The sequence below is a fragment of the Legionella micdadei genome (assembly GCF_000953635.1).
Classification (GTDB): Bacteria; Pseudomonadota; Gammaproteobacteria; order Legionellales; family Legionellaceae; genus Tatlockia; species Tatlockia micdadei.
Genome location: NZ_LN614830.1, coordinates 173,015 through 230,685, shown reverse-complemented (window position 1 = coordinate 230,685; position 57,671 = coordinate 173,015). Strand labels below are relative to the sequence as shown.

The window sequence follows — 57,671 nt, the reverse complement described above, 5'->3', positions numbered from 1 at the left end:
ATTCTCCGCCTCATTTTGCCCCCAGGTTTGATCTGGCGGGAATATACAGCAAAGTGTAAACAAATCCTAGTCCTCGATTCGTTTTTTTCATGACAGTTAAACAAAAATTAGACAAGAAAGGGCAAAAAATAGTTCCGAATGCTCTTACAGATGTGGTCAGTGCTCCTGTACCCACTATAAATGGGGTATCCGGTTTTCTTGTCGATTTTTTATCCCGATATATCAGTTTGAAAAAATACCCTTTTCTAAATGCATGATTTCATCGCTTAGCCGCTGAGCATGATATTGAACTTGCACACTATCTCGCCCTTCAACCATGACTCTGAGCAAAGGTTCAGTGCCAGAAGGGCGTAATAAAACCCGGCCTTCCCCTCGTAATTCATTAGATAATTCTGAAACCATCTGCAGCACTTTCGGATTTGTTGCAAGCGACTCTGCGTTTTCAGTTTTTATATTGATGAGTGTTTGCGGGAACAATTGAATTCCTTCACACAATTCTTCTAAAGTTTTTTCTTGTTTTATCATACAGCCCAGCACCTGCAAAGCAGCGATAATGCCATCACCTGTAGTTGTTTTATCAAGACAGACAATATGGCCAGAAGATTCACCGCCAATTTTCCAATCCTGCTCTTTTAAAGTCTCCAAGACATAACGGTCACCTACTTTTGTGCGTAAAAATGGTACATCTAGCTTTGTTAGTGCTTTTTCCAACCCATAATTACTCATTAAGGTTCCTACAACACCACCGTGCAATAAGCCACGTTGATATCTGTCCTTGGCAATAATGTAGAGAATCTGATCACCATCAACGATGTTTCCTGCGGCATCAACTAGGATTGCCCTGTCTCCATCCCCATCCAAAGCAATACCAATGTCAGCATTGGTCTGCAGAACAAGTTGACGCATAGCTTCAGGTGCAGTTGATCCACATTTATTATTAATATTGAACCCGTCTGGTTTATTACCCATTGCAATCACTTCCGCACCTAATTCGCTAAACACGTTGGGTGCAATGTGATAAGTCGCTCCGTTTGCACAGTCAACTACAATTTTTAAGCCTGACAAGCGAGTTAAAGAGGGTATCGTTGATTTACAAAATTCAATATACCGGCCAGGTGCGTCTTTTATTCTTGTTGTCTTACCTAAGTTTACAGAAGGGACTGTCTGTAAAGGTTTCTCAATTTCAGCCTCAATAGCAAGCTCCATAGAATCTGGAATTTTGGTGCCGTCAGCCGAGAAGAATTTTATTCCATTGTCTTCGAATAAATTATGAGAAGCGCTAATCACTATCCCCGCGTTGGCTCGGAGGGTTTGAGTTAAGTAGGCAATCGCAGGAGTAGGCATAGGACCTAGCAAGCACACATCGATTCCCGCTGAAGAAAGCCCTGCTTCCAATGCGGACTCCAGCATGTAACCTGATACACGAGTATCCTTGCCAATAATAATTTTTTTGCGGTGTCCGTTAGCGAGTACTCGGCCAACAGCCCAACCCAATTTTAATACGAATTCAGGATTAATATTCGATAAACCGACTTTCCCACGAATTCCGTCTGTCCCAAAATATTTTCGCTGACTCATTATCTTGCCCTCGCCTTATTATTCTTTACCCCGCCGCCTTAATGGCTTGCACCATTGTAAGCGCCTGATGAGTCTCAGCAACGTCATGGGTTCTAATCATTGCAACGCCATGTAGCGCACTGAATACAGCAATCGCCAAACCACCTGCTAACCGTCTGTCGACAGGGGTATTAAGAATTATTCCCAGAGTACTTTTGCGTGAGACACCTAGCATCACCGGCAAATTATGCTGCTTGAATTTGCTAATCTGATTTACAATGCGCATATTATGCTGAGGCGTTTTTCCAAAACCAAAACCTGGATCCAGGATAATGTTTTTACGCTTTACACCTGCAGCAACGCACCTTTCAATGCGCTGCTGAAAAAAGAAATTAATCTCATCTACAACATCATGTCTATATAGAGGATTATGTTGCATGTCTTGCGGCTCTCCTTGCATGTGCATTAAGCACAGGGGCACATCCAATTTAACCGCCATAGCTAATGCCTCTTCACTTCGAAACCCCGCTATATCGTTAATTATAGACGCACCTGTATTGATAGCCTCATGCATTACTTGTGCCTTAGTTGTGTCGATTGAGATACAAACATCACTTTCTTTACGTAATTGCTTAATTACTGGGATGACTCGCTCTAATTCCTCATCGCAACTTACAGGGAGAGCACCAGGTTTAGAAGATTCCCCTCCAACATCAATGATGTCGGCTCCTTCTGAGATCATCTGATGCGCGTATTCAATTGCTTGTTCTATTTGGTAATAGCGTCCACCGTCCGAAAAAGAATCCGGAGTGACGTTGAGTACCCCCATAATCAGTGGTTTTCTTGGTTCGCTAGATAAAATAGATTGACTATAGGATTCACACCATCGCTTAAATTGCTTTGCGTTCACATGCTTCTCAACAACAAAAAACCATCAAACTAGCTTTATTTATATTTGATGGTGGAAATTAATACGGGCAGGGCCTAAGCAGTTCACTAGCTCGAGTTAAAATGGCTCGTTTTTCGAGCATCGCAACAGCATATAAAGATGTATAGAACGCCGCGAGCGAGAAAAAGGAGCCATTATTAGCCAAGTTAATATAATTGTCAAAACGCCTAATGCTCGCCAGCTGGGTGATCGATTGCTTTTCCATTGACAGATTTAGACGTTGTATCTTCGCCTTTCTTGTCTTGCTCAAGTTTTTTTGTAGCTTCCCAATCGTCCGGTGGCGAAGGGGGTTGGCCGGCCATGATTTCTGCGATTTGCTTAGTATCAATGGTCTCATATTTAATCAAAGCTTCCGCCATTAGATGAAGTTTTTCCAAATTTGACATAAGGATTTCTTTGGCCCGTTGATAGTTCCTATCAATGATTTGCCTTACTTCTTCATCAATTTGCTGAGCTGTCTTATCAGAAATCTCTTTGTGCTGACTGACACTTCTACCTAAGAAAACTTCCCCTTCCTCTTCACCAAAAGTAAGCGGACCAAGATTGGATAGACCCCAAGTGGTAACCATTTTACGTGCAATTTCAGTAGCTCGCATAATATCATTTGATGCACCTGTCGTCACACTTTCGCCACCAAAAATCAATTCTTCAGCAATGCGGCCACCAAATAGGCTGGATAATTGGCTTTCCAATCGCCTCTTAGAATGGCTATAACGGTCTTGTTCTGGTAAAAACATCGTCACCCCAAGCGCACGTCCCCTCGGAATAATAGTCACTTTATAAACAGGGTCATGTTCCGGCACCGACAAGCCGACGATAGCATGACCAGCTTCGTGGTAAGCTGTCAACTTTTTCTCATTTTCATCCATGACCATTGAGCGGCGCTCTGCACCCATCATGATTTTATCTTTCGCTTTATCAAGCTCAATCATGGTCACTTTACGCTTGTTAGCTCGGGCAGCAAATAAAGCGGCCTCGTTAACAAGGTTTGCCAAATCGGCACCTGAAAATCCTGGAGTACCTCTGGCTATAGGCAAAATTTCCACGCTTTTATCAAGGGGGACTTTTTGCAAGTGAACTTTTAGAATTTGTTCACGCCCACGAATGTCAGGCAACGGAACAACAACCTGGCGATCGAATCGACCGGGACGTAATAATGCCGGATCGAGGACATCAGGACGGTTAGTCGCGGACATGACGATAACCCCTTCATTTCCTTCAAAACCATCCATTTCAACAAGTAACTGGTTCAGCGTTTGTTCACGCTCATCATGGCCTCCGCCAAGTCCCGCACCACGATGGCGTCCTACTGCATCGATTTCATCGATAAAAATAATACAAGGCGCGTGTTTTTTGGCTTGTTCAAACATGTCGCGGACACGCGAGGCACCAACACCCACGAACATTTCAACGAAATCGGAACCGGAAATAGTGAAGAATGGTACTTTAGCTTCACCTGCAACGGCTTTAGCCAGCAATGTTTTACCCGTTCCAGGGGGACCAACCAGCAGCACGCCTCGCGGAATACGCCCACCAAGATTTTGGAACTTAGTCGGTTCACGTAAGAAATCAACTAGTTCCTTAACTTCTTCTTTTGCTTCATCAACGCCAGCAACATCCGAAAAAGTCACTTTAACTTGATCTTCACCCAATAACCGCGCGCGCGACCGGCCAAAAGACATCGCTCCACGGCCGCCGCCACCTTGCATTTGGCGCATGAAGAATACCCATACGCCGATGAGAAGCAGCATTGGGAACCAATTGACGAACAAATGCAATAAGAAGCTTTCTTGTTGCTTTTCTTGGCCGCTAACATCCACTTTAGACTTTAATAATTCACCAAGCAAAGCATCATCTTGCATAGGCATGTACGTCACAAACCGACGATTATTTTTAGTTACCCCTTTAATAACTTTAGAGTCCTCAATGGTCACAGAATTAACCATGCCTTGATCAACTTCTCTTAAGAATTCGCTATAGGAAAGCTTTTCAGCTGAGGTATGGCGAGGGCCAAAATTACTGAATACAGAGACCAGTACTATGGCAATTATTAGCCACAGAAATAAATTTTTTACCATGTCGTTCAAAGCATTGACCTCATTTGTGACGTAATTTTTACGACGTTAGAACGATAAAGTTACGTGTAACAGCTCACTCCGGATAAGAAAAAGTTCAAATTTAGACCTTTTTTTTGTAAAATCTGAACGCATTCGTAACAAACTTCCTTCGTAAGAGATATTACAAAGTTACTATAAATTATAGTCCTTAGCCAGCAAATAGGTTTCGCGAGAGCGAGAACGTGATGCTGAAGGCTTACGAACAACAACTCGCTTAAACTTAAGACGCGCTTGTTTAATGAGTTCGTCAAATCCAGCCCCATGAAAAACCTTTATTAGCATTGCTCCTCCTGGCTTTAGCATTTTACTTGCAAAATCAAAAGCAAGCTCGGCTAAGTACATCGCTCGCGGAATATCTACTGCCGCTGTACCACTCATATTTGGGGCCATATCTGATAAAAGCAAGTCCACACCGTGTTGCGGTACTAAATTTATCAATTCCTGAAGGACTGAGTCTTCACGAAAATCGCCCTGAATAAAATTTACGCCCGGCAAAGCATCCATTGGAAGTATATCTAATGCAATAATAATACCATGTCCATTTAATTTTTCTGTAACATACTGCGTCCATCCACCTGGTGCCGCACCTAAATCAACTACTGTCATCCCTGGTTTTAATAAATGCTCTTTTTCATCGATTTCTTTTAGCTTATAAACAGCACGACTGCGATATCCCTCAGCCTGGGCTTTTTTAACATAAATATCATCAAAATGTTCGTGTAGCCAGCGTTTGCTACTTTTTGAGCGAGGCATAACTATTATTATACAAAGAAGAAATAGCGGATAATACCTAAATTTACTACCTTTTCCCAGCAAAACGTGCAATAATTCGCCATTTGCGATAAATTTACATGGATACTGCATTCAAACAAGCTTTAAAAGCCAAGGCTCACCATTTAAAACCAGTTGTCCTTTTAGGTGCTAAAGGTCTCACTCCCGCGGTTATTGAAGAAACTAATGTTGCCTTATTGGCTCACGAACTAATTAAAGTCAAAATCAATGGGGTCGAGAAAGAAGACAGGCAAGTGATTGCCGCCGAGCTTTGTACCCAGCTACATGCTGAGTTAGTTCAGCTCATCGGTAATACGGCAATTCTCTATCGCAAAAATGAAGAGAAGAAGTAATCGATAACGCTTTAATTCATCTTTCATACTGTCTCATTAAGTTGAGTTCATTCGACTATAAAACGGTCATTCCCCCGTGCAGCGGGGGCGATTACCTCTAAGGTTTGTCTGATTTCCGGAAAAAATCTACGAAAATACAACTTCCCCTGATTTCTCTTGAGAACAAGGCGCGGAACATGGTGCCTTTAAGGAGAGCCATCCTTTGTTCTTGCAAATGAGAATGATTATCATTTATATTGATAATCACTTCTTTAGGCGGAGATAAAAATATGGCCTTAGCTTGTGACGATTTCCACGGATTAAATCATCAATTACGGTTTTTACTCTTTGAAATGGGTATTGGCCTGACTCAACATTCAATCGATTATTTTATCCATCTTATACATCGCCAATGCTTGCAGCGGCTTCAACAAACTGCTGTCATTGAGGGCCTAACAAATACATTCATCCCTAGCCATCATGTGCATGATTTTCTTGCACAGTTGAAATTGCAGCTCAAACAGGAAAATCCGGCTTCTATATTTTTTGACTGGCAAGTTTTGCAAAAAGAGATTAATGAAGCCATTGCTAACGAAGCGATGGCCCAAGCTTATCGGCAGCGTTGGCAAATAGAGTTAAAGCGTCAAGTTGGTGAAAATAAAAGCTTTTGGGCATGGCTTTGTGAAGAAAATGACTCACATGAATCAAACCATTTGCTTGAGCAATGGGGTTGTATCAATCTCTCTCCCTACCCTGGATTTAAAGCGAAATTAGCATTTAGTCGACGTGAAGTTTTGCAATACTCAGCTGAATTCGGTACCCAAATGAATTTGCATTGGTGTGCTATGCATAAAAACATAGCTGATGCTTTTTACCTTAGTGAAAGCTATGAGGAATTAATTTCACAGCAATTCCCTAAAGAATATAGACTGTGGCAGGAGAAACTCTACTTTAAACAGCAAAATCCCGAAAATTATTACCCTATACCTGTTCACCCTTGGCAGTGGCGCAATCAAATACAAAAGCCATTTTCACCTTTATTGGATCATGACCGTTTAATTTTATTTCCACATCATCAATCCGTAAAACCCACTTCATTAGCATCTATCATGATGCCTGAGGATAAAGGAGCCTGCTACATGGCACTTAGTTTGGCTTCCGAGCAAGTATCAATAGCAACAACCTTGAGCGATATACAAAAATCACAATGGTTAAATAACTTACTGCAAAAACATCATGATTGCCGAAACCTATACATTGGCCGCGATTTAGCAGGGTTAACTGTGATGGATAAATCAATTCCTGCTCGATTACAAAAGCAGCTTGCGGTGACCTTGCATGAAAATCCCACTCAGAGGTTATCACAAAGGCAGCGTATTATTCCTTTAACAGCGCTGTTTGCCAATTCTCCCATATCCGATAGACCTTTATTGCTTGAAATAATTCAGGCCAGCGGTCTGAATCCGGAATCCTATTTCCATCAGTATTGTCAGATGCTCTTAGAGAGCCAGCTCTTTCTCTTATTCCACTGTGGAATTGCCTTGGCAACCAGCCCACAGGGGTTATTGATACTATTTGATGATAACAAACCCACGGCATTGTTGCTGCGTAAACTAGAGGATATTTACATTTGCACTCAACCCGCATATCCAGAACACGCCGCCCCATGTACTCCCGCTAACCTTAGTCAAATTCGTTATCAGTTTATACAAACAAATTTGCAAAATAATTTGAGCTTTTGGATTAGTTGTTTAAATCGGTATTACGGTATATCGCCGAAAAAATTATGGCGAATCGTTGCAAATACCATCGAGATTAACTTGGCTCAAGTTGCCCCTGTGATAAATCCCCAAGTTTTTGCCTGGCAATATAGCCAACTCATGTTGGCCCCTTGGCAATATGTTTGCGCACTCACAATGAAGTTACATAGAAGCCAAAGAAGAATACATCGATTAATTCCTAACCTGCTAAAACGGTAATATGCTAGGGCAATTCTCTGGCTATTATAATAACAATAGAGGTTTTGCCTCAATTTAAAGGAGTGACAGTAGCAACAGTATTGTATACACTTTAGGGATTGTATTACCAAAGCTTAAACTGTTGCTGGCACAATATTGTACACCATTACCCAAAAGCGATAACGCGTATTAAAAGTCATTTACATATGATACTTAGACATATACCTAATGCGCTTACCCTATTTCGTTTGGTATTGATAGCACCTTTTTTGGTGTTTCTTTACCAACATGATTTCGTAAACGCCTTTTACATGTTCTTGCTAGCAGGATTTACCGATGGACTTGATGGCTGGTTAGCCCGACATTTCCATTGGCAAACCCCTTTAGGTTCTTTTATTGATCCCTTAGCAGACAAACTTTTAGTTGCCTCAAGTTTTATTTCTCTGGCGTTGCTAGGGGAACTACCTTGGTGGCTAGTCATTCTTGTTTTTATGCGGGATTTGACGATCTCGATGGGTGTAGTCGCCTGGTTTTGGTTTGTGCAACGCAAGCTTGATTTTGAGCCTACTTTACTCAGTAAAGTGAATACGACCTTTCAAATAACCCTGGTTACTCTTTGCCTTTTTGAATTGGCTTTTTACGCATTTCCTACTTATGTCATTAATGCGCTAATGCTAATCACTGCGATTACCACCTCTGCGACTTATATCGATTATGTTTGCACCTGGGGTAAGAAAGCGTGCTCGATCGATCATCTGGCAAAATGAATCGTCAATTGGCTTTAGCAATTCAGCTGAATGATGAAGCAACCTTAGCGGATTTTTGCTGGGGATCGAATCCTCTTTTAGAACAGCAAATAAAAAATTGCTTGGCTGGGGTAGGTGAGCGCCTATTCTATCTTTGGGGAAATACTGGTTGTGGCAAAACCCACCTGTTGCAAGCTTGCTGCCAAGCCGTCTCAAATGCCTCGTCCATCTATTTACCCCTAAACATTCTCAAAGAATGGGGACCAGAATGCCTCGATAACCTTTCGGAGCAAACCTTAATTACTATTGATGACATTGATGCGATTGCTACCGATAAAGCTTGGGAAGAAGCGTTATTCCATCTCTACAACCGTGTACGCGATAATGGGGAAACAATACTTCTCATCAGTAGTAGAAAATCACTCCCCAATTTGAATATTCACTTAGCGGATCTCAAGTCACGGCTCGCTTGGGGCTTGACTGTCCAGCTTATCGATTTAGATGATGATTTAAAAATTAAAACTATACAGCAACACGCCAATAAACGGGGATTTGAAATACCCACCGCAGTCGGGCAATTTTTGATTAATCGCTGTTCTCGAAACATGCATGATCTGCACCATATTCTTGACGCCTTAGACAAAGCCTCTTTGGCAGCGCAACGTAAAATCACCATCCCTTTCGTGAAGGCAACTTTAGGCATCTAACCCGAATTTCATTCAACAGAGTAGGATCCTTTTTACCCAAGAAAAAACAAAAAAGGATCCGCATTGGAATGTGAGTTTGACATTTATAAATTTTCCTTTTAATTTAGTGACTTATGCCTTTTTCTATGGAGGGAAAAATGAGCAGTTCCTTAACTTTACGCACAGAATTAGTAGAGATTGAAACTCATTTATCCTTATCCGATAAGCTAATCACCGAACTTGAGCAATTTACGCGCAAGCATTATTCTCTTACAAGCCATCAACAATTCTACGAACAGGTTTTAGGCTTAAGAAAAAGCGGTGGATTGGGTATTTTTTACAACAATAATAAAATTGTGGGTTTTACCCGTATTTGTCGAAACCTGATTCAAGCACAAGGAAAGCAAATAACCGCTTATACAGGAGGCACATATCATGATCCAAGGATTGACTTAAACTTTACCGCAGCCAAATTTTGTCTGGCGAAAGCGATACGTTATAAATTAGAGCGCCCAAACGATGAAATGGTTTATTTTGCCCTCGCCGGCTCCCCGGCGAGATACGAATTCTTGGTAAAATTGAATAATGAAATTCTTCCACAAGAAAACCGTCCAATACCTGAGTTTGTTTTAGAGCTTGCAGAGAGTTTAAAAAAACGGAATGGCTGGGAATCTAATCCCTGGCATCCTATGCTGGTCAAGCATCAAATACAATGGCTTAATCCCCCGCCCTTTCAAGCAGAAAAAACCGATGCTCTCACGAGGTACTACACTTCATTAAATCCAGAGTATTTGAATGGTACTTCGCTATTAATCTACTTACCAATTAATTTGACCGATATCAGCTTTGTCATTAAGCGGGTTCTTACAGAAATGCAAACCCCTTTCCAGCATTTGGAGACGGATTATGCCATCTAACTATGATCTCATGTAGCAATGCAACTTAGCAGCGCTTAACCACATGAACACTCCGATAGCTAATGTAACAAGACCAATATAAGCAAAAACCTGAGTGTAAATGGTTAAAGACTCTATACCAGGCGTGACATTGGTTGGCAGGGCAGTTAGGGCAGCAACATAAGCACCTATAAACCCAGCAACCGAAGAAGTTAAAAACCACATTCCCATTACAAATCCAGTAATTTGCTTGGGCACTAACTGGGCCACCATTGCTACCCCTAAAGCAGATACCAACAGCTCACCAGTGCTCTGCAAAAAATAGCTCGCGACTAACCACCAGGAAGAAACGATGCCATGGCCATCATGGCCATACCGCGCAAAATAGAGCAGACTAAAACTTAATCCACAGCACAACATACCTGAAGCGAATTTGTGAGGAATTGAAAAACCAGACCCATGACGATTTAGCGCATTATAAAACGCAGCTAATACAGGACTCATGATAATAATCCAAATAGGATTCAGGGCTTGAAAACTTTGTGGATCAAGCGAGATACCTAAAAGAACAGGCCTGACATTGTTGACAGCAAATAAATTTAATGAAGTCGGCATTTGTTGATAGAGTGTAAAAAATACAGTCGCTTCAAGCATTAAAACAAAAGCAACCAGCATGCGGCGCCTTGACGACTGCTGTTCCTTATGCATAAAAAAGAAATAAATGGCTACTACCAAAATAGTAATCGACCAAACCAGGTCTTTAGCTAGAATCACATGTTGAAGCAAATAGGCAGCGCCCAAGCTAATGGCAATTACGCCACCTAAGATAAAAACCCATTGCCAGAATGACACAACTTTGTTATCAGCAGGAGTATTGACATGAGCAACATGCTGGCGTTGAAAATAATAATTAGCCAACCCGAGGAGTAAACCTAGAAAACTACTAAAATAAGCATAAGAATAGCCAAAGCGACTCGATAATGCTGGCCCTGCAAATAAAGCTACCGTTGAACCCAAATTAATTGCCATGTAGTACAAAGTGAAAGCGCTATCTAAACGAGAGTCATTTTGCTCATAACATTTGGCAAGCAAACTTGATGGATTCGCTTTAAATAAACCGTTTCCCACACAAATAAGGCCTAAAGCCAAGAAGACATTTTGCTTATTCGCCAGAGCCAACGAAAGATAACCTAGAGCAAGCGTGATTAGTCCTAAAACAATTGTGCGCTTGGTACCCAAAACTTTATCACCAAGATATCCACCCAAGGCCACCAAACCATAGACTAGTGCTGAAAAAGCTCCAAACGTGAAGTACGCTTCGCTATCGTTAAATCCTAAATGGCGAATGAAAAACAAGGTGAGGATACCTTGCATGGTATAAAAACCGTAGCGCTCCCATATTTCGAGCATAAAAACCATACGAAAAGCACGTGGTTGCCCACCAAAAAATGCCAGCATTTATCACCTGTAATTTCAAAGATAATAAACGCTATACCAGTTCAGAACTAAATGCAAACATAGCTAGGCTTTTTGGGGTAGATGGGTCACAAAATCAACATTAAGATCGTCTAATCTGAAACTTAAAGGCTTTAAAAATCGATCTACAGTACACATTCTGAATTATTTTCTCGCAACTCAGCGGTTGCCAACTCGGAGTGACCACAGTTCTGCTGCAAAAAAGTTTCTCGCTCCCCCTTCAGAATCGTACCTTTATCATCAAATAATCTCAGCCCTGTTGTGCCAGGTGCCCCCTGCTTTAGGCTCTCTGCATTTTTTATCAGGCAGGGTTTACTTTCAACCGGTGAGGGTATTCTTTCCACTAGAAGCATTTTTTCAATCGATAAGCTATTAGGATCGGCCGCTTGTTCATTGGTGGGTTCGGCAGCGCTTTTGTTTATCTTCTCAATAATAATCGGGATAACCATATGAATTAAGCGTCCCAAAATATATAAACCTCCCCCAGCAGCACTGGCGCCAAAAATAGCCAAACCGACAAGAGGAAAGGTAAGGGACAAAGCCAATCCAACCAATGCCGCTGCTGCAAAACTAATTCCTACGGTCTTATGAAGCACGCCGGCCCAGCCAAGCTCCTCCAATATTTGTAAAGTTTCTAATTGCTTATCATACAATTCTTGGAGTTCTTCTTTCTTCTCATCGATGTCTTCTTGCAGCGTTTCAACATGCTCTATGTAAGCCGGATAATTTTGTTTTTTTTCTGGATCATTAAGCAGTGTGCCTAATTTTTTTGCCGCCCGCATCATTTGCTGAAGCTCAACTTCGGCCCAATCCGCTTTTTGCTTCGTTTGCCTCAATAATTCCTTGGTCTGATAACGATCGTAAAAATGCTTACCCAGTGTAAAGATACTTACGAAACAAGCAAGGCTTGCTGCTGCTAATGCGATGAATGGCGCCACTGCTGTAGGTGCCAACAAACCGGCGAATGATAGTGCCAGGACAACAGCAGAGTAAAGCCATTTAGCATTTTGCGATAAAGTAATCGGAAGCGGTTGGCCTAAAAGCCATGCCGCAAAATACATCGCAGGAATTCGAACAAAATCAATAAAGGCAATAACAGCACCAGCAATACGAAAACTAGAATTGACTGTACCCGCTAATTCATTCCCTTGAATGTATGCTAGCTTACTTACGGCAACACCTGTTGCATCAACACTACGCAAGAAATTAGCAAGAAAAGGGATTTTCTTTATTAAAGCAATAGTGAGCGCATCTGGCGGCATAGGCCTGGGGGTAAAGCTAACCGGCTCCTGCATCTCCAGCACTTGCTTTCTTGCGCTTATAAGAGCAGCCTCTGCCGATTGAGCATCAATTTTTTCTTTAATGGTTTCGTTTGGCTGCAGCCCCTCACCCATATTAAGCAACCTAAATTAGCTAAAAACCGCCGGATTATAGCAGAATTTATGAGTTAATTATGAAAATATGAAGCATATTTTACCCAAAATGAGATAGTTTTCAACAATTAATCCCTGCATGAATGATCAACGGATAATTCCAGGACATAAGTTTTTAATGATTTTTTAATTCCGACGCTTGCCAGTCCTTGTATAGTCAACTATATTCCCCTAATCTTCCCCAATAAGAAAAACCTGAAAGACATGGCTAGGAGAGCCCTTTTTTTGGCCGGTGGTGGAGCGCGTGGTGCTTATCAAGCTGGCGTGCTAAAAGCCATTGGCCATATTTTGCAAGCGAAAACAATGCCTTTTGAAATGATTAGCGGGGTCAGTGTCGGCTGCATTAATGCAGCCGTCTTGGCTGAAAATGCACACGACTTTCAAATGGGGTTAGAAAAACTTGAGGCAATGTGGGCCGAAATTCGTTGTCAGCAAATTTTTAATGCCAGTAATTATGAACTAAGCAAGTCAGTATTGCGTAATTTAAGCCATTTAATTGTAAAGCAGCGTCAATCTGGACATCTGCTTGATACCACGCCATTGCGCGAATTCATCACTACCAACATTGATTTTGACATGATTGATGCAAACATTGCTAATAATCATTTAGAAGCAATGGAGGTCATTAGCCATTGCTACGAAACCCAGCAAACCATTTCCTTTTATCGCCATGATTTCCCTGAATTTGAAGATTGGCATTATCCTCGACATGTCAGCCAACAAGCAGCGCTCAAAATGGAACATATTCTCGCATCCAGCGCGCTTCCGCTTTTCTTCCCTACAGTTAATATTGATGGCTTTCATTACGGCGATGGCAGTATAGGCTTAGTTTCCCCTTTACGGGGTGCAATACGATTCCAAGTTGAAAAAATTCTTATTTTGGGCACCCGTCCCTTACCGGTGTTTCATGACCCTGACCAGTTGCGCAACGGGGAAGTTGGCTTCGCTCATATTTTGGGCGGCATGCTGAATGGGTTATTCCTTGATAACCTTGATCGTGATATTGAAATGGTGAACCGCATGAATGATATTGCCCGTCTCTTGTCGATGTGGAAAAAACGCCGTTCGCCTTGGCGCCCCATCGAGACATTTCACCTCAGACCCAGTATTGATATTGCCGATATTGCTCAAGCACAATATCAGAGTATGCCTGCGTTGCTACGTTTTCTACTTAATATTTTGGGGGCAAAAAATAAGTCAGGGGATTTACTCAGTTTTTTATTGTTTGAACCAGGATTTACTCGCGAGCTTCTTGACTTAGGTTATCAAGATACCATAGCCGTAGCGGATGATGTCACTAAATTTTTTACCAATTAAACTTAGCGCCTATCCTATGTTGGGGTCAAATGGCTTAATGACCCAACATAGTCAACATACTTCTGCTTATGATGCTGAGAAACTGGCACCTAATGCACTCAAATTACTGAGATCGGCAGAACCATTAGCAACTTTAAAAAATGGAGCTATCTTAGCACTTTCTACAGTAAATGAAGCCTCTTTCATATCCAAACAACCATGCTGAGTTAGGATTACTAATGAATTTCTTAGCAAGCCTTTAGACTTTTGGCTTAGATGTTGCGTGCTTTGTTTAATCAGCAATGGAAGATCTTCGGAAAAAGTCTCTCCTCGTTCAAGAGCATCCGCAATACAGCGAATAAAGTTATAAGCCATTTTTTCCTTTTTCAAAGTAATCTCTCTATCCGAATTTGGGTAAGCGAGGGCTATTTGGACAAGTTCTATACTATCTCTTACCTCTCCTAGGTTTTTATAACAAAGGATTAAATTTGAAATAACAATAATTTTTTCTAGGTGAACTGGCTTAGATTGGTAGAGCTGTAGAGCTTTTTTATAAGCATCAATTGCTTCCGAAAAGCGATTTTTTTGAAAGAGATCGGTTGCGACCGTTTTGTAATGGCGAGCAAGCCTAGCGGCTATCTCGGGAAGAGTCGCCCTGAAATTTTCATAATACTCAGGAAGATTATCATTGGCATTTGTGTAATCCCTATAAATCTCATCCAAAAGCGCTAAATCATCTGCACTGAGCTGTTTTGAGTGACTATCCTCACACAGGCTTAGTTTATCAGTGACATGGGTATAAGAAATTCTTGCGTCAATTACTTTTAATGTTTCCTGGAGTGCTAACTTTTTGTCAGCATCCCCAGTTGCAGCAATAATTTCTAAATATTGCTTCTTTGCAGGAATAAGCGCTTTCCGAGCCTCTTCTTTTTGCCGGGCGTAATGCCTTACTAATTTTTCTCGGTGGGTCGCCAACTCTGGTTTTAAATGTTCTTCAGCGGTGTCCCCATCAAAGTAGATGATGCCGTCGATAATGTCCAGATCTTTAAGAAAAGTTTCAATACGTTCAAATCCGTCTTCAACACCATGCGCCAAACGATGATTAAAATCGATTTGAGCATCGCCTTGGGCGGCTACTGCTGGCAATCGCCGCGAACCATTAAATACGACAGCAGATAACTCTTGAGGATTGACTGTGAACGCGTTAAAACGGGGCTTTTTCAGGCCTTTTTTAGAGGGTGGACATAATTCATATTTAATTGCCGGATCATTTGAATGGAATTCAAGTACTGTTTGTAACCATTGACCATGGAGATCTTGAGATAAATTATCTGGGTGCTCTACATACATGCAAACTTTATTTTTGCCAAAATTTACTTCGTAAAAATAGGGCGGGGCAAATTCTTTCCAACCGAATTCACGAAATTTTTGCATATAAGTGACATACATATCCGAATCGTACCTTAAGTAATCACTATCCCTTAATGAAAGGTAGTCCGAAGGATCCATCTTAACGTAAGCTAGGAAATGATTTTTTACAAAGATGTCATTTTCATTAATGATTGGCTTTAAAGTAAAATAATTTGGTTGTACCACATTAAAAGCCTTAATTACTTCGCGTCGCGAACCGGTACAGTCGAAGACCATATAGCTTTCAACATCCGTTTGATTCTCATCGAGATCCTTAACCACCACTCCTTTTTTCTTGGCATTAAATTCAACAAACCGCTGTTTTTCAATTTGAATTTTTAAATTGCAAGCTTCCTTATAGAGCTTTTTTTCTAAATCCTTTATATGGCCAGTTTTAGTGTAATCCCAAATTTTTATTCCTAGCCCTGTTTCTGCTGTTGCAAAAACACTTTGATTTAAATGCCCAGGCCGCGTGTATTCCCCAGCTCTTGGATCATAAACAACAATATTTTTCACACCTTTCTGTTTAAGGCGGATGGCTAAATACAAGCCGATAGGACCAGCGCCACAAATAACTACTTTGCTCATTATTGAAAATATAGCTTCAGATTGGAAATGGAGAGGCAAATATACTCGAGAAAGCTTAATAAAATATTAAGTAACTATCCGATTTAAATTTAGTGTAATTTACCCTTTTCTCAGCTCCTTAAACACAATCCGCGCATCCGGCATAATCCCATTCCAAATCAAGAACGCCTCGGCAGCTTGTTCTACCAACATACCTAAACCATCTACCCCGAAGACCCCTTGTCCTTTAGCCCATTGGACAAAAGGGGTAGGATGTTGGCGATTGTAGGCTAAATCGTAGCAAAGTGTGGTTGGCTTTAGCAGTGAATGCGGGAGTTCCATTTTTTCTTCAGTTAAACTCGATGGAGTCGCATTAATAATTAAGTCAAAATCCCCTTTTAGCTCCGACAGGCGGCTACAGGTAATTTGCGCGAAATCAGCTTTCAAACTCTGGGCTTTTTCCTCAGTACGATTAACAACAAAAAGGCTACTAATTCCAGCGTCAAGCAAAGGTCCAATAATACCTCGCGCAGCCCCTCCGGCGCCTAACAAAAGGACATGCTTTTCTGTGAGGTTAAGGTAATAGGCTAAATCCCTGATTAACCCAATACCATCAGTATTGTCTGCATGCAATTGGTTATCACTCATCCACAACGTATTTGCTGCTTTAGCCTGCATTGCTCTTGGAGAGCGGGTATGTGCCATGGCATAAGCTTTTTGCTTAAAGGGTAAAGTGATGTTTAAACCTTTTCCTCCTTGAGCAAAAAAATCCAAAACTTGGGCTTCAAAATGCTCTTCTGGCACAAGTAATTTCTCGTAACTCAACTTGATGCCTGTTTGCTCAGCGAAGCGTTGATGGATAAACGGAGACAGACTATGGGAAATCGGATTTCCCATCACTGCAAAACGATTAATCATGCTTACTCCACTAAACTTTTTTCCACTAATTCGCTTAAATCACGGGACAAATCATGCTCAGTCAGTCGCTTGAGTTGCTCTTTCATCAACTTTTGTCGGGGCGAATCATAGCGGCGCCAGCGAGTAAATGGGATTGCTAAGCGTGCGGCAATCTGTGGGTTTATTTTGTCCACCTGCGCCAAAATCTCTCCTAGAAAAACATAGCCGCTTCCATCTGCAGCATGAAAATGTTTAGGATTCGCTTGGCAAAAAGCACCAACCACTGCACGAACTTTGTTAGGATTTTTCATGTTAAACGCAGGATGCTTGAGTAAAGTTTTAACACGGGCCAACGTATCCGGCAATTCACTGATGGCTTGGATAGAGAACCATTTATCCAAAACAAGTTCGTCCTGAGACCACTGACGATAAAAACTATCAATGGCCTGCTCCCTCGCGGTTCCCTGGGTACAATCGTTCAGCGCAGCGAAGCTGGCAAGCTGATCAGTCATAGTCTTCGCTTTAATGAATTGCTGCTGGCAAAGGGGTAAACTTTGAGACTCATTCGCTTTCATCATTAACCATAAGCAAACATTTCGCAATCGTCTTCTGCCATAAGCCTCAGCATGCATGCCATGATCTTCTGCTTGCCATAACGCTTGATACATCGCCTGTAAGTGCTCAAAAAGTTGCTTTCCTAATTCGTTACGGAAGAAATCCCGGGCTTTTTCGACAACCCCCACATCAACCACTTTCAAATCGCCAGCCACATCTTCAAACCCTGGAGGAGTTAATAACTCGGCCCTTAGCGCATAATCCAGCGATTCATCTTCCAATACATGGCGATAAGCATGAATCAACGCTTGAGGAATGTGCCATTTATCGTGTGCCATATTAAAATAATTGTGGATGCAAGTAAGTGCCAACCGTTGGGCTGCATCCCATTTGGCAAAGCCATCTGACTCAAACCGCAATAGCGCGAGCAATTCCTCCTCACTGACTTGGTGATGCAATTTCACCGGGGCAGAAAAATCCCGCAATAAGGAAATAATCGGTTTTCCTGGCAAACCTGTGAAATGGAAAACCTGCTGTTCCTCACGTAGTTCCAATACGTCATGTTTTAGCGGCAAAGATTGGCCACTCTCATCAAATAAAGCAATTCGCACAGGAATATGGAAAGGTTTCTTCTCCTTGCATTCCGGGGTGGGTGCACATGATTGGGACATGATAAGTGTGAGGTTACCTTGACTATACTCTGTAATCACCCGAATCTCCGGTGTACCAGCCTGGCTATACCAAAGTTTAAATTGATTTAGGTCAACCTGATTCGCATCGGCCATGGCAGCAACGAAATCATCGATGGTTACCGCTTGCCCATCATGGCGCTGGAAATATAAATCCATGCCGCGGCGAAAACCTTCCTTGCCTAACAACGTATGCTGCATACGGATGACTTCTGCCCCTTTGTTATACACCGTCGCCGTATAAAAATTGTTAATTTCCTGGTAAGACTCAGGCCTTACCGGATGCGCCATACTGCCAGCATCTTCAGGAAATTGGGTACTACGTAAGACCTTAACGTCGAGGATCCGATTGACATCACGAGAATTCATGTCACGTGAAAACTCCTGATCACGAAAGACAGTCAATCCTTCTTTTAAACTCAATTGGAACCAATCGCGGCAAGTAACACGATTCCCTGTCCAATTATGAAAATACTCATGGCCAACAACCCCTTCAACATCGGCAAAATCTTGATCTGTTGCCGTGTCAGGACGCGCCAATATGTATTTGGAGTTAAAAAGATTTAACCCTTTATTTTCCATCGCCCCCATGTTGAAATCACTGACAGCAACAATCATGTAAATGTTTAAGTCATATTCACGGCCATAAACGTCTTCATCCCAACGCATAGCTCGTTTCAAAGAAGCCATTGCATGGGCACATTTATCTTCGTTGCCTGGTTCAACATAAATGTGTAAATCCACTGTCTTGCCGGAAGCGGTGACAAACTTGTCTTGTACACAAGCCAAGTCTCCCGCCACCAAAGCAAATAAATAGGAAGGTTTTTTGAATGGATCTTGCCATTTTACCCAATGACGCCCATGCTCCAGGTCGCCTGAATCAATTAAATTACCATTGGAAAGCAACACAGGGTACTTCGTCTTATCAGCGCTAATGGTTGTGGTATAGATTGCCAACACGTCGGGCCTGTCTAAGTAAAAGGTAATTCGCCGGAATCCTTCTGCTTCGCATTGGGTGCAAAAAAGTTGATGGGAACGATAAAGCCCAGATAATTGCGTATTATTTTGCGGATAAATGCGAGTGACGATTTCTAAAAAGAATTCTACATCCGGGCAGTTTTCAATAATTAAATCGCCGTTTTGTAGACGATAGTCTTTTTTATCGATAAGCTGTCTATCATCCATATGAACACTAACAAGTTCTAACTCATCGCCATATAAATGCAACTCACCTGCCTGTTGGCGCTTTAACTTCATGCGATTAATCACAAGCGCATGATCATCATGGAGATCAAAATCAAGATCGACAGTATCCACAGTAAAATTAGGTGCCTGATAGTCTTTGCGGTAAATAGTTTTGTCTGGCATGAACTTTGCTCCGGCTAAGTAAGGGTCACAACATTAATAAATTCGGTAATTAAAAAAATTCCATAGGAATTGATACTATTATATAGATATAGTAAAACGAAAAATAAAGCGAAAAACAAAAAGAATCAAAGAATAGCGTAGCCAGCAGTGATCAGTGAAAGGGGAAATGGCTTATGAATACAACCGAGTTTTTAGCAAACTATACAAAGCGCTATGTGGATAATAAGGCGGAGGAGTTAAGTCTAGATGAATATCTAGAACTGTGCCGCACAGATCCCTCTGCCTACGCCAACCCAGCCGAGCGCTTGCTCATGGCCATTGGCGAACCGGAGATGATTGACACGCGTCATGACCCGGTTCTATCCCGTATTTTTTCCAATAAAGTCATACCTTATTATCCTGTTTTTAAAGAATTTTTTGGAATGGAAGAACCCATTGAGCAAATTGTTGGTTTTTTAAAGCATGCTGCTCAAGGCTTAGAAGAAACAAAGCAAGTTCTTTATCTGCTTGGTCCTGTAGGGGGCGGTAAATCATCTTTAGCAGAGAAATTAAAAGATTTAATGGAAAAAATTCCTTTTTATGCCATTAAAGGTTCACCCGTTTTTGATTCCCCGCTGTCATTATTCCATCCAGAGGAAGACGGCGAATTATTGTTTGAGCGCTTCGGCATCCCGCCACGTTACCTGCGTTACATCATGTCACCCTGGGCGGTCAAACGGCTACAAGAATACAATGGCGACATCAGCCAATTCCGGGTCGTCAAAGTTAAGCCGTCACGCTTAAAACAAATTGCGGTTGCGAAAACGGAGCCAGGTGATGAGAATAACCAAGATATTTCTTCTTTAGTCGGTAAAGTGGATATCCGTAAGCTAGAAGAATTTTCGCAAGACGACCCTGATGCTTACAGTTACTCAGGAGGCCTATGCCGCGCTAACCGCGGGTTACTCGAATTCGTCGAAATGTTTAAAGCGCCTATTAAAGTTTTACATCCTTTACTCACCGCAACGCAAGAAGGCAACTATAACGCAACAGAAGGCCTATCAGGGTTACCTTTCGAAGGCATTATTGTCGCACACTCGAACGAATCGGAGTGGCAAACGTTTCGTAACAACAAAAACAATGAAGCTTTTATCGACCGGATTAACATTGTTAAAGTTCCCTATTGCCTCCGCGTTTCCGAAGAATTGCGCATCTATCAAAAATTGCTTGATAACAGCTCGCTGAAAGATGCACCTTGTGCTCCCGGCACCTTGGAAATGCTTGCGCAGTTTTCCGTGCTGACGCGGCTAAAAGAACCGCAAAATTCAAGCATCTATTCAAAGATGCGTGTTTATAATGGCGAATCGTTGAAAGATACCGATCCGAAAGCGAAGTCTTACCAAGAATATCGCGATTTTGCCGGTGTCGATGAAGGGATGAGCGGAATATCAACACGATTCGCTTTTAAAATTTTATCGAAAGTTTTCAATTTCGATCACTCTGAAGTGGCAGCCAACCCGGTTCATCTGCTTTATGTGTTAGAACGACAGGTTGAGCAAGAGCAATTTGCGCAAGAATTACATGAAAAATATTTAACGTTTATTAAAGAGTACTTAACACCCAAATACGTCGAACTTATTGGCAAAGAAATTCAAACTGCCTACCTTGAGTCTTACTCTGAATATGGTCAAAACATTTTTGATCGGTACATCACTTATGCCGATTTCTGGATTCAAGATCAAGATTATCGCGATCCTGATACAGGAGAAATTTTTGATCGATCTTCACTGAATCTAGAACTCGAGAAAATTGAAAAACCAGCAGGGATTTCTAATCCAAAAGATTTCCGAAATGAAGTGGTGAACTTTGTACTTAGAGCACGCGCGAATAATCATGGTAAAAATCCCGTATGGAACAGTTACGAAAAATTAAAATCCGTTATTGAGAAAAAAATGTTTACCAACACTGAGGATCTATTACCCGTGATTTCGTTTAATGCGAAAGCCTCTGAAGATGACAAGAAGAAGCATGAGGAATTTATCGCGCGGATGATCGATAAGGGTTATACCCGTAAACAAGTCAGATTATTGTGTGAATGGTATCTGCGCGTCAGAAAATCACAATAATTACTGGCCTAAACGGGTGCTGAATAGGACGGATTTATGTCGCAACTGATAGATAGACGACAGAATGCGGGCAAGAAAAGCACAGTGAATCGCCAACGCTTTCTGCGCCGTTATAAAAATCAAATTAAGCGCGCCGTATCTGAAGCAGTAGGTAAACGGAGTATTACTGAAATTGATCAAGGGGAGCAAATCAGTATTCCTGCCAAAGATATCTCCGAACCCCGCTTTCGGCGTGGTTTAGGAGGGCGGATAGAGCAAATTTTACCCGGAAATGACCAGTTCATCACAGGTGATCGTATTAAACGGCCCAGTGGTAGCGGAGGCGGTGGTAGCGGTAGTCAAGCCAGCGACTCGGGCGAGGGCGAAGACGATTTTGTGTTTCAATTATCCCGTGAGGAATTCCTGGAGTTATATTTCGAGGACTTAGAACTTCCAGACTTGGTTAAAAAAGAGTTGGCGCGATTGACCACCTATAAAACGGTGAGAGCAGGAGTAAGCACCAGTGGTATCCCAGCCAATATTAATGTGATCCGCTCAATGCGCCAAGCAGCGGGCAGACGCATGGCATTAGCTTCTCCCTATAAGCGCCAATTACGAGAGGCTGAGGAGGAGCTCGCGCGGCTTGAAGCATCACCCAATCCTGATAAGGTTGATTTATTGCGGTTACAACGGGACATCGAGTTTTTGAAAAAGAGAATCAGCCGCGTCCCGTTTATTGATACGATTGATATTCGCTACAACAATCGAATTAGAATCCCCGCTCCATCCACGCAAGCCGTAATGTTTTGTGTGATGGATGTATCAGGTTCGATGGATGAAGCTAAAAAAGACATTGCCAAACGCTTCTTTATCTTGCTTTATCTTTTTCTTACTAAAAATTACGAAAAAATTGAGCTGGTTTTTATCCGCCATCATACTTCAGCCAAGGAAGTCAACGAGGAAGAGTTTTTCTATTCCCGTGAAACCGGCGGAACAGTGGTTTCAAGTGCTTTAGAGTTGCTGCACAACATCATCGAAGCCCGTTACCCCGCTTCTTCTTGGAATATTTATGTGGCCCAAGCTTCGGATGGGGATAATTGGAACGCTGACTCACCCTATTGCCAGGAATTGCTGCAAGAAAAAATCATGCCTTTGCTACAGTATTTCGCCTACATTGAGATTATGCCTCGTCATCATCAAAGCCTTTGGGAGGTTTATCAACAAATCAAAAGCATCTATCCTAATTTTGCTATGGAAAATATTGACACCGTGTCTGATATTTATCCTGTGTTTCGCGAATTATTCAAAAGGAAGACGGCATGAGAAAAAAACCGTTATCTACTGGTGCCGAATGGACCTTCGAACTTATTCAAACCTACGATAGAGAAATTGCAAGCCTGGCAAAGGATTTCAAGTTAGATACTTACCCTAACCAAATTGAAATCATCTCCGCTGAGCAAATGATGGATGCTTATGCTTCAGTCGGGATGCCCATTGGTTATCACCATTGGTCATTTGGAAAACATTTTGTGGGTGTGGAAAAAAGCTATAAACGCGGGCAGATGGGTTTGGCCTATGAATTAGTAATTAATTCTAATCCCTGCATCTCCTATCTAATGGAAGAAAACACCATGGCTATGCAAGCGTTGGTTATTGCGCACGCTTGCTATGGACATAATTCTTTCTTTAAAAACAACTACCTTTTTAAAATGTGGACCTCAGCCGATGCCATCATTGATTATTTAGTTTTTGCACGAAATTACATCAGTGAATGTGAGCAGCGTTTTGGCATTGACGAGGTAGAGACAACACTTGATGCCTGTCATGCGCTAATGAATTATGGTGTTGATCGATATAAACATCCTGCCAGTTTATCGATGCAAGAGGAAAAAATTCGCCAACAAAATCGCGAAATCTATCTACAATCTCAAGTTAACGAATTGTGGCGCACTATACCTAAAAGCAAAGAAGTTGACGAAAATGGGCGTAAAAAACGTTTTCCTGAAGAACCGCAAGAGAATGTCCTTTATTTTATTGAAAAAAATGCACCCTTATTAGAACCTTGGCAACGGGAAATCGTGCGAATTGTGCGAAAAATTGCCCAATATTTTTACCCTCAAGGCCAAACAAAAGTGATGAATGAAGGCTGGGCATGCTTCTGGCACTATACGCTTTTAAACGCACTTTACGATAAAGGCTTAGTAACTGATGAATTCATGTTGGAAGTTTTGCAAAGCCATACCAATGTTATCATGCAACCTTCTTACAATAGTCCTTATTTTTCCGGGATTAACCCCTACACGTTGGGCTATCACATGATGCAAGACATTAAGCGGATATGTGAAAGCCCAACAGAAGAGGATAAACGCTGGTTTCCTTTTTTAGCTAACAGCGATTGGTTAACTAGTCTTGATTTTGCCATGCGTAATTTTAAAGATGAGAGTTTTATTGCCCAATACTTATCACCACGATTGATTCGTGAATTAAAATTATTCTGTATTGTCGATGACGATCGAAATCCCGACTTAATGGTGAATGCAATTCATGACGAGCATGGTTACCAAATGATTCGTGAAGCCTTATCCAAACAATATAACCTTGGTTCTTTAGAACCGGATATTCAAGTCTATTCCGTAGATGTCGAAGGGGATCGCTCTTTAACCTTGCAATACGCACAACATAATCGTATTCCTTTAGGGGAAAGCACTGATGAGGTGCTTAAACACCTCTATAGCCTATGGAAATTTCCCGTTACTTTGCAGGCAGTAGACCTACAAGGACAAATTACCGCCGAATACCATTGTCCTCCATTGCCCCCAGGTAAGCCTAAAGAAGTTCCAAAATAATTTCTACGGTCCGGAAAATAGGGCAAATTTTAGTTTACCGCTAAAGATTAACGAAAATTACTGTTTTAGTGTCTTGCAGCCTTGCCAAAAGTCAAGACTATTTCAGAGGGCTGATTGAATCGTAAATCGTTTTTTCTGCCGCATCAATCTGGTTCTCTGTATCCGTTTTAATTTTAACAGAGGAAATTCCAATTACACTTAATATCCAATTAATGAATTTACAAAAACCACCAGTATGATCTTCAAGTCCGGTTCTAGCATTTAAAGCAGCACACTGAATTTCTTCACAAGCCCTTCCGTAATCAATTTGGTTTTCTTCGTCGGCGCTATTAAGGTTTGCTTTGATGCTCTCTAGATTTCTCTTAAGTTCAGCAATTTTTTCTTTCTTATTCGATTTATTCTTCACAAAAAGTTCGTCTGATGCATTTGTAATTTCAGCTTCCAAAGAATCAATTTTTTCTTCTAATAGGGCAACTGCATTATCAATTCTTTGAGTTAGTATTTTTCTTATCTCATTTGTCAACTGGATTAGTTTAGAAGTCCATTCTTTGATTTGAGGGTTTTCTTCTGGATTTACGCCCCTCGTATCGTAATGGCTTATATTATTGACTAATTCTTCCATTTTTTTGTCGTATGCCCTGACAATATCCTTCCAATTAGCATCCTCCTTAATACCAATTATCTGATTAAATGAAGCCGTCATACAAATCACTTCAGTTGGTTAGAATTGATTTATTATAAAGCTAATTCATTATAGAAATATTAAGAAAAGTGCGTGTTTTCATTTGATGCCTCAGTGCAGGACAAAAAAATAATAATTTTTGACCTTAAAGAAGACAAATAACAAAACAGATAAAACGATGTTTAGTCCTTAGTCATTTTTGTATTCTGACCCTCTTTGTCATTTTGCTAATTCAATAGCAAATGCGAGTGCGAGCTTAGTGAAGTTTGTCATGTGCTCGGTATTCAGCAAACTCAATGTATCCGCGGAAGTGTGGATATGTGGGTTGTGTTCTGCAAAGCTGGTTTCGCACGGAAAGGCAGCTGGAATACCGGCAGCCATCCAAGAGGCATGGTCACTGCATCCATAGCCACATTTGGAATAAGCCACAGGTACATTAACGTAAATCTTAATTAGTTCAGCAACAAAATCACTCAATTGTGGATCAGTATAATCACGAAAAATCCACATTGTTGGATTATTCTCGTCACTGCGATAACCAGTCATATCAAATTGAATGGCTGCTTTTACGGGAATCTTTTTCTTTGTTACTAACTCCTGAACAACAAACTGAGAACCAACCAAACCGCGCTCTTCAGCGGCATACCAGATCAGATAGACCGGGCGCTTAAACTCAATTTGTGATGCGAGCAAAATACGAGCAGTCTCCAGTACTACCGCCGAACCACTTGCATCATCACCTGCACCCGGCATGCGACCATCTAATGTATCCATATGCGCCCCAATGACAATGGCTGGCTCATGGCTCTCTTTACCAATCACTGTAACGAGTGAGGGCTGGCGATAGTTGCTGCCTGTAGCAACAAAGTAAGCTTCGGTATCTTGTCGGCCATATTCCATGGCCAAACTCTCAAACTGCGCCTTTAACCATTCTGCAGTTTCTACCCCCGTGGGTTGGGTAGCCGAACGATTGTAATAGCTCGTTAGATGAGTCAGTGTTTGCCAAATATTCTCTTCGCTGATCTTTGAAAATACGCTTTTAACAGCTGCCTTATGTTTAATTTCATAATGTTGTGGAGGTTCAAGAAATGTTGGTTTGGCCGACTTTGATAAAAGCTTACTCGCAATCTTCTGCTTTTGAGCGAGATCTGATGTCTTAAAATGATGGCTTACATTCACAAAACGCCCACAACTTACTTGATCAGCTAACAACACAAGGCTATTCAGCTCGGTTGAAGGGAAATCGATAATCTTAAATTGAGTATTTTCCGCTAATAATGGGTGAGTTTGCGGTAATTTTACGGCTAGACATTGGGGTAATTGGAGTTGCTCTGTTGCTGGTTTCTGTGCTATTGTTGAACAAGGGTTGATAGTCATAATGAAAGCGACAACGTAAGTCCAAGAATAAAATCGCATTTTTTCTCCAGAAGGTTAGGGCAATCAACTAGTGCCGAATTATATACCAGAGTTATTTGGGCAAGTAGACAAAGGATGCTCAATTACATAAGTGATTAATAATTTCGTTTATCCAAATCCATTATTTATAGGAGAGAAAACCTCGTGCATAGCCTCAAACTATTTGACAAAAGATTGGAAGAACATTTAGAAGAGCCTCAAAAATACAAGATGTATGAATATAACCCGAAGTACACGCAGTCCGCCGTGAATCCATTATTCATTAAAATTTATGAAAAAGAATTGAAACTGTACGGTGAATCAAAAAGTTATAATATCAGCATGGATGAAAATGGAAATTGTACCCTTGTCCCAAACTACCGGTCTCTCCGTGGAAGTTTGAGCACCATTACACCGGTAGACGGCAAAATTTATATTTTTGCCATTGTGCTTGACGAGAGAACTAATAAATTGCAGCTAAGAATCGGCGAAGGAAGCCACTACCTTATTGCAAATCAAGCGACACAAGTGGTGGCCGCAGGCACACTATGCTTTATGGATAGAAAAATTATCAGTATATGTAATGATTCAGGCGCCTATCATGTTGATTTTGCGACTTTGCCAGAAGAAAAGCAGGCCAAGTATGTCGCGTCGCTAAAGCGCGCCCTCGAAAAAGTGAATCTCCCCGCTGATAAACTAGTTCTTTTTGAAAAAGAACCTCCCAAAGCTTGTTTGCCATCCGGTTGACCAGCCCTTGATTCTCATATGCTAGAGGATTGAGCATTTACCACAAGCCACGGATTTACTTTTTTCTAAATGGGCCGTGTTATCCTGCTTCGTTTGATTGTATTGGTTTAGGTAATTATCAAATCCTTCTTGTCCACTTAAGTTCTGGTACGTTAATTTCTCTGCTTTATAGAGGATAAGCGCTAAACCGTTCTTCATCTCGTCCAGAGTGGATTCCCCTTCAAAAAAGGAATCACATTGGGTCATAAAAAGTTCTGTTTCTTGACGACTGAGGTTTATCTGCTCCCCCCCTGTAATGAATTCCTTGATTAAGGTTCTTAGACTGCTTGTGAATAACTTACTGTCAGTTATCCCTTGCAGTTGATAACCGTCTTTTAAAAAAAGATAGAGATCTGTAGTAATGGTTTTAATGAAAAACGCTTTAAATTCCTCTTGCTTATCATTTTCAATAGCATCCCGCAATAAATGACACAAGCAAACCGACCTGTCTTTACACATTTACTCATCTCCATGATTGATACATTCATTACCTTAAACGGTGCTATGAACTGTATATTACTTCTTTTGCAAAAAAAAGTTGCATTTAAATTTCCCTTGATAATAAAAATGATCTTTTTTTGTTCTCAGTATTATTGATAATCATTTTCATTTGTTATAAAGTTTCAATTCCTTTGAGCCGCTTCCAAGGTGAATCATGAAACTAAGAAAAATGAAATTTAAAAAAATTCCCTATTACCTCTTACTCTCACTCTTAACTTTTGGTGCCAGCCTAATTATTGGTTTTTTAAGTTTTACTGGGATGTTTACCATAGTCCCTCTCCTTTCTTTAGCAATTGGCTCTTTTGTCCTGTCTGTAGCTTATGAAGGCGAAATTTACCTACAAAACATTAAAGGAGCGCTCAATAAGCTTTTATTTAAACAAGATTATCTGAAACATTACCTCGCTAATGACTATTTATTACAACAATTTACTTGTGATCCTCCGATAATTAATACGAACGCAGAAGATTGCCCGCAGTTTTTTAAAGATTATGAAGCGCAGCTTCGATTACTGAGTAAATTTACCCATAAGCGTTTAGATAAAGAGTCTCGAAAACGAAAAAAGCAAATCGAAAAAGCACTCCGTGACATGGAAAAATGGTTTGCTTTGCAATTATTTTCTTCCGATGAAGAAAATTTAACCCTATATGAAAACGAATTGCGCAACTGGCTTAAAGACCACGGCCAAGAGGAAGCAAAAGCACTCTTAAAAAATCGCCAGACTACTTTTACTGCAGTCAAAGTGTTTAGTACTTTGGCGGGTATTTTCATGAGTTTAGGGACCACTTACCTTTTAGTTGAAGCTTTTGCTGCCCTACCTTTCCTTGCGGCAATACCTTTTGCCACTTTGCCGGCAATTATTGTCCCTATGGCTATTCTTGCTGGTGCTGCTTACACTTTTCTTATCTATAATGCAGTCACCGACATGATCAATAACGATTCCCTGCGGAAATGGTATCGTAATATACGGGATGATCTTAAAAAAGGAGTAACTCCTCGTAACGTTTTCATGGCAGTTTCCGCAATTGTGTTACTCACATTAACGGCTGCCCTGACTGTCTGTACAGCAGGCACCTGGTGGACTGTTGCCAAACACACCCGGCCTTTGTTTTCCTGGATGAGTAAAATCCCCAATTTAATCGCAAGCGGTATTGCAATTATTACAGGGACTGCCCAACTCATTTTCAATTTACAAAATACCAGCGAATCGTTGGAGCTAATTGATAATGCGACAAAAATGGAAGAGAGCGTATGGAGCAAAATCAGCAAAGCTTTCTCTAAAGGCTTTAAGGCTCTGGTGCAAAATGAAAACTGGCTGCAACTTGTCAACCTGCCACGCCTCTTTTTAATGGCCACTTTTCTTCCTCTGCGGCTTATTCTGTTTATCGGCCATTTAGTAAGCATGGCAGTTTCATCTGACCGGGTTCCTGGTATTCCCGAAATCATTTCCGCCGTGCTTGGATTTACAAGTGAATTTTTTGAAGATTTACATTATTTCTTGGGTGATCTCTTCCACAGCCACAAACACAGTCATGACTCCCAAGATCTGATTAAAGAACGACTCGGGCAAGGTCACGGCCATGATCACAGTGCGGACATCCCAACCCGGGCTCTCAAATTTCTTTTCACTCCAGTCTTCGCTGCAGCGGCAGGTTGGGACTGGCTAGCAACACGGATCATCAAAACGCCACGCCAAGAATGTGGACTTTTGCAAATGAACGCTGATCCAACTCAAACCGCTTTTGAGGAACTGCCATTACAAGGAAGAAGTGCAGCAATTGTATACAATGATACCCTCTATTATGCAGATCAAAGAAAACAGACAGTTAAAAAAATTAAATCGACAAACATCGATGGTATTGAACAACTGAAGCGGGTAGCACGAGATGAATACCGAACTGCCAATGATAGCGAACTTGATGTGATTTTCGCCCTCACTGGCCGCCATGGTCAGACTCAACTCTCCTGGACAGAAGCATGGAATAGACAAACAGGAAAACCATCAGAAAAATCTGTAACTGTTAAAGCGAATGCCAAGCAGCCGTCTGATGCATGGAAAGTTGAGCATTCGATGTTTCGGATTAATCGCTATATTGATAAGCACTTGAGCAAAGCCACCTTAGACCCTCACGCACATGCACCAGAAAAAATTCATGGATTAGAAGGCTTACGCGATGCTATTCGTAATATGGAAGAGCCGATGGAAGACAAAATTAAGGCGCGCATTGGTCAGGAAGTGCAGAAAGATATCTATAATAAACATCGCCACGACTACCCCTTTTTCCGTCAAACAGGCAACACGCGTACACAAGATTTCTTAGAAGAGGACTTACCTCAGCGGATTAGTGCATCGCCAGCGGCGTAATCACTCGCGGTTGATTGCAATGATAATCCGAGCCGCGCGTGAGCAAACGGATATGGAGTCGACTTCTTATCCGCTCCCTCACGGCCTCGGAGCTTCTTAACTCAATGGCAGTGGGGCTATGCACATGGACTACCTGACTATCAAAACCTCACTGTTCTAATAAGCTCTTTATTCCTGCTAAATGTGATTTAGCGATGGCCTTTGACTTTTCTTCATTGCGCTCACCGGCCTTACCAAACCATTCCAAGCTATCTTGGGGCAATTCATCTAAAAATCGGCTAGGTTGGCAATCTTGTAACTCCCCGAGCCGGCGTCGCTGTTTTGCCAGAGTGAAGCATAACTCTTTTTGGGCACGTGTAATTCCCACATAAGCAAGGCGCCGTTCTTCTTCAATTTGATCACCATCAATACTCACACGATGAGGCAGCAACTCTTCCTCCATACCCACTAAATAGACAAAAGGAAACTCCAATCCTTTTGACGCGTGTAACGTCATCAATTGCACCGTTTCTGTATCTTGCTCATCAGCCTGTTCCAAGATATCGATCAAGATAAGCTTATTGACGACATCGGTTAGACGGTGATTTGGTTCTTTCGCCAACAGCCGCCCCACCCAATCTACCAATTCCCATACATTATCCATGCGCTTTTGTGCCTTGGCTGGGGTATCGCATTGTTCATAAATATAAGCTTCGTAACCACTTTCCTCGATCATTTCGCGTAGTACTTCGACAACAGGTCCGGTGAGAATCCGCGCTTTAATTTGTTCAAGCCATCCTTTAAATACTTGTAAAGCAGTGCGTGGTTTATCGGCGACATGTTCTGCTAAAGCAAGATGATCAGCGCAAGTATAAAGACTTTGCCCTCGCGATTGGGCGTAATGACCCAACGCATCCAAACTCGTCTCCACAATACCGCGTTTTGGGGTATTGATTACCCGTAAAAAAGCAGCATCGTCTGCTTCATTACACAGCAATTTGAGATAAGCAAAAACATCTTTAACCTCCGCACGGGTAAACCAAGACTGCCCGCCGCTAATCCGATAGGGAACGCTATGTTGCCGTAACACTTTTTCAAACACGCGGGACTGGTGGTTGCCACGATACAAAATAGCGTAGTCGCCATACTGCCTTCGATGACGCAATTTATGACTAATCAAATCCGCCACGACCTGCTCTGCTTCATCATTTTCATCTTTGCAGCATAAAACTCGCAGTAATTCTCCATGCCCTAATTCAGACCAGAGTTTTTTGTCGAACAAATGCGAATTATTGGCAATTAAATGATTAGCCACATGGAGAATCCGGCGAGTGGATCGATAATTTTGCTCCAATTTAATTAACTTTAAATTAGGGTAATCGCGTTGTAATTGCGCTAAATTTTCAGGTTTCGCCCCGCGCCAGGCGTAAATCGATTGATCATCGTCGCCAACAACGGTGAAGCTTGCCCGTAAACCGACAAGCAATTTAACTAATTTATATTGGCTAGTATTTGAGTCCTGGTATTCGTCGACCAATAGATGACGGATTTTGTTTTGCCAATGCTCCATGATTTCTTCATGCTGTGACAGAAGTCTCACGGGTAAGCGAATTAAATCATCAAAATCGACTGCATTATAAGCCTTCAAAGCTTGCTGATAACGCGGATAGAGATGCGCTGCCGCTTCAAAAAGTGGCGTGCTAGCTAAATGGCTTCCCAGTTCTTCAGGTTCTAACAGATCATTTTTCCATTGGGAAATTTGCTGTTGAATCTGCATGATGTGATCGCGATCATTCGCTTTACCTGCAGGTAGAAAATGACGCAGAAGCTGTTGGCAATCCTCACTATCAAAAATCGAAAATCCAGCCTTTAGACCGCACAGATTGACATTTCGCTTAATAATGCTCAAACCTAGGGTATGGAAAGTTGCCATCTTCAAACCGCGGCGATGACTGCTCGATAGAATAGAGGCAACACGCGCACGCATTTCGTTAGCGGCTTTATTAGTAAACGTTACTGCACAAATCGTGTGTGCAGCATAACCGCAATGTTCAATAAGATAAGCAATTTTTTGAGTAATCACACGTGTCTTGCCACTACCCGCTCCGGCCAAGACCAACAAAGGACCATCGATGTATTTAACCGCTGCCATTTGTTGTGGATTAAGCATAATTACTTCCGAACAAAAAAGAAGCATTATCGCGCGCCTAGCGGAGGCAGGCAATCTTCTTTATGTTAGAATAAGGTGGATTTTGCTTTTTAAGGCTCATAATGAAAGAAACCGATTCTCTACAGCGCTTTATGTTTGAACACGCTAGCATTCGCGGTGAAATTGCGCATTTGCAAGAAACCTATCAAACGATCATGGCCCAGCGCCCTTATCCACCTATGGTCAAACATTTACTGGGTGAGGCCTTAATTTCTTGTTTACTTTTGGTGGGCAGCATTAAGTTTAAAGGGGAGTTGAGTTTACAGTTTCAGGGAGACAAACGCCTTCCCTTACTGATTGTGCAGTGTGACGATCAATTGCATTTAAGGGCATTTGCATCTTACCAAGAAGATTTAGAGACCGCTGACTATGCGCAAGCTTTTTTAAAAGGACAAATGGCTTTGACTATTAGCCAATACAATACAACCCAAACCTATCAAAGTATTGTTCCCATTCAGGCCACTTCGATGAGTGAAAATTTAATGTACTATTTCGCCCAATCTGAACAAGTCGCAAGCCGTCTTTGGCTAGCCGTGAATGACGATATGGCTGCAGGAATGTTACTACAACTCATGCCAGGCCAAGATACGCTCCAGCGCGAGCAATTTTGGGAATATGCTGTTCAACTTGGGCAGACAGTGAGCGAAGAGGAGTTGCTAACCTTAGACAATAAGACCCTTCTCCATCGCTTGTACCACGAAACAGAACTACGCCTATTCGATAGCCGCACTGCCAGCTTTAAATGCCGCTGCAACGAAGAAAAAATGAAGCAAGTATTAACCATTCTGGGAGAAGAAGAAGCGAAAAAGCTATTGCAGGAAAGGGGGAAAGTAGAAATTAGCTGTGATTTTTGTAATAAACATTATAGCTATGATGCCATTGATATCACTTTATTATTCCGCAAGCTTTAACATCAATTAACTGATCTTTTTGCACTGTCTTTCTTTCATGCCAGGACCATAGTAGCCATTGGTATAAATTTTGAATAAATAGGAAAAGATGGACAGTGCGAGTCAATTATGCGATTGCTGATTGCTTTGCTTAGTTTATTTATACTTCCTTCATTTGCTCAAGAGGTGCATATTATTGCTGTAGGGGATGTTTTGCTCCATCCCCCCTTGCAAATAAAAGGATTGGAGAAAGGGTTTACTCAGCTATGGTCCCCTCTCATTCCACTTTTGGAGGGGGCCGACCTTACCTATGGTAACTTAGAAGGCCCAACCGCGGAAATGCTGGATATGCGCGGAAAACCCACTGATAATTTTAAACGTGCCTATACTGCTTACCCAATGTTTAATTACCCTCCTACCCTAATTGGCGCGCTAAAATCTTCGGGTTTCGATATTGTATCTACGGCCAACAACCATACCCTTGATCGCTTAGGTGTGGGTATTGATAAAACCATAGCCAGTTTGGAGGCAAATCAGCTCGCCTTCACCGGCACAAGAAGACAAAACAGTGAGGCTCCTTGGTATACCGAAACACATGCGCGAGATATTTCAATTGTTTGGCTAGCTTGTACCCAGGATACGAATGGTATTGCGGACCAATACAATCAAGTGTTGCATTGCTATCGTGATAAACACCAAATTCTTCAATTAGTTAGTGAACTCGCCAAAACTCATGATGCAGTCATCATCACCCCACATTGGGGGATTGAATATCAAACAAAACCCAACAAATCACAACAAAAATTTGCCCAAGAATTAGCTGAGGCTGGCGCTTTAGCGATTCTAGGCTCACATCCCCACTGTGTTCAGCCTTTCGAATGGATAACAACAAGTTCAGGCAAAAAGGTCTTTGTCGCTTATTCATTAGGAAATTTTGTTTCGAACCAAGGGAGTTTGAAAAATCGCTCCAGCGGTTTATTATCGTTATACTTAGCTAAAAAAAATGGCTTCATTTTCATCGATAAAATCAGCTTTCAGCCTACTTATATGGAAAATCGCGGCGGACAAATGCAGCTGAATCGAGTCACCTCGAAAAAACACCCTGCTTACCTGTGGCTCAAATCCGTGATTGGTGAGAAGTATTTGGATTTAAATTAGCTAAAATTCCGCGCATTACGCGCGGACTGTAAAAGTAAGATAAATCGACACAGGTTGCATCGGTTTACTGCAATGGCAGATCAGGAGGCGAAACGATTTTATAATCTCCTGAAGAAATTTGCAGTACCTCCCCCCGCATAGCACGTAAGATCTGTTGCAAGTTAAGAAATTGCTCGCTTAATTGAAAATATAATCTCGACTGGCTCTCATAAATTTCTCCTACTGTTAAGTAAGCAGCCTGCCCCATATCCACAAAATATTCTAAGCTCACATGACGCTTTTCAGCCATTCCAGGAAAGAGACCACAGAAAAGTAAGCTCTTATCACCTACGTCTCTTAACACCTCCGCTTGTCGCCGCCTTGGTGAGTGTAGTGATTCAAGGAAATCGAGGGCAATGACTGATTCAATCAATTTACTTCCTTGAGAAAAGCGCATCAGTAAAAAGACTAAATAACTCTCCGTGTTTTCGTTAAGTAGCAAATGGGTTGATGCCTGAGCCTCATTCACCAACGCATGCCATTGGCTAATTTCAGTGGGATGCAAAATTAACTTCCTCATAATATCCCCATGCTTCTACTACTTACTTTTAGTGTAGCAAACTGTATACCAGTATCGGGTTGATTTTGTTTAAATTTTAATCAAATAGCGCTCATAAGTGCCTGCGTCCCATTTAGGCAACAATTGAAAAAAAAATTTGCGCATCTCACCTTTGAGTATTATCTGTTCCATTTAAAATTCCAGGCGTGGTATTTACCGTACCATTGCTATTAACATTATTAGGCACGGTATTAGGGCCAATTGAACCCGCATTGAAAGGAACACCTTCGTTAGTCACGTTCGGGTGGACTTGGTTTTTTTGCTCTGGCACACCAGTGGGAGCAGAGCTACCTGGTAATGTAACTTGTGTTGGATCAGTATTAGCAGCCGGCGCAAAGAAAATGATGATGAGGGCAATCAATGCCACGATTAATCCATAAAACAGCTTATTCATACCATCCGTCCTACATTTGCTCTCTTTTTCTCCTATACTTATAGTTTAGTTTCCTTTTTATACAAATTCATTCAACCCGCAGATTAAGTTACCCCGAGTTCAGCAGTTGAAACGATTATGGATGGAAAAAAGATTAGTCTTCACTCATAAGTCCATTCACCATATTCATTAATGAGAACCTTGGAACCATCTATCACTTTAAGGTGGCCATCTTCAGACACGAAATAATAAGTACTGCCGTTAGAGAATTCATAGCCGAGGGAATGGCAAGGTGTTGTCTTATCGGCACACGGTTGCATAACCTGTCTACCTACCAACCGAATAGTAGCGCCGGTATCTTTGTTCGTCCCTTCATAACTGACTCGCTCACACCCAACTTCATGGTCTTGGCTTAAGCAAGTGATCACTACGCGATAATGATCGGTGTCCAATATCGCTGCCATTGTTGAAGTGGTTAAGAGTAAACCCATAAGCCCGATTAATTGTTTCATGATCATGTCCTTATAATTTAATCGGTATATACCTATAGCCTAGTCTATAAATTCAAACAAATGATATTTGATTTGTGTAAGGGTTTGTTTACAGGCAATAGGCTCTACAAAACTAGCAATAAAATCTTGCCAAAAATCATAGTACAAATAGCTTTGTAAAGGATGATGATCAGAAACTGGAAAGCACGGTCCATGGTTTGCTTCCAACAACCATAACCGCCCGTGATCATCGACAAGAAAATCAAAGCCATAAATGGCTAAAGTTCGTAATTTACCGGAAATAAAAGCCTGAGGATATAGTCTCCGTAATCCCTTCACTATCGCAGCCACAATCTCCTTAATCTGCGGGTACAGGGTGGGAGTAAACGAAGCAAAACGCTGAGATGGAATTTGAATCACATTGGATTCATCTTCTTGTAAATGCTCATTGGTCAAGTGCGGACGGAGATCAGAAAACTCTTTTGCCGGAAAAGGGTGCATAGCCACATTAAAGTAACCATGAGGATACAAATAGGTTCCCGCATAATTTGTTACGATAACAAACATGCGGATACTGTATTTCCGTCTGTCTCTTAATAAATGGGGATTGGTAATGTATTGCTGCAAAACATGCTCTCCTCCCAAACGTTTGCTATTGAGATAATGTTGTTCTAATTCACTTAACTTGTTAAAGATTTTAATTTCTTTCCCGTTATTAAGTAGCGAGGGCTTTAGAATCCAGACGAGATCGTCGATTTGATTAAGTACTTGCTTGTGGAACAAATAATATTGATTACCAATTTGATTTAAAACATCTGGCCAATTTTCATCGTTAATGCAGTAGGTTTTTGGCATAACCTCAGGGCAATATTGCTCAACGAGCCGTGCTAATAGATGCTTATATTCAAGGGTTTCGGCAGCCTCAACATTAAATTGTAAGTTAGCATCACTAAAATTGGCTTGCCACTTAAATCGACGCGAACGCCAACCCTGCTCCTTGAGATAGCGTTGCAAATTATAATGGGTTGGCGATTGTGATTGATTTAAACAAAAACAGGGCCGGTTATTCATTTCTTGATGAGCTTTTAAGTTTCTATTAATTCACGCTTAGCAGAAAGTATAGTTGAATTAATGGCAAAACCTAACCCGCCAACTGCTAATCCCCAAAAAGCCGAACCTATACCGTATAATGAAATTCCAGAAGCAGAGACGAGAAAGGTAACGAGTGCAGCCTCCCGGTGGGTTTCATCATCGATGGCAAGCTTTAAACTACTACCTATCGTATTAAGAAGGGCAAGACCGGCTATTGCCATGACCAGCGCTTTAGGAAAAGCCGAAAACAAGGCTACAACCGTCGCCCCGAAAATGCCCGTTAGCAAATAAAAGAGTCCAGCCCATACCGTAGCGCGATAACGCCTGGCAGGATTAGGATCTGCTTCTTGACTCGTACAAATAGCAGCCGTGATCGCAGCTAAATTAAACGCGTAACCACCAAAAGGGGCTAGGATTAATGTCGTTAATCCGGTCCAGCTAATAAGCGGTGAAATTGGGGGGTTATAACCTGCGGCACGTAATACCGCGACTCCCGGAATATTTTGTGAGGTCATTGTCACCACAAAAAGCGGTATACCAATACTTACAAGCACAGACAAAGAAAACACGGGAATCACTAGTTGTGGAATGGATAGCGCAAAATGACAATTGCCTAAATCAAATAAACCTTCATAACCTGCAATAGCAACCCCCAGTATAAGCGTAAGCACAACGACATAGCGGGGAAAAAGATGCCGACCTAACAAATAGCTAATAAACATGGCAGCGACTAATATAAATTGCTGTTGCATTGCTACGAATAAATTCATTCCAAATTGCAATAAAATTCCGGCTAACATTGCTGAAGTAAGCGAACGCGGAATATAACTCATTAATTTCTCAAACCAACCCGTTAATCCTAATAGAAGAATTAGCAATGCGGAAAAAACAAAAGCACCTATCGCCTCAGGCATAGACACTCCGGTTAAACTGGTTACCAGTAGCGCCGCTCCCGGTGTCGACCAAGCGATTAAAATAGGCATGCGATAAAAAAGGGAAAGCCCAATACTTGTCAGCCCCATCCCTACACCAAGTGCAAGTAACCATGAACTCACCTCGGCATAATTACCTCCCGCTGCAGCAGCGGCTTGAAAAATAATGACTACTGAACTGGTAAATCCCACCATTACGGCAACAAAACCAGCGGTAAGGTTGGCAAAAGAGAACTTATTGACCATAATAAATCTCCAACTAGATAGAAGAACGTGCGTTTTAACGCACGAAAGCTTATAATAAACTTGTGCGCTATAACGTACAAGTTTATTTTGGAGCCATTTTGAAAAATATTTCACGCCACATTGCAGAAACATTAAAAAATTTACGCCAACAACGCGGCTTGAGTTTAGACAAAACTGCACAGCTAACCGGTGTTAGTAAGGCCATGCTAGGCCAAATTGAGCGCGAAGAATCAAGTCCTACTATTGCTACGCTGTGGAAAATTGCCAGTGGCTTGCAAACATCGTTTTCATCTTTCATTGAAGAGCCTCCCACTGAATCGGGGGGGGTTATTTATCGCTCTGTGCAAACTCAAAGCCTCAGCCATGTCGATGACCAAATTCGTATCACAACGCTTTTCCCTTTTGATCAACAATTACACTTTGAGCTTTTTTCTATCGAATTACCGCCTGGCTGCGAACATTTATCCACCGCTCATGAGGCTGGGGTTATTGAACATGTTATTGTGGTGAGCGGGGAAATGGAGATTTTACTTAATGATGCCTGGCAAACTTTGCAGCAAGGTGATGCAATACGCTTTGCTGCAAACCAAGCCCATGGCTATCGAAATAGACGCACATTGAGCGCTGTTTTCCATAACATTATCCATTATCCGGTTTAACTATCATTGGCCATTAAGCACTTTTATGGGAAAAGGCGGTAATTCCTTATGCTTTTTCAAAAAATCAGTCACTTCCGTTACTTGCTTTACTGTTGCTGAAGAATAAAGACCCTGGGTACAAGCGGAATTATTATCGCTTTCGGTAACGATGACATACGGCCCTTTGTTTTTAACGACCGAACAAAGACAAGACGCTTTCTTTGGATCCGTTTTATCAATTAGGCATGGGCTGTCTAAACACCAAGCCCAAGGCCGGTCATTTTTACAAACAACATAAGCTTTAATTGGAGAATATCGCGAGCTTACTGTTTGGCCCTTACTCGTTTCAACTGCACCTGTGCAAGGTTTTGTACCAGCTGAATAGCCCTCAGTTACATCGCAATGGCAGGAAACGAATCCCTTTTTATTTGGTATGGATTCACACAATGCCGAAGTACACAAAGCAAACTTGCTTTTGCAAAGAGTAAATCCAGCCGTTGCAACAGATGGGGTAATAACAGCAATCATCAATAAAATAACGAAAAATGCCTTTTTCATAGTCAATCCATTTGTATAAAAACTGAATAATTAGATGGCTAATAGGTTTTTTTGGGCAATTTTAATTCCATTAACTCCTTACTTATGCTACCATAGCCCAACGTTCAAACTATACATCTACTCCAATGATTATCCTATTACTAATTCTTGGAGCTCTTGTAGTTATTAGAGTCTACCAACAATCACAAAGAGCACTGTCTCTCGAAACCACCTCTCCAGCCACAACAGATTATTTAAAACTGGTTAAAGATGTCGTTAGCCTACGTCAATCTCAATCTGAAGAGAATAAAATGCAACTACAAACTCGCTTCATGAGTTTTGTTGCCGATCTTGGTGCGCGTTCGCTCCAAGAAGGAGGATCAGGTGTAGGCTACTTTAGGCTGCCTAATTTAACACCCGTCTATGTGCTCTCCAATCGCGCAGTCATCAAGAAATTTTACGAAGGCAATGCCTATCTCGATAATGAGCAAAAGAAACAGATCCGATTTGGTCAGAAAAAATTCTTCACACGTCTCGCTATCATATTAGGGCAAGATAATTTAATGTCAGCCGATTTAGGTTCAGCGACACACAGTGAGGTTCGAGCGGCAATTCTCTCTCGAAACGAAATGTTCAGGCCTAAAATAGCTGACCTAGTTTTACGCTATTTTAAAGAATACGAAAAATCGGAACAAGGCCGCCCCCTCTCTGACGTGATGGATGCACTTTCAAGGCAAGTATTGATTGCAACCTATTTTGATCCCTTAGTCATTAACCAGTTTGAAACGCTTTATAAACCTGAACTGACCAAAGAACTAATTTCTTTCTTATTCAGCCTTGATCCAATCAGTACTAATGAACAACAATCTCTTGTCAAATTGCGAGAAAAGATTTTTGAGTTAGGCTGCAACTTGATTTTTTCAACCTCTGAAATAAAACAACAATTGCTGGAAGAGAAAAGTTGGCTTAATTATCTACTTAAGATTCGGGTCTTGGGCAACGAAGCACTGCAGGATGAGCTTGCTCGATTAGATATCTTTGTTTCTCCAAAACGCGAACTGTCAAGCAGCCAATGTGAACGTCTGGTTCGCTATGCAATCAGCAATAACGATCGAACCCCCCTTGCTGCAGCCGTAAAAGATGCCGTCAATGAAAGTCTGTTTATTCCTTTATTAGGTTTTGATGCAACAGCCACGGCTTTGATTACTTCGCTAAGAATTATCATCCAAGATAGACGTATTTATACGCTTGTCATGAAGGAAATACGGGAAAAACTTGCCAATCAAGAAGATTTCGTTCTTCACTCTCCGTGGGATCTTGGCAAAGAAGGGGCTTTATCCTATATGGAAGCTGTCATCCTCGAAGCGTTACGTTTATCTCCTCCTGCCCCGATGATTCCTGAAACGATCAACGAAACACTCAGCCTTGGGATTGATGGTAAAACACTGGTTTTACCTAAAGGGGCACTGGTATTTATTCCCCTGGAAAGTCTCCATGTTCATCCCTCCTATTTTCCTGATATCCCTCTTTCCCCAAGGGGCCAAGAAATATTAGGCAAACAGTCGATGAGTGCATCTGATATCTTTCCAGAACGTTGGTTACCCAAACACAAAGATGAAATTTATAACGCTGATTTTTTTCAAGAAGGTTACCTAAACGAAACTGATAGTTCGGTAAATCCTAGACAACTGGAAAAAGAAGGCGGGTTGTTAACCTTTAAAACAGGCCCAAGAAGATGCCCAGGTCTGCGCATTGCTTTGGCAGAAATTTTAGCCCTATTTAAGATGCTATCCGTTTTTAAATTTGAGCTCGATAACGAAGAAAATCTAGCTTTAGGTTTTCACTATGCAACGCCACTACAGCGAAATGGTGGAAAGGGAACAATCACCATTACCCCGCTTGAAGAGACCAAGCAAACCGCTACCGTAAGGAACAGTGCAGCTCAAGAATCCAGTTTTTCTGCAAGTGGCAATAGTCCTTTTTTTAAATCTTCGCCTGAGTCCAGACGCTCCCGGCTCGATGCCATTTGTCTTTCATCGGAGAAAACCGCCATGACAGGTAGGATTTAAACTTGCAAATTACAGGCAAAATGTGTATAAAGGAAGTTCAGTGCGATATATTTGTACATTTTTAGACGACTTGAGAATGAGCGACTTACTCACCCAAAAATCATTTTTCCCAGTCGAGGCCAATCTCTTTAGCCTTGCTGTCGCCGTCTATTCTGTCGTGGCCCCCGCGGCCATCTAACTACTCCACTCAAAAATCTACTTAACCACCTCACCAACAAAAATTTGGGAACAAGGCTTATGCAACAATATAAATCCATTTTGATTTATGGCTTCGCAATTTTCGCGATGTTTTTTGGCTCAGGAAATCTGGTTTTTCCGCTGCAAATTGGCTATGCAGCCGGGGATAGCTGGGTGATGGGGTTCGTGGGCTTGATGCTAACCGGCATTTTATTGCCACTCATGGGACTTTTTGTTATCAAGCTTTACCAAGGCAATTATCATGCTTTCTTCGGTAGCGCTGGAAAAATTGCTGGGCTGCTTTTACCCCTTATCATGCTTTCACTTCTTGGCTCATTCGGAGTAGTACCCCGTTGTATTACCGTGGCTTATGGCAGCCTGAGTTATTTGATGCCTCAAATGAAGCTGATGCCCTTTAGCTTCTTATTTTGCCTAATTACTTTTTTCTTTTGTTTAAATGATAAAGTTATGGTTAAGGTATTAGGAAAATGGATGAGCCCTATTTTGTTGGTTACTTTAATCATTATGATTGTGGTTGCTGTGTTTAAAGCCCCGGTTACCGAAAGCAATGTGCTAGCCAATACCGCCTTTCTGAATGGATTTACTACAGGCTATCAAACGATGGATTTATTTGCCGCCTTTTTCTTTTCTGCACTAATTTTTACTCAAATCCAACAGCAATTTCCTAACGCAAGCAACCGAGAAATCCTATTATTCGCGATTAAGCCGAGTATTCTTGGTGCTTCGCTTCTCGCTTTAATCTATTTTGGTTTTGTATTTCTTGGTTCACATTACACATCTATTCTTAAGAATACCGCGCCTGAACTGATGCTGCCCAGCATCGCTGCCCAAGCCATGGGTAATTACGCAACATTATTTATCGGGGTTGCGATGTTCTTCTCCTGCCTGACGACTGCGGTGGCATTAAACAACTTGTATGCGCGTTATCTTTGCTCGGCGTTAAACATTAAAGAAGATAAATTTTATCTTCTATTATTGGCTACAACGGGGGTTTCTTTTATTGTTTCCCTTCTTGATTTTCGAGGAATAGCCGCCTTCCTATCCCCCATCCTCGAATTAACCTATCCAGGGGTGATTGCCTTAACCATTATGGCAATTTTGCTTAAAGAAAAGCATACCTTAAAGAAAGCGGTGTTTTACGTTATGACTTTTTTCATGTGTGTACCCATGGCGATTCATTAAAGGGCGAAGAAATTTACATTCTTCGCTCTGCTTTTCGGTAATAGTTAATTTAAGGCAATACGCTACAAATTGAGCAATTTAATTTTTGCCTAATAATAACTGAGTATAATGATGAAGTTTTATTCAATTGGATTTGGTAAATGGGAAAAGATTTAAATCAAACACAAGCTGCATTAATGATTCAAAAAATTTGGCGTGGGCACCAAACCAGGAAAAAATATCTTTTTAAACAACTTCCAAAAGCCGGTTTTTTTGTTTGCAAAACCTACATCGTGGGCAATGATCCGAAAATTAGAGGTTTAGAACCTTATAAGACCTCAGAAGGTAAAATTGCTCTGGTAGCTACCTCAGGCTTAAGATCTTTGGATCTAATCTGTACTCTAGGTAATAAAGAAAGCACACCTAAATTGATTATTGTTGATTATAGTAGCTATGTCGTTAGTTTTTGGAGAAAATTACGTGAGTTAGTTGAATCTTCCCAATTTTCTGATAACAGTGATTTTGAGCAAGCTTTTGTTAGTTTCTTAAATAAAAACAAAGGATTGTATTACGAAAATCAAGATCAAATCTTTGATGACGATAGAAATCTAAATTATGAAAATCAAAATCCAGTTGTTTATATGAAAGAACTGATAGAACATCACAGTTTAGAATTTGTTTTATCAGTGATTAAACATTCCACTATTATTGCGCAATCATGGCAGGATGAAGGTTTATTTTATGTTTTGAAAAACATTATCGACCTCAATAACATTGAGGAAGTTTATGCTTACCCTTCCAACATAGAAGCTTGTGGAACCTTTACTCGACTAAGCATTAAACTCTTGGATCCAAAACTAACTATTTCTACAAATTACCCTAGCGCAACGTCTATTCCAGATCGCGTTTTTTTGGAAGAGCGGAAAAAAGCTGATTCATCGGATTGGATTGATGAATGGGATGATTCCGAAGACTCTGATGATGAAGAAGTATATGTAGATTCTGAGCAAGAGGACTTAAATACTAGTGATGAGGAAACTCAGACGCTGGGACTCTAGTAAGGGAAATGTCAACAGACCCTAATAGGATTTAAACCCCGATCCGTGTATAATGTCGAATCCATGAACAAATACTCTACTTTTGCTTCACTGCTTGAGGCGATGTAGCCGCTTTATTGTGAAACAGGTTACTTATGATTGAAAAGATTCGAAACATAGCCATTATTGCCCACGTCGATCATGGCAAAACAACCTTAGTTGATAAATTACTGCAACAAACAGGCACCTTGAATGAACGCGCACCAAAGGTCGAGCGTTTGATGGATTCAAATGCTTTGGAAAAAGAACGAGGAATAACCATTCTCGCCAAAAACACTTGTGTCCACTGGCATGGTTATCAGATTAATATCGTCGACACCCCAGGACATGCCGATTTTGGTGGGGAAGTTGAACGTATTTTATCGATGGTGGATAGTGTATTACTGCTGGTAGATGCAGTTGATGGCCCTATGCCGCAAACACGCTTCGTAACTCAAAAAGCATTTGCACGCGGCTTAAAGCCTATTGTGGTTATTAATAAAATTGACCGCCCCGGAGCCAGACCGCATTGGGTCATGGATCAGGTTTTCGATTTATTCGATAACTTAGGCGCTACCGATGAGCAGCTTGATTTTCCAGTTGTTTATACCTCTGCTTTAAATGGCTACGCTAAGCTTGATCTGGAGGAAGAGTCAACCGATATGAGTCCTTTGCTACAGACGATCATCGACCGCGTTGCGCCACCCGATGTAGATGAAGAAGGGCCATTCCAGATGCAAATAAGCTCGTTGGATTATTCCTCTTATGTTGGGACAATTGGCATTGGTCGGATTAGTCGAGGTCATATTAAAGCTAAATCGGCAGTCAAAGTGATTGATAAAGACGGTAATATCCGCAGCGGCCGCTTGCTGCAACTCCTTGGTTTCAAAGGGCTCGAACGGATTGAGGTCGAAGAAGCAAATGCAGGTGATATTGTCGCCATTACCGGGATAGAACAACTGAATATCTCTGACACTATCTGTGATCCGAATACAGTGGAAGCACTGCCTCCTTTGAAAGTCGACGAACCAACAATCAGTATGACTTTTCAGGTTAACGACTCACCGTTTGCCGGCCAAGAAGGGAAATTTGTAACTAGCCGTAAAATTCGTGAACGTTTACAAACCGAATTACTCCATAACGTGGCGCTGCGTGTCGAAGACACAGATGATCCCGATAAATTTAGAGTATCTGGTCGTGGCGAATTACATCTGTCGATTTTGATTGAAAACATGCGCCGAGAGGGTTATGAACTGGCCATCTCTAAGCCTGAAGTCATTATGCGTGAAGAAAATGACGATCTTTTAGAACCTTATGAACGCTTAACCGTCGATGTGGAGGAAAATCACCAAGGAGCCATCATGGAAAAACTCGGTGAGCGCCGTGGGGAATTACAAAATATGTTGCCCGATGGTAAAGGGCGTGTGCGTTTGGATTATATTATCCCTACTCGCGGTTTAATTGGCTTTCACACTGAATTTTTATCAAGCACTTCAGGTACTGGATTAATATACCACGTTTACGACCATTATGGACCAGCAGTACGTGGCCGTATCGGCAAACGGAACAATGGGGTGCTTATCGCCAATTGCCAAGGTACAGCGCGTGCCTTTGCTTTATTTAATTTGCAAGAACGTGGCCGATTGTTTATCGAGCCGCAGACTGCCTGTTATGAAGGGATGATTGTCGGTATCCATGCGCGGGATAATGATTTAGTTGTTAATGTAACTAAAGAAAAGCAACTCACCAATATTCGTGCGGCAGGCAGCGATGAAAATATCATTCTGACCCCACCGATTAAGCTTTCTTTGGAACAAGCGCTTGAATTCATTGACGATGATGAGTTAGTGGAAGTGACACCGCAAACTATCCGCTTACGCAAAAAAGCATTGAAAGAAACTGATCGTAAACGCGCTTCCCGTGCAGCAAGTGAGGAATAATTAAACTCTGTTAACCTTGCGGCAATAGGAGCTGAAATGCTTTGCCTATAAAGCCAACCTTCCGCGGAATCTGGGAATTCCTCTCTACAGCTGGTCCCGCGGAGTACTCGCAGGAGATAGAATGGGGAGGACTCCTGTTTCATCCGCTTTATTTTTTTGTCGGGTGCAGAGAATTTTTGCGCTTCTGAATTGCGTGTAATACCCATTTTTCAAACTCAATCACTACAAACATAATGATGCAGATTGATATAATAATCACCCATTCAGTGAGTAATAGAGGCTTTGCTTCAAACAAAGTTTGCATGAAAGGGAGATAAGTAAACCCTATTTGTAAACTTATCACGATGCTTATCGAAGTTAACACAGGGAGACTGCCGAATAGACCTTCGAAGTTTAAAACAGAATCATAAATTTTCCGGCAATTAATCAGATAAAAAATCTCCATTACAACCAATGCATTGACTACAGTGGTTCTTGCATAATAGAGATTGGCGCCACGATGTGTTTCATAAATAAATAACCCAAAGATAACCACCACAAATAATATTGAAACGAATAATATTCGCCATAATAAAAAACCGGAAAGCAACGGCTCCCGGGATGCACGTGGTTTACGCAACATGATGTTGCCTTCTGTTGGCTCGAAAGCCAATGCTAATCCAAGCGTGACTGCGGTAACTAAATTAACCCAAAGAATTTGTAACGGTGTAATTGGCAGTGTATAGCCAATTAAAATGGCAAGAAAAACTGTTAATCCTTCCCCGGCATCATTCGGTAATAAAAAAAGAATCAGTTTTTTTAAATTGTCATAAACCGTTCGTCCTTCTTTTACAGCCAGTACTATGGAGGCAAAATTATCATCAGCCAATACGATTTCTGAGGCTTCTTTGGCAACATCCGTGCCTTTTAATCCCATTGCAATACCGATATCAGCATTTTTTAGCGCAGGCGCATCGTTTACCCCATCACCCGTCATCGCAATGATATGGTCGTGCTCACGCAGTGCATTGATTAGTCGCAGTTTATGTTCCGGTGTCGTTCTTGCATAGATGTCGATGTCGTCTATTTTTTTTGCGAGCAAGGCATCATCTAATTCATCCAGATCTTCGCCAGTTAAAACTTGATCAACGTCAATACCAAGCTGCCTGCCAATTGCACGAGCTGTTTCTTTATGATCACCTGTGACAATTTTGATACGAACACCTGCTTTTTGACACTGCGCAACCGCATGAAGAGCTTCTTCTCGCGGAGGGTCCGTGATCCCTATGAGACCTAAAAAGATAAGATTTTTTTCAACGTCATTGACTAGAAGATTTGCATGGCTGTACGCTGTCGTGCGATAAGCCAAACCAATAACTCGCATACCGTTTTGCGCAAGTTTAGTGATTTGCGTATACCAAAATGGTTTATCAATTGTAATGGGCTTCTGGTTTTGCAGTTGATATGAACACATATCGAGGATTCTCTCGGGTGCACCTTTGACATAAATGTAAGCGTTTCCATTATGGTCATGATGCAAACTAGCCATATACTTATGAGTCGAGTCAAAAGGAATGAAATCGTTTTTTTTATACTGCTTAAGCGCATTACCATAATCAATGTTTGCTTTAAATCCTAATGCTAGAAATGCGCCATCGATCTGATTACCAACTAAATGCCAACTTTCATTTTCTTTATGCAGAGCAGCATCATTGCAAAGTAAACCTGCTTGGATAAGCTTCAATAAATCAGGGTGCGAATTTAAATTAACCTCTTGATGATTTAAATGAATCCTACCCTTATCGTTATAACCACTTCCAGTGACGAAATAGTCGTGCTCCGCCGTTATAACATGTTGAATGGTTAGCTCATTTTTAGTGAGCGTTCCTGTTTTATCCGTGCAGATGACCGTCACTGAGCTTAATGTCTCGACCGCAGGAAGTCTTCTAACAATAGCTTGATGCGTTGCCATGCGCGTAACACCTACAGCTAAAACGATGGTCATGACAGCTGGCAAACCCTCAGGAATAGCTGATACAGCAATAGCTACAGCGGCAATGAACATTTCATCAATTGGATAATGTCGGATAAAAATGCCAAATAAAAAAATGACTAATGAGAAAAATAAAATGGCTACTGCCAACCAGCGAGAAAAAATAGCCATCTGGCGGATTAAGGGGGTAGCCAATTGCGGGATGCTTTCAAGCATTGAAGATATCCGGCCAATTTCCGTTCTTTTTCCAGTTGACACCACAATACCTTTGGCAAAACCATAAGTCACTAAAGTCCCTGCATAAGCCATGCATAAACGCTCAGCAAGGGGTGTATTTTCGCTTACAATACAACAATTTTTATCAACCGGGATCGATTCGCCTGTTAGAATGGCTTCTTGAATTTGTAAATTCTTTGTTTCAAGTAATCGCACATCGGCAGGTACTTTGTCTCCTGAATGAAGCAAAACAATATCACCAGGAACCAGATTGCTTGAATCCATATGCAAATGCTTGCCCTCACGTACCACATGGGATTGCGGGGTTAACATATTCTTTAATGCAGCAATCGCTTTCTCGGCTTTTTCTTCTTGGATATACCCAATCATGGCATTAAGCATGACAACGCCAACGATAACACCAGTGTCTATCCAATGCTGCAAACATGCCGTAAAGAAGGCAGCGATCAATAAAGTATAGATGAGCACATTATGAAATTGATTAAGAATTCGCTGAAAAACCGGGGTTTTAGGCTGAATTGAAATCGCGTTGGGACCATAGATACCCAACCGCCTTTTTGCTTCCTCTAAAGAAAGACCATCTAAGCTTGAGCCTAATTTCTTTATTAGAGCATCAGCAGAATGGGAATGCCATTTGTCCTCTACGTTATTCACTTTTGTATTCCTTATGGTCTCAATAAAATCTTAGCTCATTGTCTTCGATAATAATCGAGCTAGGGACGGATTTTAAAAAGTTCATCCGTGAACTTCATCGAATGGGCCTTCGAGTAAATGGCATCAAAAAACTGGTACTCATATTCAGCCGAAATGCGAAAGGATGCGCAAATGGCAATCTGCTTTTCCACACACAAAACTCCTTTAAGCAGTTCATCACTGATCCTTATAATCTCTTCCGTCGATGACTTAAATTGTTGGCTGGAATAAGATGCAATCCACGCCAGGTAGGGGTTATTGGCCTTACAATGATGAACTTGCATTCGTTTTCCTAGTTCCATGTATATATAGAAACAGGGAAGAAGGCTAATAACAGCCTCCTCGACAGAACTATTTTGCGCCTTATGCAATAGATAGCGTGTGTAATTGGCAATTACCGGAATTTCTTTTTGTTGTGAATTTTTACTTTGGCTAAAAAGGGAATACGGGAGCAGTTTGCCAAGGTATTTTTCATGCAACTCGCGCTCGGTTTCAAGCATGTCTCCTGCAAACTGTTTAAACTTGTGCTTATGGGATTGTACTGTCAGCCTTTCAGAGGCAATTTGTAGGGCAAGGGCGAATTTCCGTAAATAGTGCCTGTCTTGCTCGATATAATGTTGAAATGATTTTATCGGCAAACTTCCTGCTTTGAGTTGATAATTAAAGGGATGGTCGTAAATTTGTGAAAGGATTGAAGCGCTTTTGGTGATTATTTTGTTCACAGTCAAGCTACTGTGAATCATCCGCAGTCCATGAAATCTTTCGCGTGCATAAACTGCTGAGCAGATGAATCGCGTCTTCACACTTACCTCCTTAAAAATTAAAAGAATGGAAGGTAAGGTGCAAATGACCATAACATGGCACTTTCACTCTCCCTCCGCAGGCATTACCCAGTGCAGGTTCTAAGGGTTTTTCTCAGCTTTGTTAACCAAAGCACCCCTGGTGAATTTTTCGTAAGTCTATCCAGTATTGTTGCTTACTGTCAAAAAGAATTATTAAGCAAAAAAAAGAATAATAAGGTAGAATAAGACCCAATTTTATTTCAGCGTCCACCTACCCTATCGACAACGACAACCATGAAACAAAAATTTAAACGAGTCATTCTCTATGCGCGCCAATATCGTGCTAATGGAGGAGTTACTGAAAGCTTGCATCGTTTGGTTGATTTTTTACACACCAAGAAAATTGATACCTTCTTAGATGTTGATACCGCATCGAGTTTTGACATTGATCTTCCTACCCTCTCCCGTGAGGCAATGGGGGAAAAACAAGATTTAATTGTAGTCGTCGGTGGTGATGGCAGCCTGCTTTCTGCTGCGCGCATGGCCATTAAAGTCAATGTCCCAGTTATTGGAATCAATCGCGGCCGACTAGGCTTTTTAACTGATATTTCACCAAATAATATCGAAAGCCATCTTGCCCCAGTTTTAGCAGGCGAATACGAAGAAGAGCAACGTTTTTTGCTCTACACCAGAATCCATGATGGGGAAACCACCTATTTCCAAGGTGACGCGCTTAATGATGTGGTCTTAGGACGTGGAACTGAAACACATTTAATTGAGTTTGATGTGATCATTAACCAGCAATTCGTTTGCCGCTACCGTTCTGACGGTTTAATCCTTTCAACGCCAACTGGCTCTACTGCATACGCATTGTCAGCAGGTGGACCTATCATGCACCCTCAATTGAACGCCATTGTTTTAGTGCCCATGTTTTCTCATAGCCTAAGTTCCCGGCCGTTAGTTGTTGATGGCCAGGTAAAGATTGATTTAAAAATCAGTATGCGCAATGAAAGCGATTTACGGGTCAGCTGCGATGGCCATGAGTCACGTATGGTTAAACCTGGCCAATTGGTTTCCATTGAAAAAAACGCACAGCAACTTCGCCTATTGCATCCTTGCGATTATCATTATTATGATACATTACGGATTAAACTAGGCTGGGAATCTAAACACCAGGGATAAACCATGTTAACTACCCTGCGCATTGAAAATTTCGCAATCGTCAAACAACTCGATCTTGATTTCAAAAGTGGAATGACCGCTTTCACTGGCGAAACAGGAGCGGGTAAATCCATCATGATTGATGCATTAATGCTTGCCCTTGGTGAGCGTGCCGATGCCTCAGTAATTCGTGCAGGCGAAGAAAAATGTGATATCAGTGCAAGCTTTCAATTTGAGGCACAATCAGATCCTGCACAATGGTTATTAGAACATGACATCCAATGCGATGAAGGTGAGATTTTACTTCGCCGAGTGCTTTATGCTGAGGGCCGCTCTAAATCTTATATTAACGGCCAACCTTTTCCTTTACAAAAAGTGAAAGAGTTGAGTGAGATGCTGGTTCACATTCACGGACAACATCAACATCAAACATTATTGCAACACCCGACCCATCGGCAGCAATTGGACATCTATGCTGGTCATTCCGGGCTATTAAATGAAGTGAACCTTCTCTACCGGCAATGTCAGAACATCAAGCAAGAGTTGGATGCCTTGCAAAGCCAAGAGAAGCACAACGACAAACTCGATTTATTACGCTTCCAGATTGAGGAGCTAACGGCGCTTGATCCGAAGGAAGGGGAAATGCAAGCCCTGCATGAGGAGCATCAATTACTTCATCATGCACGCGATTATTTACAGCACACCCAACAAATCTGCCATCTTTTAAGTGCAGATGATGCCCCAAATATTTGCCAGGCGCTTAACCAAATTCTTTCGTGTTTGCAAGCATTGCCAAAAGAGCAACCTCAAATAAAGACTGCTTGCGAACTCATCAATTCGGCCTTGATTCAATGTGAAGAGTCACTGGATGAAATACAAAAATTCGCGGAACAAGTGCAATTGGATCCAGAGCGTTTACATGAGGTTGAAACCCGCATCAGCATTTTGCACCAAGCTGCACGCAAATATCATATTGAAGCCAGCCAATTACCCATTCATGCTGAAAACCTGAGGAATGAATTAGAAACTATCCAGAATAAAGATAAGCGGATAGATCAGTTGCTGCAACAATACCGCCAGCAAGTTCGCACCTTTGAAGCAGCGGCACTAAAGTTGAGGGAATCAAGGCAGCTCCATGCTGAAAAATTAGCTAAAGAAATCACCCATATTATTCGCCAGCTAGGTATGCCTAAAGGCTTTGTAGGCATTGAAATTACCCCATTAGACAAAATGCAACCGCATGGTTTGGATAAAGTAGAGTATAGAGTTTGTACCAACCCAGGCATTCAGCCAGATTCATTAACAAAAATTGCTTCTGGCGGAGAGCTTTCACGCATTAGCCTCGCCATACAAATGATCACCGCACAACGAGGCTCTACTCCGACTTTACTCTTTGACGAAGTGGATGTAGGTATTGGCGGAGCTACTGCTGCTCTCGTTGGCCAACTCCTGCGTAAGTTAGGGGAACGCCTACAACTATTTTGTGTCACTCACCAACCCCAGGTTGCTTCCTGTGCCCATCACCATTTTGTTGTGGAAAAATATTCTGACAATGAGCAAACTTTTTCCCGTATTATCCAATTAACTCAAGCCGAAAAAATTGATGAAATTGCTCGCATGCTTGGAGGACTTACAATTACTGAGCAAACACGGTCACATGCGAAAGAATTACTGGCAGAGAACAGTTAACACCTGCCAAAGTATCCTCCGGGTTACGGCTCACCTAGGCCCAGGCTTCTGCATCACTAACTTCCCAAATCGTGTAATAGTTCGGAAGGCTTTTTCATAGAACATTTCCTTGTACGAAGTGAGTTATTCTTAAATCGCTTCGTGGCCAAACGGATCATGATGATAAATTCTTATCGCCATCGCAATCATTGCCATATTATAAATAATATTAATTCCAATATAACAAATAACTGCTCCGAGTAAATTTAACCAGGGGATTAAAATAAAGCATGCAACGATCTGTAATAGCATCATCGATATAGTCAATTGTGCACCGATGATATTCCCTTTGCTTGAATACTGAATCATTTTGGATAACGGCATAGAAATGGCATAAGTGACTATATTAATTAAACAAAAATAAGTATATGGAAGTGCCCGAATAAAATTCGATTTATAAAGAAGGAGAATATGCGGAGCACAAGCAGCGAGAGCAATCACCAGAATAATTGAAATACCAAAAGTAACGAATAAATATTTCATCATGGTTGCTTTCAAAAATTCTCTACTTTGTGCAAAAGCGGCAGAAATTTCGGGACCGATTAAAATGCCAATTGGGCTTATTGCAATAGCTGCTAAAGAAATGATGGAAACAACAGCTGAAAACAATCCTACAGACTCTTCATCAGCCCCTATGAATTCAATAATCAACAACGGAATGGAGGCAAATATGTATTTATTTAGATTTTGCACGGTGTAACCGTACATTTTTTCTTTCCATTCAATGTAACTTGTACCGGTCTTTGGATATTTGCCATAAAGCCGCTGTAGTGTCGTTCTTCGTTCAATGGCGACGGATAGCATAACGATAAGGACATAACTGACAATAAAGCCAATAAGCATGACATGAGGGAAGTAATGCCTATTTTCATGAAACAATACCGGATAAAGATAAAAGTATGTAAACAAACTTAGGCCAAAATAGAACATCGTTTGTAATAAACTTAAAAGAATAGCGGTACGCATATAGTCAACTGCGCGGAAAAATTGAATAAATATGTTATATAAAGACAACGCTACAGCGCCCCAAAGAAATAAAAAAAGAGGATGACTAATTTCGAAAACATTAACATCACCAATGATATAACTCAGCGCGATGATTGCCAGACTTAAAAGGGCTCCTCCAGTGATTAAAGTAGTATAGATAGGTTGGAGAAAATCCTTTACCGACTTCGTTAGGTTACCAATTTCATCATATTTTTTTCGTATATAAAACTTAGGAACATAGTAAGCAATAATTGAGTCGATACCGAAGGTAATGACTGTGGCTATTAATAATAAGGCACTCGTTGCTACTGAGAAATCGCCAAATAACTCCTCACCAGCGTGCCGGGCCACTATCATATTGATGATAAACAACATGAGTTGATCGGCAACGATAATGAACAAATTCAAATAAAAATCCATAATTCTTAATGCCTTATTATTCTGGAGTTGTAAGCTTTGAAAAACCAATATCTATTCTTAACTGTAGCAAAGTTTTAGGATGGCGAAGATAACAAAATAAATTGTGCTTTACCCGGGATTGAACTGGTCGTCTTCAGGAGTATCTTGTTCAACCTGCATTTCATCATGTTTATCAATTGGAGCAGGGTGATGAAAGAAAGTATGCCGCGGCACTGTCACAGGATAAATCGTTTTTTTTCGATCCATTATGGCTTGAGGATCGATCGGTAAATCCGCTTCAAAACGCTCGAGTTCGGTTAATCGAAGATCTCTGCTATAAAATCTGAACGTTCTTTCATTATCTATAGGGTTACATTCTATTTTTGTGACATCATTAAGCAGGTATAGCCGATTACTGTATTGGTACAGCATTGCCATCATTAACGAACCGAGACCTTGGCCTTGGCGGGATGGATTAACACCCAATGCACTTAATACTAAGGTATCTTTATAACAATGAATCATCATTCCCGCCAGTATCACCTGTTGATTAACAGGCAAATTATTTATTAAACCGGTTTCATGCTTCACTTAGAACAGACAATGATAATCCGTACTTGTTAAATAGTTTACCATTGCTTCTTCTTCGAATATTTCTTCGACAAAGGCATCATCCTCACTTGCCTCTGATATCGAGCTGTGAAATAGCAATTTTAAAGGTTCAACCACCCTAGAAAAGTTGCTGCCTGTTAATTCGTGTAGGGTAATCCGGTTGTGTAAAAGATACCTTTTAATGTCATCAGAAATAGCATCAAATGGAAAATTCATAATAGCCTTTTAAATAGGAAGCATAGTATAAATTGTAATATAAAAGATCTAACTAGATTGGTTTTGAGCAAATTATGGCTTCGTTCTTGAGTGGATCTAAATCTTATTAACCAAATAAAATTGTTATTTTAAATTCTGTCTATACTAGAAAGAGTCGAGTTTTATAAAAGGGTTTAATATGCCAATTAAGACTCTTGAAAACCAATCACATCTGGAAGGAACGGTGATGTTCTTAAACGCGGCGATCCGAACATTTCTCGATCGAACTGCTAACATTCATCGAAACGACGAACCTTTTATGCAATTAAAAAAAATGATGAGCCAAAATTTGTACCTTGCTGAACTAAGGGGGGCAAATCCTGAAGGCGGTGAAAAATACAACCAAATTGATTTAGTGGGTTTCAAAGAAGAAGGTACTCCCGTTTGCTTCACACTTAACACCAATACAAACCTTACCGTGGTCGATTTTAAAAAAGAGGAGCTCTTACAACGAATGTCTGTAAAAACGCAGGCATTGATTGATGATCTAAAAGAAAAATTAACGCCCGAATCAAAGATTCCATACGCGCGTCTGTAAACGACATTGTCTGTGTAGAAAGCCCTCTACGATTTAGGCTTATATCTTTTCATCGAACCTGCCACACTAAAATTTGTCCACGGGATAATAAAACCAATGAACAGCCATTGTAATTGATAGATTGGGGCCGGTTGATTCAACGTGATCACGTATCGGAAAAAGGTGTGAACACCTAATATTGACGCAAAACAAAGCAATGTGGCTAATAGTTTATGAGAACGTACTGACGCAATAGCTTTTTTGTTGGCAATTTGTTCTGCAATGATTAGGCCCCAAAGCGCATAATAAGCCATCCAGGTGTGACTTAATATTTCAACCGTACGCCAATGAATATAGATCATCAGAAAGCTTGCTATGCCTAAAATAAACCAAGGCAGATTTTGCGGCCACTTTAATGAGGCAAAATAATAGCTGATGAGTAACAATGCAGCAAAAAATATACCCGCTAACACATCATAATAATCATGATAATCAAAATGGATCAAACTTAATCCTATACCAAGAAGCAACGCGATGATTATCACTCTCAACCAGAGTTGGTTGATCTTAAACGCTAGCCAAGTGTATAAAACAGTCACTAATTGCATATGGCCGCTAGGAAATGCGTATCCCTTTTTACCCAGAGATGGCGATAGAGGAATTTGAAAAGTCACTTTTAATGCAACATTGACTAGAATAGAGAAAAGAATTAGACAAACCGCATGATAAAAGGTTGCTCGGTCGAGCCAGATAAATCCAATGATCAGTAAAGGAATAATAACGATATTATCACTAAAGAGGAGAAAAAATCGTGCAATTTGATCCAACATAGTTATGGAATGACAGAACCGATGCAGTTATTCGAGCAAAAATCATATAGAAAGCGTTTTGAGAAAGCAACACCACTATTTTGATTATTTTTAAACCATATTTTGGTGTTGGTATAAATTCCGAGCATCCAGCTAGCATTAAGTTTTTTCAAGAATTCAGATACTAACCCACAGAATTATCCACAGAATCTGTGGATTAAACCATTAAAGGCGATATAATAAAAATTTATTTAAAATCAAGTTGTTAATTTATTTTGTGCTTTTTTTTTTCTCTGTTACTCCAAATATTTTCAAACTTATCCACAAGTCTATTATTTTATTAAGATTTTTATGAATTCACCCTTCGATTACAACTCTATTTCCCTCTAAAACTCGATTTGTCATCCTGTGGATTTCTTGGAAAAGCAAAACGTTATTCCATTAATTCCGGAAACTCTGTAATGATATCTTGCCATAATGGCTCAAAATTAAACCAACCCACAAGAGGAAACCCTACAGCATTATCTCGTGTACGCAATGCAACCTCAGGTTGAATGAGATGAAGGGGATGCCCAGTAGATTCAGCAAGAATTTGCATTTGGCAGCAGCGCTCCATTGAGATAAACCACCAAACGGCCGCTTCAACGGTCTCGCCTACGGTCAGTAGGCCATGATTTTTTAGAATCACTGCTTTCTTATCACCTAATACAGAAGCGATACGTTCACCTTCGGAAAGGGCAAAAACAACGCCAGAGTAATCATCAAAAACGGCATGATCTTCATAAAAAGCACAGGCAGTTTGAGTTATGGGATCAAGCAATCGTCCAAGTGTTGACCAAGTTGAACCATAAAGTGAATGAGCATGTGCAGCAGAAACAACATCAGGCCTCGACTTATGGATGCTCGAATGGATGGCAAATGCTGCACGATTGAGCTTACTATGCTTACCTTCTATAATTTCACCCTTGCTATCGCACAAAATTAAGTCAGATACCTTAATTTGATTAAATGAAATACCAAAAGGATTAACCCAAAAACAATCCGTAAACTCTGGATCCCGAGCTGTAATATGTCCAGTTATACCTTCGCATAACCCTAATTTACCAAAGATACGAAATGCTCCCGCTAATTTTTGCTTACGGTGAAGGCGCTCTTCAGGAATTGTCTTTTTTTCTAATTCGATATGGCTAAAACGCTCGGGATTTTTTATTGGCATAATAATGGGATCAATTTCTTTAATTCTTCATCAAATTTAGCAGACCCTAATCTAGCTTGCCAGAGAAGTCTTAAGCTTCAAACTATTTTAATTAACTTCATTAACAATATGAGACCCGCAATAACGAGTATCATTTTGGCATAAATTGAAAATTTTTCTTTGGTGTAGAGGTGATACAGGTAGGAGACTGGATGTCGATAAATTAAATGTTTTAATACCTTTCGCGTAACATTAACCGCTTTACCCTGGCTAGGCACTTCATGAAGAGTAATATCAGGATTAAAATTGGCCTCGAGAATTAACCATTTGGTTTTACTAAAAGGCTGGTTGATATCCTCACACAAGACATCCAAC

49 protein-coding genes and 1 riboswitch (2 of these 50 running past the window's edge) are annotated in these 57,671 nt (G+C 41.1%); of the genes, 21 read left to right on the top strand and 28 right to left on the bottom strand.

The genetic code is table 11. From position 1 onward, the window contains the following. The 5 genes from tpiA to rlmE form a co-directional block, all read right to left on the bottom strand. On the bottom strand, positions 1 to 14 hold the start of the coding sequence (gene tpiA / locus LMI_RS01065) for a triose-phosphate isomerase (RefSeq protein ID WP_045098153.1). Its footprint begins 736 nt before the window's first position; 14 of the gene's 750 nt are visible here — the first part of the coding sequence; its start codon is at positions 12 to 14; its stop codon lies off the left edge, out of view. Between the two features lie 208 nt (positions 15 to 222). Then, complete coding sequence (glmM, locus tag LMI_RS01060) at positions 223 to 1,578, bottom strand: phosphoglucosamine mutase (protein ID WP_045098152.1); 1,356 nt, start codon at positions 1,576 to 1,578, stop codon at positions 223 to 225. 25 nt (positions 1,579 to 1,603) lie between these two features. Continuing rightward, on the bottom strand, positions 1,604 to 2,467 hold the full coding sequence (gene folP, locus LMI_RS01055; protein ID WP_045098151.1) for a dihydropteroate synthase: 864 nt from the start codon (positions 2,465 to 2,467) through the stop codon (positions 1,604 to 1,606). Positions 2,468 to 2,673: 206 nt separating this feature from the next. Next, on the bottom strand, positions 2,674 to 4,584 hold the full coding sequence (ftsH, locus tag LMI_RS01050; RefSeq protein ID WP_045098150.1) for an ATP-dependent zinc metalloprotease FtsH: 1,911 nt from the start codon (positions 4,582 to 4,584) through the stop codon (positions 2,674 to 2,676). A gap of 171 nt (positions 4,585 to 4,755) precedes the next feature. Further along, positions 4,756 to 5,376, bottom strand: coding sequence for a 23S rRNA (uridine(2552)-2'-O)-methyltransferase RlmE (rlmE, locus tag LMI_RS01045; protein WP_045098149.1), 621 nt, complete (start codon positions 5,374 to 5,376; stop codon positions 4,756 to 4,758). 98 nt (positions 5,377 to 5,474) lie between these two features. Here rlmE and yhbY point away from each other — a divergent pair, with 98 nt between their 5' ends. The 5 genes from yhbY to LMI_RS01020 all read left to right on the top strand — a co-directional run bounded on the left by yhbY (position 5,475) and on the right by LMI_RS01020 (position 10,033). Continuing rightward, positions 5,475 to 5,747, top strand: coding sequence for a ribosome assembly RNA-binding protein YhbY (yhbY, locus tag LMI_RS01040; protein WP_045098148.1), 273 nt, complete (start codon positions 5,475 to 5,477; stop codon positions 5,745 to 5,747). A 269-nt stretch (positions 5,748 to 6,016) separates the two neighbouring features. After that, positions 6,017 to 7,705 (top strand): IucA/IucC family protein, encoded by a 1,689-nt coding sequence (locus tag LMI_RS01035; RefSeq protein ID WP_045098147.1) that lies wholly within the window; start codon positions 6,017 to 6,019, stop codon positions 7,703 to 7,705. A gap of 185 nt (positions 7,706 to 7,890) precedes the next feature. Next, complete coding sequence (locus LMI_RS01030; RefSeq protein ID WP_045098146.1) at positions 7,891 to 8,451, top strand: CDP-alcohol phosphatidyltransferase family protein; 561 nt, start codon at positions 7,891 to 7,893, stop codon at positions 8,449 to 8,451. Beyond that, positions 8,424 to 9,137 (top strand): DnaA regulatory inactivator Hda, encoded by a 714-nt coding sequence (hda, locus tag LMI_RS01025; protein ID WP_231852195.1) that lies wholly within the window; start codon positions 8,424 to 8,426, stop codon positions 9,135 to 9,137. The genes LMI_RS01030 and hda overlap by 28 nt, the downstream gene beginning before the upstream one ends. Before the next feature lie 137 nt (positions 9,138 to 9,274). Further along, entirely contained in the window at positions 9,275 to 10,033 is a 759-nt protein-coding gene (locus LMI_RS01020) for a hypothetical protein (RefSeq protein ID WP_045098144.1), read from the top strand. On the opposite strand, the gene LMI_RS01015 is transcribed toward LMI_RS01020, so the two are convergent. Both LMI_RS01015 and LMI_RS01010 read right to left on the bottom strand, forming a co-directional pair. Beyond that, positions 10,034 to 11,470 (bottom strand): oligopeptide:H+ symporter, encoded by a 1,437-nt coding sequence (locus LMI_RS01015; RefSeq protein WP_045098143.1) that lies wholly within the window; start codon positions 11,468 to 11,470, stop codon positions 10,034 to 10,036. A 143-nt stretch (positions 11,471 to 11,613) separates the two neighbouring features. Continuing rightward, positions 11,614 to 12,882 (bottom strand): hypothetical protein, encoded by a 1,269-nt coding sequence (locus LMI_RS01010; RefSeq protein WP_045098142.1) that lies wholly within the window; start codon positions 12,880 to 12,882, stop codon positions 11,614 to 11,616. 243 nt (positions 12,883 to 13,125) lie between these two features. On the opposite strand from LMI_RS01010, the gene LMI_RS01005 reads away from it, so the two are divergent. Then, complete coding sequence (locus LMI_RS01005; RefSeq protein WP_045098141.1) at positions 13,126 to 14,238, top strand: patatin-like phospholipase family protein; 1,113 nt, start codon at positions 13,126 to 13,128, stop codon at positions 14,236 to 14,238. Between the two features lie 66 nt (positions 14,239 to 14,304). Here the strand turns inward: LMI_RS01005 and LMI_RS01000 are convergent, their stop codons facing one another. From LMI_RS01000 to pepN, 3 genes are all read right to left on the bottom strand, one after another. Beyond that, positions 14,305 to 16,215: an NAD(P)/FAD-dependent oxidoreductase gene (locus tag LMI_RS01000; RefSeq protein WP_045098140.1), complete on the bottom strand. Its 1,911-nt coding sequence runs from the start codon at positions 16,213 to 16,215 to the stop codon at positions 14,305 to 14,307. A 99-nt stretch (positions 16,216 to 16,314) separates the two neighbouring features. Continuing rightward, the gene (gene aroE, locus LMI_RS00995; RefSeq protein ID WP_045098139.1) at positions 16,315 to 17,112 is read right to left on the bottom strand and encodes a shikimate dehydrogenase; all 798 of its coding nucleotides are present in this window, start codon (positions 17,110 to 17,112) and stop codon (positions 16,315 to 16,317) included. A 2-nt stretch (positions 17,113 to 17,114) separates the two neighbouring features. Further along, positions 17,115 to 19,703: an aminopeptidase N gene (gene pepN, locus LMI_RS00990; protein ID WP_045098138.1), complete on the bottom strand. Its 2,589-nt coding sequence runs from the start codon at positions 19,701 to 19,703 to the stop codon at positions 17,115 to 17,117. A 173-nt stretch (positions 19,704 to 19,876) separates the two neighbouring features. On the opposite strand from pepN, the gene LMI_RS00985 reads away from it, so the two are divergent. The 3 genes from LMI_RS00985 to LMI_RS00975 are packed head-to-tail and all read left to right on the top strand — an operon-like array spanning position 19,877 to position 24,633. Next, the gene (locus LMI_RS00985) at positions 19,877 to 21,808 is read left to right on the top strand and encodes a PrkA family serine protein kinase (RefSeq protein ID WP_045098137.1); all 1,932 of its coding nucleotides are present in this window, start codon (positions 19,877 to 19,879) and stop codon (positions 21,806 to 21,808) included. A 36-nt stretch (positions 21,809 to 21,844) separates the two neighbouring features. Continuing rightward, on the top strand, positions 21,845 to 23,110 hold the full coding sequence (locus LMI_RS00980; protein WP_045098136.1) for a YeaH/YhbH family protein: 1,266 nt from the start codon (positions 21,845 to 21,847) through the stop codon (positions 23,108 to 23,110). After that, on the top strand, positions 23,107 to 24,633 hold the full coding sequence (locus LMI_RS00975; protein ID WP_045098135.1) for a SpoVR family protein: 1,527 nt from the start codon (positions 23,107 to 23,109) through the stop codon (positions 24,631 to 24,633). Before LMI_RS00980 ends, LMI_RS00975 begins: the two co-directional genes overlap by 4 nt. A gap of 97 nt (positions 24,634 to 24,730) precedes the next feature. Here LMI_RS00975 and LMI_RS00970 read toward each other — a convergent pair whose 3' ends face one another. Beyond that, entirely contained in the window at positions 24,731 to 25,336 is a 606-nt protein-coding gene (locus LMI_RS00970) for a hypothetical protein (protein ID WP_045098134.1), read from the bottom strand. A gap of 198 nt (positions 25,337 to 25,534) precedes the next feature. Then, positions 25,535 to 26,731, bottom strand: coding sequence for an aminopeptidase LapA (lapA, locus tag LMI_RS00965; RefSeq protein ID WP_045098133.1), 1,197 nt, complete (start codon positions 26,729 to 26,731; stop codon positions 25,535 to 25,537). A gap of 144 nt (positions 26,732 to 26,875) precedes the next feature. Between lapA and LMI_RS00960 the strand changes: the two genes are divergently transcribed. Further along, entirely contained in the window at positions 26,876 to 27,457 is a 582-nt protein-coding gene (locus tag LMI_RS00960; protein ID WP_045098132.1) for a hypothetical protein, read from the top strand. 21 nt (positions 27,458 to 27,478) lie between these two features. Here the strand turns inward: LMI_RS00960 and LMI_RS00955 are convergent, their stop codons facing one another. Beyond that, complete coding sequence (locus LMI_RS00955; RefSeq protein ID WP_045098131.1) at positions 27,479 to 27,955, bottom strand: hypothetical protein; 477 nt, start codon at positions 27,953 to 27,955, stop codon at positions 27,479 to 27,481. A 196-nt stretch (positions 27,956 to 28,151) separates the two neighbouring features. On the opposite strand from LMI_RS00955, the gene LMI_RS00950 reads away from it, so the two are divergent. Further along, on the top strand, positions 28,152 to 30,362 hold the full coding sequence (locus LMI_RS00950; RefSeq protein WP_052679408.1) for a hypothetical protein: 2,211 nt from the start codon (positions 28,152 to 28,154) through the stop codon (positions 30,360 to 30,362). 148 nt (positions 30,363 to 30,510) lie between these two features. On the opposite strand, the gene rep is transcribed toward LMI_RS00950, so the two are convergent. Then, complete coding sequence (gene rep, locus LMI_RS00945; protein ID WP_045100487.1) at positions 30,511 to 32,511, bottom strand: DNA helicase Rep; 2,001 nt, start codon at positions 32,509 to 32,511, stop codon at positions 30,511 to 30,513. A gap of 101 nt (positions 32,512 to 32,612) precedes the next feature. Between rep and hslO the strand changes: the two genes are divergently transcribed. After that, positions 32,613 to 33,461, top strand: coding sequence for an Hsp33 family molecular chaperone HslO (hslO, locus tag LMI_RS00940; RefSeq protein ID WP_045098130.1), 849 nt, complete (start codon positions 32,613 to 32,615; stop codon positions 33,459 to 33,461). 108 nt (positions 33,462 to 33,569) lie between these two features. Then, entirely contained in the window at positions 33,570 to 34,598 is a 1,029-nt protein-coding gene (locus tag LMI_RS00935; protein WP_052679407.1) for a CapA family protein, read from the top strand. A gap of 64 nt (positions 34,599 to 34,662) precedes the next feature. Here the strand turns inward: LMI_RS00935 and LMI_RS00930 are convergent, their stop codons facing one another. The 5 genes from LMI_RS00930 to LMI_RS00910 all read right to left on the bottom strand — a co-directional run bounded on the left by LMI_RS00930 (position 34,663) and on the right by LMI_RS00910 (position 38,330). Further along, positions 34,663 to 35,157 (bottom strand): hypothetical protein, encoded by a 495-nt coding sequence (locus LMI_RS00930; protein WP_045098129.1) that lies wholly within the window; start codon positions 35,155 to 35,157, stop codon positions 34,663 to 34,665. Positions 35,158 to 35,302: 145 nt separating this feature from the next. Next, positions 35,303 to 35,590 (bottom strand): hypothetical protein, encoded by a 288-nt coding sequence (locus LMI_RS00925; RefSeq protein WP_045098128.1) that lies wholly within the window; start codon positions 35,588 to 35,590, stop codon positions 35,303 to 35,305. 140 nt (positions 35,591 to 35,730) lie between these two features. Then, positions 35,731 to 36,081, bottom strand: coding sequence for a hypothetical protein (locus tag LMI_RS00920; RefSeq protein WP_045098127.1), 351 nt, complete (start codon positions 36,079 to 36,081; stop codon positions 35,731 to 35,733). A 39-nt stretch (positions 36,082 to 36,120) separates the two neighbouring features. Continuing rightward, positions 36,121 to 37,131, bottom strand: a complete 1,011-nt coding sequence (locus LMI_RS00915) for an ATP-grasp domain-containing protein (RefSeq protein WP_045098126.1) — start codon at positions 37,129 to 37,131, stop codon at positions 36,121 to 36,123. Between the two features lie 14 nt (positions 37,132 to 37,145). Continuing rightward, complete coding sequence (locus LMI_RS00910; protein WP_045098125.1) at positions 37,146 to 38,330, bottom strand: benzoate/H(+) symporter BenE family transporter; 1,185 nt, start codon at positions 38,328 to 38,330, stop codon at positions 37,146 to 37,148. Positions 38,331 to 38,428: 98 nt separating this feature from the next. On the opposite strand from LMI_RS00910, the gene LMI_RS00905 reads away from it, so the two are divergent. Continuing rightward, positions 38,429 to 38,989 (top strand): helix-turn-helix domain-containing protein, encoded by a 561-nt coding sequence (locus LMI_RS00905; RefSeq protein ID WP_045098124.1) that lies wholly within the window; start codon positions 38,429 to 38,431, stop codon positions 38,987 to 38,989. Between the two features lie 3 nt (positions 38,990 to 38,992). Here the strand turns inward: LMI_RS00905 and LMI_RS00900 are convergent, their stop codons facing one another. After that, positions 38,993 to 39,526: a hypothetical protein gene (locus LMI_RS00900; RefSeq protein WP_045098123.1), complete on the bottom strand. Its 534-nt coding sequence runs from the start codon at positions 39,524 to 39,526 to the stop codon at positions 38,993 to 38,995. A gap of 125 nt (positions 39,527 to 39,651) precedes the next feature. Between LMI_RS00900 and LMI_RS00895 the strand changes: the two genes are divergently transcribed. From LMI_RS00895 to typA, 4 genes are all read left to right on the top strand, one after another. Next, entirely contained in the window at positions 39,652 to 41,574 is a 1,923-nt protein-coding gene (locus LMI_RS00895) for a cytochrome P450 (RefSeq protein WP_045098122.1), read from the top strand. A 237-nt stretch (positions 41,575 to 41,811) separates the two neighbouring features. Next, positions 41,812 to 42,954, top strand: coding sequence for a branched-chain amino acid transport system II carrier protein (locus LMI_RS00890; RefSeq protein ID WP_052679405.1), 1,143 nt, complete (start codon positions 41,812 to 41,814; stop codon positions 42,952 to 42,954). 140 nt (positions 42,955 to 43,094) lie between these two features. Next, on the top strand, positions 43,095 to 43,991 hold the full coding sequence (locus tag LMI_RS00885) for an IQ calmodulin-binding motif-containing protein (RefSeq protein WP_045098121.1): 897 nt from the start codon (positions 43,095 to 43,097) through the stop codon (positions 43,989 to 43,991). Between the two features lie 134 nt (positions 43,992 to 44,125). Next, positions 44,126 to 45,949, top strand: coding sequence for a translational GTPase TypA (typA, locus tag LMI_RS00880; protein ID WP_045098120.1), 1,824 nt, complete (start codon positions 44,126 to 44,128; stop codon positions 45,947 to 45,949). Between the two features lie 148 nt (positions 45,950 to 46,097). Here the strand turns inward: typA and LMI_RS00875 are convergent, their stop codons facing one another. Together LMI_RS00875 and LMI_RS00870 are read right to left on the bottom strand one after the other, a co-directional pair. Next, positions 46,098 to 48,812, bottom strand: a complete 2,715-nt coding sequence (locus LMI_RS00875; RefSeq protein WP_045098119.1) for a cation-translocating P-type ATPase — start codon at positions 48,810 to 48,812, stop codon at positions 46,098 to 46,100. Between the two features lie 59 nt (positions 48,813 to 48,871). After that, positions 48,872 to 49,654 (bottom strand): TenA family protein, encoded by a 783-nt coding sequence (locus tag LMI_RS00870; protein WP_064102968.1) that lies wholly within the window; start codon positions 49,652 to 49,654, stop codon positions 48,872 to 48,874. A 51-nt stretch (positions 49,655 to 49,705) separates the two neighbouring features. Continuing rightward, positions 49,706 to 49,802: riboswitch (TPP riboswitch) on the bottom strand. 125 nt (positions 49,803 to 49,927) lie between these two features. Between LMI_RS00870 and LMI_RS00865 the strand changes: the two genes are divergently transcribed. Then, the gene (locus LMI_RS00865) at positions 49,928 to 50,815 is read left to right on the top strand and encodes an NAD(+) kinase (RefSeq protein WP_045098117.1); all 888 of its coding nucleotides are present in this window, start codon (positions 49,928 to 49,930) and stop codon (positions 50,813 to 50,815) included. A 3-nt stretch (positions 50,816 to 50,818) separates the two neighbouring features. Then, entirely contained in the window at positions 50,819 to 52,483 is a 1,665-nt protein-coding gene (gene recN / locus LMI_RS00860) for a DNA repair protein RecN (RefSeq protein ID WP_045098116.1), read from the top strand. A 129-nt stretch (positions 52,484 to 52,612) separates the two neighbouring features. On the opposite strand, the gene LMI_RS00855 is transcribed toward recN, so the two are convergent. The 3 genes from LMI_RS00855 to LMI_RS00845 all read right to left on the bottom strand — a co-directional run bounded on the left by LMI_RS00855 (position 52,613) and on the right by LMI_RS00845 (position 54,736). After that, complete coding sequence (locus tag LMI_RS00855; RefSeq protein WP_045098115.1) at positions 52,613 to 53,929, bottom strand: lipopolysaccharide biosynthesis protein; 1,317 nt, start codon at positions 53,927 to 53,929, stop codon at positions 52,613 to 52,615. 108 nt (positions 53,930 to 54,037) lie between these two features. Further along, positions 54,038 to 54,499 (bottom strand): GNAT family N-acetyltransferase, encoded by a 462-nt coding sequence (locus LMI_RS00850; RefSeq protein ID WP_045098114.1) that lies wholly within the window; start codon positions 54,497 to 54,499, stop codon positions 54,038 to 54,040. Then, positions 54,500 to 54,736 carry a hypothetical protein gene (locus LMI_RS00845; protein ID WP_045098113.1) on the bottom strand — a complete coding sequence of 79 codons (237 nt, stop codon included), beginning with the start codon at positions 54,734 to 54,736 and terminating at the stop codon, positions 54,500 to 54,502. It abuts the gene before it with no gap. Between the two features lie 178 nt (positions 54,737 to 54,914). On the opposite strand from LMI_RS00845, the gene LMI_RS00840 reads away from it, so the two are divergent. Continuing rightward, entirely contained in the window at positions 54,915 to 55,313 is a 399-nt protein-coding gene (locus tag LMI_RS00840; RefSeq protein WP_045098112.1) for a hypothetical protein, read from the top strand. A gap of 26 nt (positions 55,314 to 55,339) precedes the next feature. On the opposite strand, the gene LMI_RS14735 is transcribed toward LMI_RS00840, so the two are convergent. From LMI_RS14735 to LMI_RS00825, 3 genes are all read right to left on the bottom strand, one after another. Beyond that, positions 55,340 to 56,122 (bottom strand): phosphatase PAP2 family protein, encoded by a 783-nt coding sequence (locus LMI_RS14735; protein WP_052679403.1) that lies wholly within the window; start codon positions 56,120 to 56,122, stop codon positions 55,340 to 55,342. Between the two features lie 412 nt (positions 56,123 to 56,534). Further along, on the bottom strand, positions 56,535 to 57,317 hold the full coding sequence (locus LMI_RS00830; protein WP_045098111.1) for a class II aldolase/adducin family protein: 783 nt from the start codon (positions 57,315 to 57,317) through the stop codon (positions 56,535 to 56,537). Positions 57,318 to 57,394: 77 nt separating this feature from the next. After that, positions 57,395 to 57,671 carry the 3' portion of a hypothetical protein gene (locus LMI_RS00825; protein ID WP_052679402.1) on the bottom strand. 821 nt of this gene lie beyond the right edge of the window, so only the last 277 of its 1,098 coding nucleotides appear in the window; the start codon falls outside the window, past its right edge; the stop codon is at positions 57,395 to 57,397.

Bases quoted from the DNA above. Each gene is read 5' to 3' on its own strand.
- glmM (WP_045098152.1), bottom strand. From the start codon at position 1,578: ATGAGTCAGCGAAAATATTTTGGGACAGACGGAATTCGTGGGAAAGTC.
- ftsH (WP_045098150.1), bottom strand. From the start codon at position 4,584: ATGGTAAAAAATTTATTTCTGTGGCTAATAATTGCCATAGTACTGGTC.
- rlmE (WP_045098149.1), bottom strand. From the start codon at position 5,376: ATGCCTCGCTCAAAAAGTAGCAAACGCTGGCTACACGAACATTTTGAT.
- yhbY (WP_045098148.1), top strand. From the start codon at position 5,475: ATGGATACTGCATTCAAACAAGCTTTAAAAGCCAAGGCTCACCATTTA.
- LMI_RS01035 (WP_045098147.1), top strand. From the start codon at position 6,017: ATGGCCTTAGCTTGTGACGATTTCCACGGATTAAATCATCAATTACGG.
- LMI_RS01030 (WP_045098146.1), top strand. From the start codon at position 7,891: ATGATACTTAGACATATACCTAATGCGCTTACCCTATTTCGTTTGGTA.
- LMI_RS01020 (WP_045098144.1), top strand. From the start codon at position 9,275: ATGAGCAGTTCCTTAACTTTACGCACAGAATTAGTAGAGATTGAAACT.
- LMI_RS01015 (WP_045098143.1), bottom strand. From the start codon at position 11,470: ATGCTGGCATTTTTTGGTGGGCAACCACGTGCTTTTCGTATGGTTTTT.
- LMI_RS01010 (WP_045098142.1), bottom strand. From the start codon at position 12,882: ATGGGTGAGGGGCTGCAGCCAAACGAAACCATTAAAGAAAAAATTGAT.
- LMI_RS01005 (WP_045098141.1), top strand. From the start codon at position 13,126: ATGGCTAGGAGAGCCCTTTTTTTGGCCGGTGGTGGAGCGCGTGGTGCT.
- LMI_RS01000 (WP_045098140.1), bottom strand. From the start codon at position 16,215: ATGAGCAAAGTAGTTATTTGTGGCGCTGGTCCTATCGGCTTGTATTTA.
- aroE (WP_045098139.1), bottom strand. From the start codon at position 17,112: ATGATTAATCGTTTTGCAGTGATGGGAAATCCGATTTCCCATAGTCTG.
- pepN (WP_045098138.1), bottom strand. From the start codon at position 19,703: ATGCCAGACAAAACTATTTACCGCAAAGACTATCAGGCACCTAATTTT.
- LMI_RS00985 (WP_045098137.1), top strand. From the start codon at position 19,877: ATGAATACAACCGAGTTTTTAGCAAACTATACAAAGCGCTATGTGGAT.
- LMI_RS00980 (WP_045098136.1), top strand. From the start codon at position 21,845: ATGTCGCAACTGATAGATAGACGACAGAATGCGGGCAAGAAAAGCACA.
- LMI_RS00975 (WP_045098135.1), top strand. From the start codon at position 23,107: ATGAGAAAAAAACCGTTATCTACTGGTGCCGAATGGACCTTCGAACTT.
- LMI_RS00970 (WP_045098134.1), bottom strand. From the start codon at position 25,336: ATGACGGCTTCATTTAATCAGATAATTGGTATTAAGGAGGATGCTAAT.
- lapA (WP_045098133.1), bottom strand. From the start codon at position 26,731: ATGCGATTTTATTCTTGGACTTACGTTGTCGCTTTCATTATGACTATC.
- LMI_RS00955 (WP_045098131.1), bottom strand. From the start codon at position 27,955: ATGTGTAAAGACAGGTCGGTTTGCTTGTGTCATTTATTGCGGGATGCT.
- LMI_RS00950 (WP_052679408.1), top strand. From the start codon at position 28,152: ATGAAACTAAGAAAAATGAAATTTAAAAAAATTCCCTATTACCTCTTA.
- rep (WP_045100487.1), bottom strand. From the start codon at position 32,511: ATGCTTAATCCACAACAAATGGCAGCGGTTAAATACATCGATGGTCCT.
- hslO (WP_045098130.1), top strand. From the start codon at position 32,613: ATGAAAGAAACCGATTCTCTACAGCGCTTTATGTTTGAACACGCTAGC.
- LMI_RS00935 (WP_052679407.1), top strand. From the start codon at position 33,570: ATGCGATTGCTGATTGCTTTGCTTAGTTTATTTATACTTCCTTCATTT.
- LMI_RS00930 (WP_045098129.1), bottom strand. From the start codon at position 35,157: ATGAGGAAGTTAATTTTGCATCCCACTGAAATTAGCCAATGGCATGCG.
- LMI_RS00925 (WP_045098128.1), bottom strand. From the start codon at position 35,590: ATGAATAAGCTGTTTTATGGATTAATCGTGGCATTGATTGCCCTCATC.
- LMI_RS00920 (WP_045098127.1), bottom strand. From the start codon at position 36,081: ATGAAACAATTAATCGGGCTTATGGGTTTACTCTTAACCACTTCAACA.
- LMI_RS00915 (WP_045098126.1), bottom strand. From the start codon at position 37,131: ATGAATAACCGGCCCTGTTTTTGTTTAAATCAATCACAATCGCCAACC.
- LMI_RS00910 (WP_045098125.1), bottom strand. From the start codon at position 38,330: ATGGTCAATAAGTTCTCTTTTGCCAACCTTACCGCTGGTTTTGTTGCC.
- LMI_RS00900 (WP_045098123.1), bottom strand. From the start codon at position 39,526: ATGAAAAAGGCATTTTTCGTTATTTTATTGATGATTGCTGTTATTACC.
- LMI_RS00895 (WP_045098122.1), top strand. From the start codon at position 39,652: ATGATTATCCTATTACTAATTCTTGGAGCTCTTGTAGTTATTAGAGTC.
- LMI_RS00890 (WP_052679405.1), top strand. From the start codon at position 41,812: ATGCAACAATATAAATCCATTTTGATTTATGGCTTCGCAATTTTCGCG.
- LMI_RS00885 (WP_045098121.1), top strand. From the start codon at position 43,095: ATGGGAAAAGATTTAAATCAAACACAAGCTGCATTAATGATTCAAAAA.
- typA (WP_045098120.1), top strand. From the start codon at position 44,126: ATGATTGAAAAGATTCGAAACATAGCCATTATTGCCCACGTCGATCAT.
- LMI_RS00865 (WP_045098117.1), top strand. From the start codon at position 49,928: ATGAAACAAAAATTTAAACGAGTCATTCTCTATGCGCGCCAATATCGT.
- recN (WP_045098116.1), top strand. From the start codon at position 50,819: ATGTTAACTACCCTGCGCATTGAAAATTTCGCAATCGTCAAACAACTC.
- LMI_RS00855 (WP_045098115.1), bottom strand. From the start codon at position 53,929: ATGGATTTTTATTTGAATTTGTTCATTATCGTTGCCGATCAACTCATG.
- LMI_RS00845 (WP_045098113.1), bottom strand. From the start codon at position 54,736: ATGAATTTTCCATTTGATGCTATTTCTGATGACATTAAAAGGTATCTT.
- LMI_RS00840 (WP_045098112.1), top strand. From the start codon at position 54,915: ATGCCAATTAAGACTCTTGAAAACCAATCACATCTGGAAGGAACGGTG.
- LMI_RS14735 (WP_052679403.1), bottom strand. From the start codon at position 56,122: ATGTTGGATCAAATTGCACGATTTTTTCTCCTCTTTAGTGATAATATC.
- LMI_RS00830 (WP_045098111.1), bottom strand. From the start codon at position 57,317: ATGCCAATAAAAAATCCCGAGCGTTTTAGCCATATCGAATTAGAAAAA.